Raw genomic sequence first — 57,349 nt, 5'->3', positions numbered from 1 at the left:
GCCAAATCGGGGGGAACGAATGTTTCACGGTTGCGTGGGTATGCTGGAACTGTGGCGATTGTTACGGCCTCTTCGCGGGCAAGCCTCGCTCCTACAGGAATGGCGCAGGCCTTGTAGGAGCGAGGCTTGCCCGCGAAGCGATCTCAAGAACGAACGAATTGCTCACTGACGGTCTAAAATTCCGCTGCCCACTTTCCCAGGATGCCCCTTACGTGAAATCCCTCCTCGCATTGCTTTCCCTCGTGGCCCTGCCGGTCCTGGCCGCCGAGCCGACCCTGTACGGGCGCTACGAATACATTGCGCTGCCGGAAATCGGCGGTGAAGTGCTCAAGGCCAAAATGGACACCGGCGCCCTGACCGCCTCGCTGTCGGCCAAGGACATCGAAACCTTCACTCGCGACGGCGAAGAATGGGTGCGCTTCCGCCTCGCCACCAAAGACGCGAGCAACAAGGTCTACGAACACAAGGTCGCGCGGATCAGCAAGATCAAGACCCGCTCCGAAGAGGACGAGGATGAAGATGTCGCGGCGCCCACCAAGCGCCCGGTGGTCGATCTGGAACTGTGCCTGGGCAACGTCAAGCGCACGGTCGAGGTCAACCTCACCGACCGCAGCAGCTTCAACTACCCGCTGCTGATCGGCGCCAAAGCCCTGCGTGAATTCGGCGCGGCCGTGAACCCGGCGCGACGTTTTACGGCGGACAAGCCCGACTGCTGATTTCAAGTGGTCTCATTGACGTGACGTGAGGCATGGGGCACCGTTCGCCCACTCAACTGCCGGGCTCGGACGCCATGCCTCATATCCTGATTGTCGAAGACGAAGCGGCGATTGCCGACACCCTGATTTTCGCCTTGCAGGGCGAAGGGTTCACCACGACGTGGCTGAGCCTTGGCGCCTCCGCGCTGGACCATCAGCGGCAGACGCCGGCCGATCTGATCATTCTCGACATCGGCCTGCCGGATATCAGCGGCTTCGAAACCTGCAAGCAACTGCGCCGTTTCAGTGAAGTGCCGGTGATTTTCCTCAGCGCGCGTGATGCGGAAATCGACCGTGTCGTGGGCCTGGAAATCGGTGCCGACGATTATGTGGTCAAGCCGTTCAGCCCACGGGAAGTGGCCGCACGCGTGCGGGCCATCCTCAAGCGCATGGCGCCGCGTGCTGTGGCCGACGCTGGCTCTGCGCTGTTTCGCATCGACAGCGAGCGGGTACAGATCTGCTATCGCGGCCAGTTGCTGAGCCTCACCCGCCACGAATTCCGTCTGCTGCAATGCCTGTTGGAACAACCCGAACGCGTGTTCAGCCGCGAGCAGTTGCTCGATGCGCTGGGCGTCGCCGCCGACGCCGGGTATGAGCGCAGCATCGACAGCCACATCAAGAGCGTGCGCGCCAAATTGCGTCTGGTGAAGGCTGACGCCGAACCGATCCAGACCCATCGCGGCCTCGGTTACAGCTACAGTCCGGGGCACAGCTGATGCCCTTGGGGATCCGGATATTCCTGGTCTATGTGCTGTTCATCGGCCTGACCGGCTATTTCGTGCTCAACACCGTGATGGAGGAAATCCGCCCCGGTGTGCGTCAGTCCACCGAAGAAACCCTGGTCGATACCGCCAACCTGATGGCCGAGATCCTGCGCGATGATTTCAAGGCCGGCACGCTCAATCAGAACCGCTGGCCCGAATTGCTCAAGGCCTATGGCGAGCGGCAACCGAAGGCGAGCATCTGGGGGTTGCCGAAAAATCAGGTCAACCACCGCATCTACGTCACCGACGCCAAGGGCATCGTGGTGCTGGATTCCAGCGGTGTGGCGGTGGGTCAGGATTACTCGCGCTGGAACGATGTTCTGCTGACTTTGCGCGGTGAATACGGCGCCCGCTCCAGTCGCAGTGATCCGAACGATGCCAGCTCTTCGGTGATGCACGTTGGCGCACCGATCCGCGACAACGGTCGGATCATCGGCGTGGTCACCGTGGCCAAACCTAACAGCTCGTTGCAGCCTTACGTCGATCGCACCGAGCGCCGATTGCTTGCGTATGGCGCCGGGCTGATCGGCCTCGGCTTGCTGTTTGGCGCGTTGCTGTCGTGGTGGCTGAGCGCGGCATTGCGGCGCTTGACCGCTTATGCGAAAGCCGTGAGTGAAGGCCGGCGAGTCGAGGTCCCACACTATCGCGGCGGCGAGCTGGAGCAACTGGCGACCGCCGTGGAACAGATGCGCACGCAGCTCGAAGGCAAGGCCTACGTTGAGCGTTACGTGCACACGCTGACCCATGAACTGAAAAGCCCGCTGGCGGCGATTCGTGGTGCGGCGGAATTGCTGCAAGGGGAGATGCCGTTGGCGCAACGGCAGCGTTTCGTCAGTAACATCGACAGCGAAAGCGTGCGGATGCAGCAGTTGATCGAACGGTTGCTGAATCTGGCGCAGGTTGAGCAGCGCCAAGGCTTGGAAGAGCGGGTGGCCGTGCCGTTGGCGGGTTTGGTCGATGAGCTGCTGAGTGCTCAGGCCGGGCGCATCGAAGGGAAACGGTTACGCGTGGATCAGGCGATTCCGACGGATCTGGCAATCATTGGCGAACCGTTTTTGTTGCGTCAGGCGCTGGGTAATCTGCTGGAAAATGCGCTGGATTTCACGCCGGTGAATGGCGTGCTGCGATTCAGCGCCGAGCGTATTGGCGAACAGATTGAATTCAAACTGTTCAATCAGGCCGAAGCGATTCCCGAATATGCGTTGCCGCGATTGAGTGAGCGCTTTTATTCGTTGCCGCGTCCGGACAGTGGGCGCAAGAGCACAGGGCTTGGGCTCAATTTTGTAGAGGAAGTGGTGAAGCTGCATGGCGGGACATTGAGCATTGGCAATGTCGAGGGCGGGGTTGAAGTGACTTTGCGCCTGGCTTAGAACCGAGTCGCTCCCTTCGCGAGCAAGCCCGCTCCCACAGTCGATCTGTTGGGGGCGCACATTTTGTGTTTACTGGAGATCCAATGTGGGAGCGGGCTTGCTCGCGAAGGGGCCGGCCCAGTCTCCACATAATCTCCATACTTCCCCCACAAAACCCCCACACACCCATCCCAGACTCTCCCCATCCAAACAGGGAGAGTCCCATGAACCGAAATCTGACCATAAAACTCGGGGCCATTGCCCTGCTGATTCTGTTGTTGCTGATCCCGTTGCTGATGATCAACGGCGTGATCCAGGAGCGCCAGGAACTGCGCGACGGTGTGCTCGAAGACATTGCGCGCAGTTCCAGCTACAGCCAGCGCCTGAGCGGGCCGTTGATGGTGGTGCCTTATCGCAAAGTGGTGCGCACCTGGAAGCTCAACGAAAAAACCAACGAGCGTTACCAGGACATTGGCGAAGAGCGCGGCCGTTTGTACTTCCTGCCGGAGCGTTTCGAACTCGACGGGCAGGTCCAGACCGAGCTGCGTTCCCGGGGCATCTACGAGGCGCGGCTGTTCCACGCCGACAACCGCATCAGCGGACACTTCTCGGTACCGGCGCAACTGGGCATCAAGGAAGATTTCGCCGACTACCAGTTCGATCAGCCATTTCTCGCCGTCGGGATCAGCGACATTCGCGGCATCGAGAATGCATTGAAACTGGAACTCAATGACCAGCGCCTGGACTTCATCCCCGGCAGTCAGGTGGGCTGGTTGGGCGAAGGTGTGCACGTGACGCTGCCAGCGCTTGACCCACGTCAGGCCACGGAGCTAGCCTTCGGTTTCGACCTGCGTTTGCAAGGCACCGGCCAGTTGCAGGTTCTCCCGGTGGGCAAGACCAGCAAAGTCTCGCTGGCCGCCAACTGGCCGCATCCGAGCTTCATCGGTAACTACCTGCCGACCCAACGCGAAGTCTCCGATCAGGGCTTTACCGCGAATTGGCAGACCTCGTTTTTCTCCACCAACCTGCAAGAAGCATTGAGCAGTTGCGTGTCCGGTGGCGACTGTGACGCGTTCAGCGGCCGCAGCTTCGGCGTGAGCTTCATCGACCCGGTGGACCAGTACCTGAAAAGCGACCGGGCGATCAAATACGCACTGCTGTTCATCGTCCTGACCTTCGCTGGTTTCTTCCTCTTCGAAGTCCTGAAGAGCCTGGCGGTGCACCCGGTGCAATACGCGTTGGTGGGCGTGGCGCTGGCGTTCTTTTATCTGCTGTTGCTGTCGTTGTCCGAGCACATCGGTTTTGCCCTGGCGTATCTGTTGTCGGCCAGCGGCTGCGTGTTGTTGATCGGTTTCTATGTCTGCCACGTGCTGCGCAGCGTGCGCCACGGCTTGAGTTTTTCGGCAGGATTGGCGGCGTTGTATGGCCTGCTCTATGGCTTGTTGAGCGCCGAGGATTACGCGCTGTTGATGGGGTCGTTGTTGCTGTTCGGGTTGCTGGGCGTGTTCATGGTGCTGACCCGCAAACTGGACTGGTACGGGATCGGACAGAAGGCGGCCAAGCCGCTGGAGTTCGATATCGGGGTGGTGGAATGAGCCGGTCGTTGGGGTTGCGTGAGGATCAGCGGGAAGGGGAAGTTTTGGCGACGCTGATTTTTGGGTTGTTTCCGGTAGATCCGGTGTGGTGCCATCGCGAGCAGGCTCGCTCCCACAGTGGATCTCCAGTGAACACAAAATATATGCACACCACAGATCAAAATGTAGGAGCGAGCTTGCTCGCGAAGAGGCCGGAACAGTCAGCGAAAATCTAGCCCTTCGGCATCGTCGCCACCATCGAAGGCCGCTGGCTCACCTCAAAATACCAGTCCGCCAGCTTCGGATTCACCTCGCGCCATCCCAGGTCCGGATGGCGCAAATCCACGTAACCCAACGCACACGCCACACTGATCGCCGCCACATCGAAATGGCTGGTCAGCTCGGCAATCGCGTCTTTTTCCAGCAGCGCCAAGGCGCGGCGGATCTTGTCGCGTTGGCCGTCGAGCCATTCGTCCCAGTGTTTTTCCGGGGCGCGCAGGGCGACTTCGTAACGCACCAGCACCGCAGCGTCCATGATCCCGTCGGCCAGGGAGGCCAGGGTCAGGCGACGCCAGCGCGCGGAGCCTTCGCGGGGAATCAGCGGGTTGCCGACGTGTTGGTGGTCGAGGTAGTCGAGAATCACCCGGCTGTCATGGATGACGTTGCCGTCGGCCAGGCGCAGGGCCGGGATTTTGCTCAGCGGGTTGTCATCGATCAGGGGCAGGTCCGGGGCGACCGGGGTCAGCACACAGTTTTGCAGGGCGACGCGGTCTTGCTGACCGGTCTCGTGCAGCAGCACCATGACTTTGCGAACGAAGGGCGACAACGGGTTGTGGTAGAGGGTCATGCTCGGGGCGGACATGGCGGCATCTCGGTCGGTTTGCAGTGTCGGGAGCATAGCGCGTGGATCACACAACTTGTAGGAGCGAAGCTTGCTCGCGAAGGGATCGCCTCGGTCCTTCAGTCAGACCGAGGCGATCCCTTCGCGAGCAAGCTTCGCTCCTACAGGTTTGGTGTGGTTATCGGCGTTGTAGGAGGCCGCGCAAGGCGAGGACGGCCGGGATGCCCAGGCCCAGCCAGCTCAGCGCATCCCAAACGCCATCGCCCAGCAAGGCCGCGAACAACCCGGCAGCGCTGAGCAGCGCGATGACCGTCGGCGTGGAGAAGACCTTCCAGAAATTCGACTGCCGCGGCTTCATGCGTTGGCCTCCGCTTGTTCCAGTACAGTCCTTGCCGCTTTGCGCCGCACCACCCACAGGTAAACCCCGCTGCCGAGCACGATGATGGTCAGCACATCGAGGGTCGCCCAGAGGATTTTCATCGGCATGCCGCCGTAATCGCCGAAGTGCAACGGCTGCGACATGCCCATGGCGTCCATGTACCACGGCCGTTCGGCCACGGCGGTGACTTGCAGGGTGCTGGCGTCGATCAGCACCGGCGTCAGCAGATGCGAGGTCAGGTGCGTGCTGCCCTTCATGAACACCGCGTAATGGTGCTCACTGGAAAACCGCGTGCCGGGGAAGGCGATGAAGTCTGGCTGCATACCGGGCGCGACTTCTTTGGCGATGTCGAGCAAGCGGGTCGCAGGCGCGAGTTGCGTCAGCGCCGGCGCATCGCGATACGGTGCAACCATCGCGCTCAGGCTGTCATTGCGCCACGCGGCGATCAGCAGGTCGGCACAGGCACTGATGACGCCGGTAACGCCGACCACCAGCGCCCAGGTCAGGGTGACGACGCCGATCAGGTTATGCAGGTCGAGCCAGCGCAGGCGCGTGGATTTGTCCTGGCGCACGGTGGCGAATTTCAACCGGCGCATGAACGGCAGGTACAGCACCGTCCCGGACACGATAGCCACTACAAACAGAATCCCCATGAACGCCAGCAGCAGCTTGCCCGGCAGGCCGGCGAACATGTCCACGTGCAGGCGCAGCATGACCATCATGAAGCCGCCGTTGGCCGATGGCATCTCCAGCGCTTCACCGGTGCGGGCGTCGAGCATGAAGGTGTGCGACGAATTCGGTTCGGTGCCGGCAGTGGCCGCCATGATCGCGATGGCGGCGTTCGGTTCGTCTTCGTCGAAGCCGAAATACTGCATGACCTCGCCGGGGCGATGTTTTTGGGCGGCCTGCACCAACTGCTGCAGATTCAGCTGCGGGGTGTCGGCCGGCAGCTGCTGCAACTCGGCGGCATCGCCCAGCAAGTGGTCGATTTCGTGGTGGAAGATCAACGGCAGGCCAGTCAGTGCCAGCATCAGCAGGAAGACCGTGCAGATCAGGCTGGTCCAGGTGTGGACAAAGGACCAGCGGCGAATGGTTTTGCTTTTCATGACCCATCCAAATGCAAAAGGGCCACGGCTGTACCGTGACCCTTGTGTGGCTGTAATCCGCTCAGCGGTTTACCACTTGTAGTTGACTGCCGCCACGACGTTGCGCTCGTCGCCGTAGTAGCACCAGGTGCCATCACAGGTCGACAGGTAGTCCTTGTTGAACAGGTTCTTCGCGGTGACGTCAACCGAAACGCCTGCCAGTACCGGGTTGATGCGGCTCAGGTCGTAATGCACAGCGGCGTCGTACACGGTGTACGAACCCACGTGACCATTGTTGGTGTTGGCCGTGTTGCCGTAGGTATCGCCGACATAACGCACGCCCGCGCCCACGCCAAAACCGTCGAGCACACCGGTGTGCCACGTGTAATCGGACCACAGGGAGGCCTGATTGCGCGGGACCAGTTTCATCCGGTTGCCCTTGTCGTCGCCCTTGAGGATCTCGGTATCGGTGTAGGTGTAGGAGCCCACCAGTTTCAGGTTGTCGGTGACATCGGAGACGGCTTCCAGCTCGATACCGCGCACTTTCAATTCACCGATCTGGCTGGTGACGTTGTTCTGCGACACCGACACGTTTTGCTGGCGCAGGTCGAACGCGGCGGCGGTCAGCAAGGTGCGGCTGCCCGGTGGCTGGTACTTCACGCCGACTTCGGTCTGCTTGCCTTCGGTGGGTTTGAACGACTTGGTCGAACTGGCATCGGCGCCCATCGAAGGCTGGAACGACTCGGTGTAGGAGATGTACGGCGTGATCCCGGAGTCGAACACGTAACTCAGGCCTGCGTTGCCGCTGAAAGCCTTGTCGCGCTGGGTGTTGGTGGCATCGCCCTGGTTATTGAACTGCGTCGAGCTGTGAATCCAGTCTTCGCGGCCGCCGAGGGTCAGGCGCCATTTGTCCAGGGAGATCTGATCCTGGGCGTAGAGGCCGGTCTGGTTGGTTTTCTGGTTGTAGTCGTAAAAGGTGTTGTACGCGACGTTGGAGAAGTCCGCACCACGGATTGGCTTGATCACATTGCTGTCGGGCGCGTTGCCTTCCAGCCATTTGTAATTGGTGTTGGTCCGCTGGTGGTCCAGGCCCAACAGCACGACATGGCTCAGCGCGCCGGTCTGGAAGTCGGCCTGGAAGTTGTTGTCCACGGCGAACTGGCTGATGTCCTCATCGACCTGATCGACCAGACGGCGCAGGGTGCCGTCCGCCGCCACGACGTCACCGAACGACGCATAGGCTTGCTGGAACGACAGATCGCTTTTGGTGTAACGCAGGTTTTGCTTGAACTGCCAGACATCGTTCAGGCGATGGTCGAAGGCGTAACCCAGTGCGTAATAGGTGCGGTCGTAGTGATCGGAGTCCGGATCGCCAAGGTTTTTATGGTGCGAAATTTTCGCCCCGGCCGGAGAGGCCAGCTTGGTGCCTTGCAGAGGCAGGAACTGACCACTGACCCCGGTATCGTCGCGGGTGAACTGCGAGAGGAAGGTCAGGTGTGTGTCGTCATCGATGTTCCAGGTCAGGCTCGGTGCGAGGTTGTAGCGCTTGTCATCAATGTGGTCGACCGGCATGCCGCTGTCGCGCACCACGCCGTCGACGCGGTACAGGAACTGACCCTCGTCATCGATTTTTCCGGTGCTGTCGAAGCTGATTTGCTTGCGATTGTTGCTGCCGACTTCGGCCCGCACTTCGTGGCTGGCAATGACGTCGGGACGACGGCTGACCATGTCGAGCATGCCGCCCGGTGGCGTCTGGCCGTATACCGAAGAGGCCGGGCCGCGCAGGAGCGTGATGCGTTCCAGGTTCCAGGTTTCAGCCTTTGGGTTGGCGTAGGAGCCTTTTGGCAACGGCAGGCCGTCGAGGAACTGGGTTGGCTCGAAGCCGCGTACGCGCAGCCAGTCGGCGCGGGAGTCGCTGCCATAGCTGCTGGCGATCACGCCTGGCATGTAACGCACGGCGTCATCGAGATTCTGTACGCCGCGATCTTCCATCTGGGCGCGGGTGATCACCGACATCGAGCGTGGTGCTTCGACAATCGGCGTATCGGTCTTGGTGCCGGCAGCGGTGCGAGTGGCGACGTAACCGTCTATTGGGCCCCAGGCGTTTTCAGTGTTTTCTACGCCGATCACGCTGGTTTCCGGCAGGGCCACCACGCCCTCAGGCATCGCCACCAGGCTGTAGGTGCCAGTGCTGCTCTGTTCCAGTTGCAGACCGGTGCCACGCAAAGCTGCCTGCAAGGCGCCAACCGCGTCGAACTGGCCATTGACCGGTGCCGACGTCTTGCCCGCCGCCAGCGACGGATTCAGCGACAGCGCCAGGCCCGACTGGCTGGCGATCTGGTTCAACGTTGTGGCCAATGGCGCGGCCGGCAGGTTGTAGGAACGAACGCTGGACGCTTGTTCGGCGGCGATCAGTTGGCTACTGGCCAGAGGGGCGCAAAGGGCAATGGCGACCGCCAGCAAACTGGGGCGCAACAAGGTGTTTAGCGAACGGGACATGCAACGGCTCCTGAAAGGGAATACTTCTCAATTGCCTAGGTGCCGGACGAGAATCAAAAAGTGATAGGGCTGGATGAAAATAATTTCGATTCAGCAATTTTGGTGAGGCTGATGGCCTCTTCGCGGGCAAGCCTCGCTCCTACAGGGATTGTGCGTTACTCACGAAAGACTCAATCCCTGTAGGAGCGAGGCTTGCCCGCGAAGGCGTCCGCTCAGACGACAACTTTCTCAGGGCTTGGCATCAGCCTTCGCCACCGTCACCCACCACGGTGTGTGCTGTTCGATCTGCACCGGCAGCGTCGGCAACAGTGCGCTCAGCGCCAGGTCGGTGTCGTGCAACGGGAAACTGCCGGTGATGCGCAGGTCGGCGATCTCGGGCGCTACGCCCAGATGCCCACGCCGATAACGACTGAGTTCGTGAACCAGGTCTTCCAGCCGTGCGTTGTCCACCACCAGCATGCCGCGGGTCCAGGCATCGGCGCCGAGGTTGAGCGCGATGATCGGCCCCAGGCCATTGTTGCGCATCAGCACTTGCTGGCCTTCGTGCAGGATCTGTTCTTCAGTGCTCGACTCGGGGTGGGCGGCCACGGCGGACTGCAACACGCTCAGGCGCGTGCCTTCTTCCTCGCGCTTGACCAGGAACCGCGTGCCCAGTGCGCGCATGCTGCCTTCGCGGGTTTCGACGATAAACGGCCGGGCGTCGCCATGGCCGGTTTCGACGAGGATTTCCCCTTCCTGAAGAATCACCCGGCGCTGCTTCTCATCAAAACGCACATCCACGGCGCTGTGAGTGTTGAGGTTGATCAGCGTGCCGTCGCTCAGGCGCAGGGTGCGTTGCTCGCCGGTGGCGGTGCGCTGATCCGCCAGCCAATAGTCGACCGGCAGATAACGATCACCGGCAAACAGCGCCAGGCCAAGCACCGCAACGATGCTGGCCACGCCGCTGCCGAGTTTGCGCACCCGTCGGCGAATGCTTTCGCGCGATTGCAGCAACGCGGTGCGGGCCGGGCCGCTGGCCACGCTGAAACGCTGGTCGAGCATGCCCAACTGGCGCCAGGCGCGGGCGTGCTCTTCGTGGGCGGCGTGCCATTTGGCAAACTCCTCGCGCTCCACCGGGGTGCCGGAATCCAGCGACAATTGCCAGGCAATCGCCGCGTCCAGCACCTGTGCCGAGACCGGCTTGGAACTGACCGGGTTCACACCGGCTCACCGTACAGCGCGATGTAGCACTGACGAATGCCCTGAGCCAGGTACTGACGCACCCGCGGCACCGACACGCCCAGGCGCTGGGCGATTTCTGCGTGGCCGAGGCCGTCCAGACGATTGTAGAGAAACGCCGCCCGCGCCTTGCTCGACAGCTTGCCGAGCAGGCGGTCGATGTTTTTCAGGTCTTCGAGGATCATCTGCTGTTCTTCCACCGACGGTTGCTCGCCTTCAGGGATCAGCATCAGTTCGGTGAGGTAAGCCTGTTCCAGCGCAGCGCGGCGGAAATAGTCGAACAGCAGGCCCTTGGCAATCGCCACCAGAAACGCCCGCGGTTCGCGAGGTTCGTTCAGTTGATCACGGCCCAGCAAGCGCACGAAGGTGTCCTGACTCAGGTCTTCGGCCCGTTGCGGGCAGGCGACATTGCGTCGAAGCCAGGCCAATAGCCAACTGCGGTGGTCGCGATATAACGCACCGACGAGCTCACTGTGGGGGCTTTGGACTGACGACACGCAGCATCACCGATTGGGAAGTGTTAACTAACGAGAATTGTTCGCGATTGTGGCAGAGGCGGGGGAGGTAAGCAATTGGCCACTGGTCAGGTGGTTTTGGTGGGCGTGTGTTCAGTCAGACCGCGTTATCGTTCATCGCCGGCAAGCCAGCTCCTACAGGAGTTGTGTCGCTCATGGAGTCGCGGGCAACACAAACCCTGTAGGAGCTGGCTTGCCAGCGATGGCGTCGGGACAGTCGCTACAAATTCAGAACGAAGGCGCCCGCTGCCTGCGCTTCCACTGACTCAACCGCTGTTGCAGATTCAACGGGCTATGAATCTGCTGCTGCCGCGCGCGGCTGAACAGGATCAGCGCCAGCTCGGCGGTCGCCAGCGCATCGGCACTGGCGTTGTGGCGTTCGAACACCTCGAGCTTGAACCAGTCGATCCACTCATCCAGCCCCGCCTCGCGAATGTGCGCCTGGGGGCAGAGCAGGGGAGCGATATCCGCCACATCCAGAAACGGATGCTGCAATTTGTAGCCCAGATGATCTTTCAGTGCGCGGCCGAGCATGTGCTGATCAAACGGCGCATGAAACGCCAGCACCGGGCTGTCGCCGACAAACTCCATGAACTCGACCAACGCCTGCGCCGGATCGCTGCCGGCGGCAATCGCGCTCGGGCCCAAACCGTGAATCAACACGCTCGGCGCCACTTTCATGTCCGCGCATTGCAGGGTGCGTTCGAACTGCTGACTGAAGTCGATCGCCCCGTCCTCAATCACCACGGCACCGATGGACAACACCCGATCCTTGTTCAGGTTCAACCCCGTGGTTTCCAGATCCAGCACCACCCAACGCTGCTCGCGCAGGCTGCATTCTCTGAGCTCGGCCCGCGCCGGCAAACGTTGCAGACGTTGCTGCAAGTCCCCGGACAGCATCGGCCCTGCCGGGCGCAGCCATGAAAACAGGCTCATAGCTGATACCGCAGGGTCAGGCTGCTTTGCAGGCGTTGGGCCTGGCGCAGGGATTCACGCAGGATGCGTCGGTCCAGATGATTGAGGCTGTCGGGATCGACCCGGTTGGAGTAGGGCAAATTCTCCCGGGTCTGTAGCTGATGTTGCTGCATGCGGGTTTGCTGAATGAAGTGATACGCCTCTTCGTACGCCGCACCGTCCTGTCGATCAATGACTTCTTTGTCGACCAACTGGCGAAAGCGCTCCAGCGTATTGTTCGCCTCGATGCCATGGGCCAAGGCCAACAGTCGGGCGCCGTCGACAAACGGGGTCAGGCCCTGGACTTTCAGGTCCAGCGTGGCTTTCTCGCCATTTTTGCGCGCCAGCACAAACTCGCGGAAACGCCCTACGGGTGGACGGTTGCGCAGGGCGTTCTCGGCCATCATTCGCTGGAACAATCGGTTGTCGGCAACCTGATCGAGAATCCCCCGACGCAACTGCTCGCAGCTTTGCTCGTCGCCCCAGACCACGCGCAGGTCGAAATAGATGCTCGAACCCAGCAGGTTTTCCGGCGTCGCCTCACGAATAAACGCCGCAAAACGCCGTGCCCATTCGGCCCGGGACAAACACAGCTCGGGGTTGCCGGCCATGATGTTGCCTTTGCACAGGGTAAAGCCGCAGAGCGCCAGGCTCTGGTTGATCTGCTGAGCGATGGGCAGCAACTTGCCGCGAATCTCGGCAGCGTGCGCGGCGTCCCGCGCTTCGAACAGAATGCCGTTGTCCTGGTCAGTGTGCAGCGTCTGCTCGCGGCGGCCTTCGCTGCCGAAACACAACCAACTGAACGGCACGCCCGGGTCGCCTTTCTCGGCGAGGGTCAGTTCGATCACCCGGCACACGGTGTGATCGTTGAGCAGGGTGATGATGTGAGTGATCTGGGTCGAGGACGCACCGTGGGCCAGCATGCGCTCGACCAATTGACCGATCTCGCCGCGTAGCGCCACCAGGTTTTCCACGCGTTGGGCGCTGCGGATGGTTCGCGCCAGATGCACCAGGTCGACCCGTTGCAGGGAAAACAGGTCGCGCTCCGAGACCACGCCGCACAGACGCTGGTCCTTGACCAGGCAGACGTGGGCGATGTGCCGCTCGGTCATGGCAATCGCGGCATCGAAGGCGCTGTGGTCCGGCGTCAGGAAAAACGGCGCCTGGGTCATGTGCCGTTCGATGGCTTCGTTGAAGTCGTTGATGCCTTCGGCCACCACGTGGCGCAAGTCGCGCAGGGTGAAAATACCCAACGGCGCCTTGTGTTCATCGACCACCACAATGCTGCCGACCTGCTGCTCGTGCATCAGGGTGACCGCTTCCCGCAGCGGCGTGGTCGGGCTGCACGTCACCGGGTGACGCATGGCCAATTCGCCCAGACGGGTATTCAGCGAGTATTGGGTGCCGAGGGTTTCCACGGCTTTTTGCTGGACTTGCTGGTTGACCTGGTCCAGCAAACTGCTCACGCCGCGTAGGGCAAAGTCACGAAACGCGTTGGAAAGTGCGAACAGTTTGATGAACGCCAGCTTGTTCAGCTGTAGGCAAAAGGTGTCTTCGGCAGCCAGATGTTCGGTGCGCGTCGCACGCTCACCCAGCAGCGCGGCGAGGGGGAAACATTCGCCGGTGGTGATTTCGAAGGTGGTTTCCGTGCCGCCCTTGGCCGTGTGGGGACGTTCACCCACGACCCGGCCCTGTTTGACGACGTAGAAATGCTCAACCGGGCCATCGGCGGGCTTGATGATGCTCTCGCCGGGGGCATAAAAACGTAGCTGACATTGTTCAACCAGGTACGCCAGGTGAGCGTGTTCCATTTGATTGAAGGGCGGGAAGCGCTGAAGGAATTGCAAAGTGCCCTGGATGTTCTGCAATACCGCGGTTTTCCCTGCCTGTGTGAAGGCGTCCGCTTTACTCATAACCATTACCGCAGTCTTTTATGAATTGTTGTTGTCGGGTGACTCAGTCATGGTCGGCCCCTGCGCGCAGGGTGCCCATTGGACGTAAGTCTAGGTCGGGCCTTGCGGCGATGAAATTTCGGAAATGCCTTACACAATCTTGGGAAGAACCTATCCTTCCCCCTATAGGAAATAAATCCGACGAAGTGCACATTGACGGCCCGCTTAGCGATGTCTCACCACTGTGCTAGGGAATGATATTGGAAACTTAGAGAAAACCATGTCCGACCACGATATTTTGAGTGACGCCGAGCGCGAGGCGCTGAGTGCCGTCATGCTGGAACCCGACTTGCCGCCGCAACGGGTGCTGATCGTCGATGACGATAAAGATGCGCGCGAGCTGTTGTCGGAGATTCTTGGTCTGGATGGTATTCGTTGCATGACCGCAGCCAGCGGTGAAACCGCGCTCAAGATGCTGGCGGAGAAACCATCGATAGGCCTGGTGATTACTGATCTGCGGATGGGCCACATTGATGGCCTGGAGTTGATCCGCAAGGTCCGTGAGTCCGTTCGGGGCGCCATGCCGTTCATCATCGTTTCCGGCGATGCCGACGTGAAGGACGCAATTGCCGCCATGCATTTGAGTGTGGTGGATTTTTTGCTCAAGCCTATTGATAGCGCGAAACTGCTAAAGCTGGTCAAGCATGAGTTGGGGTTGGAGCCTTAACCAAAACCTGTCGGTCCTGAACATTTCCCTGTAGGAGCCGGCTTGCCGGCGATCGCGGTGTAACAGTCAACATAGATGTTGAATGTCACGGCCCCATCGCCGGCAAGCCGGCTCCTACAGGGGATAGCATTTGCAAACAAAAAAGGCCCTGATCCGAAGATCAGGGCCTTTTTTTGTCACGGCATCAACGCTCGGTTACAGGCCATTGGCAGCCTTGAACTCGCGACGACGACGGTGCAGAACCGGCTCGGTGTAGCCGTTTGGCTGTTTGGTGCCTTCAACCACCAGTTCGACCGCCGCCTGGAAGGCGATGTTGCTGTCGAAGTTCGGTGCCAGCGGACGGTACAGCGCGTCGTTGGCGTTCTGACGGTCAACCACCGGCGCCATGCGCTTGAGGCTTTCCATCACTTGCGCTTCGGTGACGATGCCATGACGCAACCAGTTGGCGATGTGCTGGCTGGAGATACGCAGCGTGGCACGGTCTTCCATCAGGCCGATGTCATTGATGTCCGGCACTTTCGAGCAACCAACACCCTGGTCGATCCAGCGCACCACGTAACCGAGAATGCCCTGGGCGTTGTTGTCCAGTTCGTTCTTGATCTGTTCCGCGGTCCACTGCGGGTTGACCGCCAGCGGGATGGTCAGGATGTCATCCACCGAAGCGCGTGCACGTTTGGCCAGTTCGGCCTGACGGGCAAACACGTCGACCTTGTGGTAGTGCAGCGCGTGCAGCGCGGCAGCCGTTGGCGATGGCACCCAAGCAGTGTTGGCGCCGGCCAATGGGTGAGCGATTTTCTGTTCAAGCATCGCCGCCATCAGGTCGGGCATCGCCCACATGCCTTTACCGATCTGTGCGCGACCTTGCAGGCCGGTGCTCAAACCGATATCGACGTTCCAGTTCTCATAGGCGCCGATCCACTTCTCGGCCTTCATGTCGGCCTTGCGCACCATCGGGCCGGCTTCCATGGAGGTGTGGATTTCATCGCCCGTACGGTCGAGGAAACCGGTGTTGATGAACACCACGCGCTCGCTGGCGGCCTTGATGCAGGCCTTGAGGTTGACCGTGGTGCGGCGCTCCTCGTCCATGATCCCGACTTTCAGGGTGTTGCGCGGCAGGCCGAGCACGTCTTCGATGCGACCGAACAGCTCGTTGGTGAACGCAGCTTCTTCCGGACCGTGCATCTTCGGCTTCACGATGTAAACCGAACCGGTGCGGCTGTTCTTGCGCGAGCTGTTGCCGTTGAGGCTGTGGATCGCCGCCAGGCAGGTCACCAGACCGTCGAGAATGCCTTCCGGCACTTCGTTGCCGTCTTTATCGAGGATCGCGTCGATGGTCATCAGGTGACCGACGTTGCGCACGAACAACAGCGAACGACCGTGCAGGCTCAGTTCCTTGCCATCGACGCCGGTGTAGGTGCGGTCGGCGTTCATGGTACGGGTAAAGGTCTTGCCGCCCTTGGAGACTTCTTCCGACAGGTCGCCCTTCATCAGGCCGAGCCAGTTGCGGTAGATCACCACTTTGTCATCGGCATCGACAGCGGCGACGGAGTCTTCGCAGTCCATGATGGTGGTGAGTGCAGCTTCCATCAGGATGTCTTTGACGCCGGCAGCGTCGGTCTGGCCGACGGGGGTGCTGGCATCGACCTGGATTTCGAAATGCAGGCCGTTGTTTTTCAGCAGGATCGCGGTCGGTGCAGCGGCATCGCCGTGGAAACCGATCAACTGAGCGTCGTTGCGCAGACCGCTGTTGCTGCCGCCCTTGAGGGCGACCACCAGTTTGCCGCCGACGATCTTGTAGCCGATGGAGTCGACGTGCGAGCCGGCAGCCAATGGCGCCGCTTCGTCGAGGAAGGCACGGGCGAAGGCAATCACCTTGTCGCCGCGAACCTTGTTGTAGCCTTTGCCTTTTTCCGCGCCGTCAGCTTCGCTGATGGCGTCGGTGCCGTAGAGCGCGTCATACAGCGAACCCCAGCGGGCGTTCGAAGCATTGAGCGCGAAACGCGCATTCATCACCGGCACCACGAGCTGTGGGCCGGCCATGCGGGCGATTTCGTCATCGACGTTTTGCGTCGTTGCCTGGAAATCGGCCGCTTCTGGCAGCAGATAACCGATGTCTTGCAAGAAGGCCTTATAAGCCACAGCGTCGTGCGCCTGACCGGCACGGGATTGGTGCCAGCCGTCGATACGAGCCTGGAAATCATCGCGTTTGGCGAGTAGGGCTTTGTTCTTCGGCGCCAGGTCGTGAATGACCTTGTCGGCACCGGCCCAGAATTTATCGGCGGTGAGGCCGGTTCCGGGAATGGCTTCGTTGTTCACGAAGTCGAACAGGACTTTGGCGACCTGCAGGCCACCGACTTGAACGTGTTCAGTCATTGCTTGCCTCACTCTGCTCAGCTATTTCGCTTTTCAGCTCTTCAAATTAACAATGAAGCCTCTGGCTATTTAAACCACAAACCCCTTCCACCAGTACATGCCATTTCGGGCGGCTGGGATGGAACCGATCAACGGCGTTGAGGCCTTGCTGATAGGGCTTTCAGGGCTGCGACCGCGCCTGTGGCAGACATCGATCCAACGTTATGTAGTGCGCGCTGCGGCATACTACATGATGAATTGCGGTTGTGAAAATTAGACTAATTACGTCGTTCTGCGACCCCGTGACGCATTGCAGTCACGTCGGGGATAGGGATGTTCTCAAAAAAGTATGAGATTGTTCCAGTTAAATATAAGAAGTTGTACACGATTTGTTGTCCGCTTCAGATTGGCGGTGCTCCGGATCGCTGGCAAGCCAGCTCCTACAAGGTTTGCGCAAGACCCTGTAGGAGCTGGCTTGCCAGCGATGGCGCCAGAGGAATCAACACAGGATCGCCCCTTGCCTATACTTCTCTTTCTACAACAAAAGAGGGCTGCGCCATGGACCACCTCGTACTCACTGTTTTCGCACCGGACAAACCTGGGCAGGTCGAGCGCATCGCCCAGTGCATTGCCGAGCACGGCGGCAACTGGCTGGAAAGCCGCATGTCACGCATGGCCGGGCAGTTTGCCGGGATTCTTCGGGTGGGCGTGCCGGCCGAGGCCTACGACGAATTGGTCGATGCCTTACAGGCGTTGTCCGTCCATGGCATTCGCGTGCTGATCGCCGAAAGCGGCATCGAACAATCCTGCACCTGGAAACCGATTGCCATGGAACTGGTCGGCAATGATCGTCCGGGGATCGTGCGCGACATCACGCGTTTGTTGAGTGAGCAAGGGGTCAACCTGGAGCGGCTGGTGACGGAAGTGCGTCCGGCGCCTATGAGCAGCGAGCCGTTGTTCCACGCCGAAGCGATTCTTGCGGTGCCGCTGACCTTGTCGCTGGACGTGTTGCAGTCGCGCCTGGAAACCCTGGCGGACGATTTGATGGTGGAGTTGGTATTGCGCAGCGACCCCTGACAGGGTTATCCAAGTTATACGTGCACCTGCCTGTGGATAACCTGTAGAGACAGCCCGCCAGCCCACGCCGGCCGGGCTTCTTCAAGATCTGATCAAAAAACCATCAGTTTCAACAAGTTGCGCACAAACGCCGGGGATCACGCTGTGGATAACCTTGGGAAGGATCGATGCAGGCCACGAGAGGCGTGGCCTGCAGAGGTTTGTACGATTTTTGATCAGCTGCGGCGGCGCAGACTTATCCACGCATCGATGCTGTAAACCGCCAGGCCTGCCCAGATAAAGATGAAGGCGACCAGTGTGCTGGACGACAGATGCTCGCCAAACAGCAGCACGGCTTGCAACAGCACCAATGTCGGCGCCAGGTACTGGAGAAATCCGAGTGTCGTGTAGGGCAAATGCCGTGCGGCGGCGTTGAAACACACCAGCGGCACCAGCGTTACCGGACCGGCGGCGACCAACCACCAGGCTTCGGACGTGGTCCAGAATTCGGGTTGGGCGCTGACAGCCGTCTGATTGAACAGCAGCCAAGCAATGGCAATCGGCACCAGCATCCAGGTTTCCACCACCAGGCCCGGCAGCGCCTTGACCGGCGTCTGCTTGCGGATCAATCCGTAGAAGCCGAACGTCAACGCCAGCACCAGCGACACCCACGGCAGACTGCCGACTTGCCACACCTGTTGCGCGACGCCGACCGCCGCCAGTCCCACGGCAATCCACTGCATGCGCCGCAACCGTTCGCCGAGGATCAACATCCCCAGCAACACGTTCACCAGCGGGTTGATGTAGTAACCGAGACTGGCTTCAAGCATGCGCCCGTTATTCACCGACCAGACGTACGTCAGCCAGTTGGCCGCGATCAGCGTGCCGCTCAAGGCCAGGATCGCCAGCCGTTTCGGGTTGTCACGCAACTCGCGCCACCAGCCCGGATGCTTCCACACCATCAGCAGCAACGCGCCGAACAGCGCCGACCAGAGCACGCGATGGATGATGATCTCCACGGCGGGCACGTTGGCAATGGCCTTGAAGTAGAGCGGGAAAAGTCCCCAGATGATGTAGGCACTCAGGCCCAGGATGTACCCGCGACGGGGGTTGGCGGCTTGCATGCAGAATCCTTGCTTAGGCAGCTAACAAAGAAGGGATTGTATAGACATGTGTTTTTTTTTGTAGGAGCGAGGCTTGCCCGCGAAGAACGATTACGCGGTGTATCTGGCTAACCGCGTTATCGTTCTTCGCGGGCAAGCCTCGCTCCTACAAAGGGTTAGAACAGTTTCAGGGGTTCTTCGTTGAGGGCGGCGAGTTGTTCGCGCAACGCCAACACCTGATCACCCCAATACCGCTCCGTCCCGAACCACGGAAAACTGTGCGGAAACGCCGGGTCATCCCAGCGGCGTGCCAGCCACGCGCTGTAATGCATCAGGCGCAGCGCGCGCAGCGGTTCGATCAGCGCCAACTCCCGCGGGTCGAAATCGTGAAACTCGTTGTAGCCGTCCATCAATTCCGACAACTGCCCCAGACATTCCTGACGGTCACCGGCGAGCATCATCCAGATGTCCTGCACCGCCGGGCCCATGCGGCAGTCGTCCAGGTCGACGATATGGAACATCTCGTCGCGGCACATCATGTTGCCGGGGTGGCAATCGCCGTGCATGCGGATGTTCTGGTGCGGCGTGGCGTTGTAGACCTCTTCCACACGCTTGAGCAGATCACGGGCGACAGATTCGTAGGCCGGCAGCAGGCTTTTGGGGATGAAGTTGCCTTCGAGCAAGGTTGTCAGCGAGGCATGACCGAAGTTCTTCACGCCCAGGGCTTCACGGTGTTCGAACGGTTTGGTCGAGCCGACGGCGTGCAGGCGACCGAGCAGTTGGCCCAGCCGATACAGCTGATCGAGATTGCCCGGCTCCGGTGCGCGGCCGCCACGGCGGGGGAACAGGGTGAAACGGAAACCGTTGTGTTCGTGCAGGCTGGCACCGTTGTGAATCATTGGCGCCACCACCGGCACGTCGCACTCGGCGAGTTCGAAGGTGAACTGGTGTTCTTCGAGAATCGCTTCGTTGGTCCAGCGCTGCGGGCGGTAGAACTTGGCGATCAGCGGTTCGGAGTCTTCGATGCCGACCTGATAGACACGGTTCTCGTAGCTGTTGAGCGCCAGAACGCGCGCGTCGCTGAGAAAGCCGATGCTTTCGACGGCATCGAGCACGAGGTCTGGGGTGAGGGTTGCAAACGGGTGGGCCATGCTGACTCCTGCGCGCAGCAGGCTGCCGCGTCCGGCCAAGCATGGTAGCGCAGACGGGGCTTCTTTAGTGTTAAGGCTTGAGATGAGTGGTGTTGCCATCGCTAGCAGGCTAGCTCCCACAGGGGATTTGTGGTGTGTCGCAGATCCAGTGTGGGAGCGAGCCTGCTCGCGATGGGGCCTTATCAGGCGCCGACGATCCCGCCGTCTTCGCGGGAAATCGCCATCACCGACGACCGCGGCTTGCCGTTCGGCAGGTGCTCAGGGAACGTCGAGCCACCGTTTTCCCCCGGATGCTGAATCCCGACAAACAGCGTCTTCTGGTCCGGAGAGAAGCTGATCCCCGTCACCTCGCAACCCACCGGCCCGACCATGAAGCGACGGATCTCACCGGTCACCGGGTCGGCACAGAGCATCTGGTTGTTGCCCATGCCGGCAAAATCACCGGCGTTGCTCGAATCGCCATCGGTCAGGATCCACAAGCGTCCGGCCTTGTCGAAACCCAGGCCGTCCGGGCTGTTGAACATGTTCTGCGGCGTGATGTTCGACGAACCACCCTTCGGCGTGCCGGCGTGGACACCCGGGTTGCCGGCGACCACAAACAGATCCCAGGCAAAGCTTTTCGAGCCGTGATCATCACGGTCGGTGCGCCAGCGCAGAATCTGCCCGTAGACGTTCTTCTCGCGCGGGTTCGGCCCGCCCACCGGCTGACCGTCTTCACCGCGCTTGGCGTTGTTGGTCAGCGTGCAATAGACCTGGCCGTCCTTGGGACTGACGACGATCCATTCCGGACGGTCCATGCGCGTGGCTTTCACCACCGTGGCGGCGAGGCGTGCATGAATCAGCACTTCGGCCTGATCGGCAAAACCGCTGCTGGCGTCGATGCCGTTTTTGCCGTGGGTCAGCTCGATCCACTCGCCCTGGCCTTTCGGGTGATCGGCATTGCCGTCGCCCGCGTCGAAACGCGCCACGTACAAGGTGCCGTGGTCCAGCAGGTCGCGGTTGGCTTTCGGGTTCTTGTGGTTGATCTTGTCGCGGCTGACGAACTTGTAGATGAACTCGCCGCGTTCGTCGTCGCCCATGTACACCACGGCGTGGCCGTCATGGGTTTCGGCCAGGGCCGCGTTTTCATGTTTGAAGCGGCCCAGCGCGGTGCGCTTGACCGGTGTCGATGTCGGATCGAACGGGTCGATTTCCACCACCCAGCCATGACGGTTAAGTTCGTTGGGGTTCTTCGCCAGGTCGAAGCGCTCGTCGTGTTGATGCCAGTTGATCTCTTTACTGGTCGCCACTGCACCGTAGCGTTTCTGCGCCGCGTCGAATTTCTGCTCGGCGTTGCTGCTGCCGAAACAGTCGGTGAAGTTCTCTTCACAGGTCAGGTAGGTGCCCCACGGCGTCTTGCCGTTGGCGCAGTTCTGGAAGGTGCCGAGCACGTTCTTGCCGTGCGGGTCGGCGCTGGTTTTCACCAGCGCGTGGCCGGCGGCCGGGCCGCTGAGGCTGATCGGTGCGTTGCCGTGAATGCGCCGGTTGTAGCGCGAGCCCTGAACGAATTGCCAGTGGCCGTTCTTGCGCTGCACCTCGATCACCGACACGCCTTCGCAGGCCAGCGCCTTGCGCACTTCTTCGGCCGATTGCGGCATGCCGCCGTGCGGGTAGAGGTAGCGGTAGTTGGTGTATTCGTTGTTGATCGCCATCAGCGCCCGGTCTTTCTCACCCGGAAACTCGAACAGGCTCATGCCGTCGTTGTTGTCGCCGAACTGGACTTCCTGTTGCTCGGCGCTGCCGTTGCCGCTTGGATCAAATGCCGGACCGTTCTTTTGCAGCGGCTGGCCCCAGCTGATCAGCACCGAAGACTTGTAGCCCGGTGGCAGGGTGATTGCGTCGCTGGTGGCGGCGGGAATGCTGTCGAAACCCAACAGTTTGCTGGTGCCGGCGCTGACACTGGCCGCGAGCACGCTGCGGCTCAGCAGGTTGCCGCCGAGGAACATCGCGGCACCGCACAGGGCGCCCGCGCTGATGAAACCACGACGGCTGAGGCCGACCATTTGCTCGAGGTCGGTGGATTGGTTGTCTTCTAATAGGCTCACATCAGGCTCCCTGCTGGTTTTTGCAGTCACCTTAAAGCGCGTTAATGACGCTTGTGTTTCAGAGCGGTGTACCGAGCAGCACATTGGAGGGGGAAAATTGCACCCGCAGCGCTTTGCCGGTGGCCAGACCGTGGGTTCGCAAGTGCAGCGGTTCGGCCAGCGCGCACAGCGTCTGGCCATTGGGCAGGCCGATGCGCACTTCACTCGGGCCGTCTTCGGCGTCGAGGATTTCTTCAAGGGTGCCGGTCAGGCAATTGTGTCCGGGCGTTGCCTCGTCATCGATACCCAACAGGTCGAGCCAGCCGGCCTTGATCAGGGCGACGACTTCGGTGCCGGTTTGCAGTTCCAGGCGCAGGGTGCTGTCGTGAGTGATCTGCGCCACGAGGATCAAGCCTTCAGCCAGTTCCAGGCGGATCAGGTCGTTGCGTCCCTGAACTTCGATTTCCACGACTTTGCCGTGCAATTGATTGCGCGCGCTGGTTCTGAGCATCAGGCGGCCGAGCAGGTTGAGGTCGCTGGCGTCTTCGGCCGCTTCCAGCACCTGCGCCTGCAACGTTTGCAGCTTTTGATACAGACGCAAAACGCGCTCGCCTTCGCTGGACAGCTTGGCGCCACCGCCGCCCTTGCCGCCGACGCTGCGCTCCACCAGCGGTTTCTGCGCGAGGTTGTTCAGCTCGTCGATGGCATCCCATGCCGCTTTGTAACTCAGGCCCGCGCTTTTCGCAGCGCGAGTGATCGAGCCCTGTTCGGCGATGTGTTGCAGCAAGGCGATGCGCTGCGGGCGACGGACGATGTGCTGGGACAACAACGTAGGCAAGGACATGGCGAGACGCTTTGGCGGGTGATGATGGTGAGGACGTTGGCGGCTTGGGGCGCGGGAGTCAAGTCAGCCACGATTCCTGTGGGAGCGAGCCTGCTCGCGATGGCGGTGTATCAGTCACATCAATGTTGACTGTAATGCCCTCATCGCGAGCAGGCTCGCTCCCACAGATTTTGTGTCCTTGAATCAAATCTCGTTGCCGGGTTTTGGCGTGCGGGCCAGGCAGTAGACGTCGACTCGCGCGGCACCGGCATCCATTAATAGACGAGCCAATGCCTGGGCCGTGGCGCCGGTGGTCAGTACGTCGTCAACCAGCGCCAGGTGACGGCCCTTGATCAGCGCTCCGGGCATCAGCGCGAAAGCATTACGCAGGTTCTTCCTGCGCGCATCGGCCTTCAGCTCCTGTTGCGCGCTGGTGTCCTGAATCCGTTTGAGCAGCTGTTCGTCACAGGGGATATCCAGGCTGGCGCTCAACCAGCGGGCCAGCATCGCGGCCTGGTTGAAACCCCGTAGACGCAGACGTTTAGCGGAGAGCGGAACGGGGACCAACGCATCTGGCCGTTCCAGCCCTTCATCGAAGCGATGTTGCAGGTATTGAGCAAGAAGTTCGGCGAGCAGGCGACCAAACGGCCACTTCGCGCTGTGCTTGAATCGGGTGATCAGGCTGTCGACCGGAAAACCATAGGTCCACGGGGCGATGACTTGCTCGAAGGGCGGCGGTTGCTGCAAGCACGGGCCGCACGTCAGGCCCGCCGCGGGTAACGGCAGGGCGCAGGTCTGGCAGTGATCGCCGAGCCAGGGCAGCTCGGTTTCGCAGGCCATGCAGATCGGCGTGGCTTCTTCGGCCGTCTCGTCGCAGAGCAAACAAGATTGGTTGTTTTTTAACCAGATGTAAACCGGTCCTTCGTATCGTGGTTGACAGCGCATCGCTCTTCCTTAAATATGCCGAACATCCGTGTCGCGTCTGTGGGTATTCCGTCCCCCGACCGCTTGCCCAGCATAAAACAAAGGAAACGCCCATGAGCGCCAGCACCTCTGCAACCCTGCGTCATGACTGGTCTTTGGCCGAAGTCAAAGCACTCTTCGTTCAGCCATTCAATGACCTGCTGTTTCAGGCGCAGACCGTGCACCGCGCGCATTTCGACGCCAACCGCGTCCAGGTTTCCACGCTGCTCTCGATCAAGACCGGCGCCTGCCCGGAAGATTGCAAATATTGTCCGCAGTCCGGTCACTACAACACCGGCCTGGAAAAAGAAAAACTGATGGAAGTGCAGAAGGTCCTCGAAGAGGCCGCTCGCGCCAAAGCCATCGGTTCGACCCGTTTCTGCATGGGCGCGGCGTGGAAACACCCGTCGGCCAAAGACATGCCCTACGTGCTGAAGATGGTCGAAGGCGTGAAGGCCATGGGCCTGGAAACCTGCATGACCCTCGGTCGTCTGGACCAGGAGCAGACCGAAGCGCTGGCCAAGGCCGGCCTCGATTACTACAACCACAACCTCGACACTTCGCCGGATTTCTACACCAGCATCATCACGACCCGTACGTACAGCGAGCGCCTGCAAACCCTGGCCTACGTGCGTGATTCGGGGATGAAGATCTGCTCCGGCGGCATCCTCGGCATGGGCGAGTCCCTCGATGACCGCGCCAACCTGCTGATCCAGCTGGCCAACCTGCCGGAGCATCCGGAGTCGGTGCCGATCAACATGCTGGTGAAAGTCGCCGGTACGCCGCTGGAAAACGCCGAAGACATCGATCCGTTCGACTTCATCCGCATGCTCGCCGTGGCGCGCATCCTGATGCCGAAGTCCCACGTGCGCCTGTCCGCCGGCCGTGAAGCGATGAACGAGCAGATGCAGGCCCTGGCGTTCTTTGCCGGCGCGAACTCGATTTTCTACGGCGACAAACTGCTGACCACCGCCAACCCGCAGGCCGACAAGGACATGCAACTGTTCTCGCGCCTCGGCATCCTGCCGGAAGCGCGCGAAGAGCACGCCGACGAAGTGCATCAGGCCGCCATCGAGCAGGCGCTGGTGGAGCAGAAGAGCAGCGAGCAGTTCTACAACGCTGCCGTCTAACCAACGCAAAACCCTGTAGGAGCGAGGCTTGCCCGCGAAAGAGTCACTGCGGTCGCTCAGTCAGGCCGCGGCGTTCCCTTCGCGGGCAAGCCTCGCTCCTACAGGTTATGTATGTTTTCCTTACTTGCGAGGCCTGCATGTCTTTCGATCTCGCCGCACGCCTTGCTGCCCGTCGTGCCGAAAATCTCTATCGCCAACGCCCCTTGCTCGAAAGCCCTCAGGGCCCGGAAGTGGTGGTCGATGGCCAGCCGTTGCTGGCGTTCTGTAACAACGATTACCTGGGCCTGGCCAATCATCCGCAAGTGATCGAGGCTTGGCGCGCCGGGGCGTCTCGATGGGGCGTCGGCGGCGGCGCTTCGCATTTGGTCATCGGCCACAGCACGCCACATCACGAGCTGGAAGAAGCGCTGGCTGACTTGACCGGCCGCCCGCGCGCGTTGCTGTTCACCACCGGCTACATGGCCAACCTCGGTGCGGTCACCGCGTTGGTCGGGCAGGGCGATACGGTGCTGGAAGATCGCCTCAATCACGCCTCGTTGCTCGATGCCGGCCTGTTGTCCGGCGCGCGTTTCAATCGTTATCTGCACAACGATGCAGCGAGTCTGGCCAATCGTCTCGAGAAAGCCACCGGCAATACGCTGGTGGTCACCGACGGTGTGTTCAGCATGGACGGCGATATCGCCGACCTGCCAGCGCTGGCCCGAGAAGCCAAGGCCAAAGGTGCGTGGCTGATGGTCGATGACGCGCACGGTTTTGGTCCGCTGGGTGCCAACGGTGGCGGGATCGTCGAGCATTTCGGCCTGAGCCAGGAAGACGTGCCCGTGCTGGTCGGCACCCTCGGCAAGGCGTTCGGGACGGCGGGCGCGTTCGTCGCCGGCAGCGAAGAGCTGATCGAGAGCCTGATCCAGTTCGCCCGTCCCTACATTTACACCACCAGCCAACCGCCGGCCCTGGCCTGTGCGACGCTGAAAAGCCTGGAGTTGCTGCGCAGCGAACACTGGCGGCGTGAGCATCTGAAAACGCTGATCCGTCAGTTCCGCGACGGCGCCGAGCAGATCGGCCTGGAGTTGATGGACAGCTTCACGCCCATTCAACCGATCATGATCGGCGACGCCGGGCGTGCGGTGCGACTGTCGCAGATGCTGCGCGAACGCGGCTTGATGGTCACGGCGATTCGTCCGCCGACCGTGCCCGCCGGCAGCGCCCGTCTGCGGGTAACCCTGACCGCCGCGCACAGCGAGGCGCAGGTGCAGCTATTGTTAAATGGACTGGCCGATTGTTTTCAACAACTGGGACCGGAGCCAAGCCATGCGTAATCGCCTGATTCTGCTGCCCGGCTGGGGTCTCGGGATTTCTCCGCTGGAACCCTTGGCGGCTGCGTTGCAGGGGCTGGACGAACACCTGCGCGTCGAGATTGAGCCGTTGCCGGATTTGGAATCCAGCGACCTTGAAGAATGGCTCGACGAACTCGACTCGGCCGTACCTCAGGATGCCTGGCTTGGCGGCTGGTCCCTCGGCGGCATGCTTGCCTCCGAGTTGGCGGCGCGACGCGGTGATCGTTGCTGCGGCTTGCTGACCCTGGCGAGCAATCCTTCTTTTGTTGCCCATGAACAGTGGCCGAGCGCGATGCCCGGCGAGACGTTTGATGCGTTTCTGGCAGGCTGCAATGCCGATCCGCGCATGACCTTGAAACGCTTTTCGCTGCTGTGCGCGCAAGGCGCCGAAGACCCGCGCGGGCTGTCGCGGCTGCTGCTCGGTGGTGCGCCAAACGCCTCTGCTGCGGTGTTGATGAGCGGCCTGGAGTTGCTGGCACAACTGGATACCCGTCAGGCGTTGCAGGCGTTCCGCGGCCCGCAGTTGCACCTGTTCGCCGGCCTCGACGGACTGGTTCCGGCCGAAGCGGCGGGGGATTTGCTGGCGTTGCTGCCGGATGTCGAAATCGGTCTGATTGAACAGGCCAGCCACGCGTTTCTTCTGGAAGACCCTCACGGTGTGGCGGGGGCGATCCAGGCCTTTTTGCATGAGTCCGGTGATGACTGATTTATCCCTTCCCAGCCTGCCCGGCGGCCTGCCGGACAAACGCCAGGTGGCGGCGTCCTTTTCCCGTGCGGCGGCCAGCTACGACAGCGTGGCCGAATTGCAGCGTGACGTCGGCAGCCAGTTGTTGAGCCGTTTGCCGGAAGATTTCGTGCCTGGTCGCTGGCTGGACCTGGGCTGTGGCACCGGGCATTTCAGTCGTGTGCTGGGTGAGCGTTTTCCTGGCGGTCACGGCGTGGCGCTGGACATCGCCGAAGGCATGCTCAATCACGCGCTCCCATTGGGCGGGGCCACGCACTTCATCGCCGGGGATGCGGAGCGGTTGCCATTGCAGGATTCGACCTGTGATTTGATTTTCTCCAGCCTGGCGGTGCAATGGTGCGCGGACTTCGCGTCGGTGCTCAGTGAAGCCCATCGCGTGCTGAAACCCGGTGGAATGTTTGCGTTTGCTAGTCTGTGCGTGGGCACACTGTTTGAGCTGCGAGACAGTTGGCGTCAGGTGGATGGCATGGTGCACGTCAACCGCTTCCGCGAGTTCGGGGTTTATCAACACCTGTGTGCGGCCAGCGGTTTGAAGGTCGCGAGTCTGCAAACCCGTCCTCACGTGCTGCATTACCCGGATGTGCGCAGCCTGACTCATGAACTCAAGGCGCTGGGCGCGCACAATCTGAACCCCGGTCGGCCGGGTGGTTTGACCGGCAGGGCGCGGATCCTCGGCCTGGTCGAGGCGTATGAGCAGTTTCGTCAGGCCCAAGGCCTGCCGGCGACTTATCAAGTGGTGTACGCCGTTTTGGAGAAACCCTTATGAGCGCAGCGTATTTCATCACCGGGACTGACACCGATGTCGGCAAGACCACCGTGGCTGCGGGTTTGCTGCATGCTGCGCGGTTGGCCGGCCTGAGTACGGCGGCGGGAAAACCGGTGGCCTCCGGTTGCGACGTGACGCCCAAGGGCTTACGCAACGCCGATGCGTTGGCGCTGCTAGCGGAATGTTCAGTGCCGCTGACGTATGCACAGGTCAATCCGGTGGCCTTCGAACCGGCCATCGCTCCGCATCTGGCGGCGCGCGAGGCCGGCGTCGCGTTGACGGTGCAATCGTTGCTGATGCCAATGCAGCAGATTCTGGAGATGCAGGCAGATTTCACCCTGATCGAAGGCGCTGGCGGCTGGCGCGTGCCGCTGGCGGATCAGGACAACCTGTCGGACCTGGCCATGGCGCTGGGTTTGCCGGTGATTCTGGTGGTTGGCGTACGGCTGGGCTGCATCAACCATGCGTTGCTGACGGCCGAGGCGATTGCCCGTGACGGTTTGCAATTGGCGGGTTGGGTGGCCAACATCATCGATGCCAAGACCGCGCGCCTTGAAGAAAACCTGGCCACGCTGGCCGAGCGGATCCCCGCGCCGTGCCTGGGGCGCGTGCCGAAACTCAAGGTGGTGACGGCAGAGGCGGTGGCGGAACACCTTCAGCTGGATTTGCTGGACTGAGGTTTCAAGCACTGGTTTTACCTATGACAAGGCTCTGTGCCATTAGTGTTTTTGTCGGGCCTTTTGCAGGCGGGTCTGGTTCAATGGCCGCTGTTGATCCTTTGTAGGACGAGTTCTCCCATGGAAATCTCAGGAAGTACCGCTTTTTATGCTGGTCTGAGCACTATTCAGACGGGGCAGAACCGTGTCGATCAAGCCTCCGGCCAGATTGCCAACAATTCGGTCGAGCGTTCGGTGACCAGCCAGTCCTCCGATGCTCAGGTCAATCGCCTGCGCTCGGTTGATCGCAGCCAGCAGTCGGACCTCGCCAGCAACATGGTCGAGATGGCTCAGGGCAAGTTTCAGGTCGAGGCCGGTGTCAAAGTTGCCAAAGCTTCCGATGAAATGCTCGGTACGCTGATCGACACATTCGCTTGATCATCTGCTGAAACCGCTCTGCCAACGCCGCGACCCTTCGCGGCGTTTTTGTGTGTAAGTCCTTCTCTCCCAACTAAACTTTTCTGCAGGACGTGTTGCTCAGTCAACGGCGTTGCGTTGTCGCGTGTGCAGCTTTGCGCGGGGAGTGAAGACGAACGGCAAAAGATCGGCGCTTGACAAGATTTGGGCGTAAACGTATGTTTCAAACAACTGTTTGACCGTCACAACAAATCAACGCGGTCGTTCATTCCCGGTTACATCAGCAGAGGTTTATCGCTATGCCTGACTACAAGGCCCCCTTGCGTGATATTCGCTTCGTTCGTGACGAACTGCTCGGCTACGAAGCGCACTATCAGAGCCTTCCGGCTTGCTCGGACGCAACTCCGGACATGGTTGACGCCATTCTCGAAGAAGGCGCCAAGTTTTGTGAGCAGGTACTGGCTCCGCTGAACCGCGTGGGTGACACCGAAGGCTGCACCTGGAGCGAGTCCGGCGTTAAAACCCCGACCGGCTTCAAAGAAGCCTACAAGCAATTCGTTGAAGGCGGCTGGCCAAGCCTGGCCCACGACGTAGAGCACGGCGGCCAGGGCCTGCCGGAGTCTCTGGGTCTGGCAGTCAGCGAAATGGTTGGCGAAGCCAACTGGTCGTGGGGCATGTACCCGGGCCTGTCGCACGGCGCGATGAACACCATTTCCGAGCACGGCACGCCGGAGCAGCAACACGCCTACCTGACCAAACTGGTCTCCGGCGAATGGACCGGCACCATGTGCCTGACCGAACCGCACTGCGGCACCGACCTGGGCATGCTGCGCACCAAGGCCGAACCTCAGGCCGACGGTTCCTACAAAGTCTCCGGCACCAAGATCTTCATCTCGGCCGGTGAACACGACATGGCCGACAACATCGTCCACATCGTGCTGGCTCGCCTGCCGGATGCACCGGCTGGCACCAAAGGCATCTCGCTGTTCATCGTTCCGAAATTCATGCCGAACGAAGACGGTTCGATCGGTGCGCGCAACGCCGTGTCCTGTGGTTCCCTGGAACACAAAATGGGCATCCACGGCAACGCCACCTGCGTGATGAACTTCGACGCGGCCACCGGTTTCCTGATCGGCCCGGCGAACAAAGGTCTGAACTGCATGTTCACCTTCATGAACACCGCACGTCTGGGCACCGCGCTGCAAGGCCTGGCCCACGCCGAAATCGGTTTCCAGGGCGGCCTGAAATACGCTCGCGATCGTCTGCAAATGCGCTCCCTGACTGGCCCGAAAGCGCCGGAAAAAGCCGCCGACCCGATCATCGTGCACCCTGACGTTCGTCGCATGCTGTTGACCATGAAAGCGTTCGCCGAAGGCAACCGCGCAATGGTTTACTTCACCGCCAAGCAAGTCGACATCGTCAAGTACGGCGTGGACGAAGAAGAGAAGAAGAAAGCCGACGCACTGCTGGCGTTCATGACGCCAATCGCCAAAGCCTTCATGACCGAAGTCGGTTTCGAATCCGCCAACCACGGCGTGCAAATCTACGGCGGCCACGGCTTCATCGCCGAGTGGGGCATGGAGCAGAACGTTCGCGACAGCCGCATTTCGATGCTGTACGAAGGCACCACCGGCATCCAGGCACTCGACCTGCTGGGCCGCAAAGTGTTGATGACTCAAGGCGAGGCCCTGAAAGGCTTCACCAAGATCGTCCACAAGTTCTGCCAGACCAACGAAGGCAACGAAGCCGTTCAGGAATTCGTCGCACCGCTGGCTGCAATCAACAAAGAATGGGGCGAGCTGACCATGAAGGTCGGTATGGCAGCCATGAAAGACCGCGAAGAAGTCGGCGCGGCTTCCGTGGACTACCTGATGTACTCCGGTTACGCCTGCCTGGCCTACTTCTGGGCTGACATGGCACGTCTGGCGGCCGAGAAACTGGCAGCCGGCACCACCGAAACGGCGTTCTACACCGCCAAGCTGCAGACTGCGCGCTTCTACTTCCAGCGCATCCTGCCGCGTACCCGCACTCACGTTGCAACCATGCTGTCGGGCGCCAACAACCTGATGGACATGAAAGAAGAAGACTTCGCACTGGGCTACTAAGCCTTAACGCAGCCTTCTGAAAAAACCGCTGCTCCTTTGGGAGTGGCGGTTTTTTTTCAACTCGACTTTGGTGAAAAAAACCACGGTCGGGGGCAGTTCTCCCGTCTTTTGTAACGACCTTTGATGGGGGAGCGGTGAATTGCTGGTTGGCCGGATAGTAGTCAGTAATGCGGCGTCAAAAAAACCTTAGCAAATCACTCAGAAAATCAGGGTCACTGCCGTTAAAGTAGTGGGCACAATGCCATCTATAGACATGACGGGTCGGAGCTTTACCCTTGCCGCGTTCTTCCGCTGTACGTTTCAGTCATTTCCTACCCTCACTTCTGCTTTTGCTTGCGGGGCTGGCGGCTGCGTACGTCAAGGACCTGAACGTCTTCTTCACTTCGCTGTTCAACGTGCTGCCTACGTTGGTGCTGTTGCTCGGCGGCGCTTATTGCGCGGTTTACCGACGTCAGCGTGAACTGTTTCTGATGGTCACGGTGTACATCGCCTACTACCTGCTCGACACCCAGACCGACTATTACCGCGACAACGGCAGAGTGCGTGAAGACGCCGCCGTGGTCTTTCACCTGTGCTGTCTGTTGCTGCCGCTGATGTTTGGCATATTCGCCGCGTGGCAGGAACGCACCCATCTGTTCCAGGACATGATTGCGCGTTTCGCAGTGTTGCTGGCCGTCGGCAGCGTGGCGTTGGGCCTGGAGCAAAGTTACCCACAGGCGCTGTTGATGTGGCTGTCGGAAATCCGCTGGCCAGCCCTGCATGGCGCGTGGATGAGCCTGATTCAGCTGTCCTACCCCGTGTTTATCGCCTCGTTCCTGCTGCTGAGCTGGCAATACTGGCGCAACCCCAGACCTTTGCACGCCGCCCAGTTGGTGGGTTTGCTCGGGTTGTTCTGGGCGTTGCCGAAGACGTTCATCCTGCCGTTCACCCTGAACATCATGTGCAGCCAGGTGATGTTGATGATTGCTGCGGCGGTTGCCCATGAAGCCTATCAAATGGCCTTCCGCGATGAGCTCACCGGTTTGCCTGGCCGCCGCGCGTTGAACGAACGCATGCAGCGCCTGGGGCGCAATTACGTGCTGGCCATGAGCGACGTCGACCACTTCAAGAAATTCAACGACACCCACGGCCACGACGTCGGCGATCAGGTGCTGCGGCTGGTAGCCAGCAAACTGTCGAAAATCGGCGGCGGCGGTAGGGCGTATCGCTACGGTGGTGAGGAATTTGCGCTGGTGTTCGCGGGCAAGACGCTTGAAGAGTGCATGCCGCACCTGGAAGTCATCCGCGAATCCATCGCCACCTACAACATTCAACTGCGTAACCAGGACAACCGTCCTCAGGATGACCAGCAAGGTCGTCAGCGTCGTGCCGGATCAGGGGCTTCGAGTGTGTCGGTCACCGTCAGCATCGGCGTCGCCGAACGCGTGGAACAGCGCAACCCGGAAAAAGTGCTCAAGTCCGCCGATGAGGCGCTCTACGCCGCGAAAGGCGCCGGGCGAAACTGCGTGGTGGCTTACGGTCAGAACCGTCGTGGTGCGGTGCGCGAGGCGGCTGCGGGTTGAGTGATGATGGCGCATTCAGCGTCTGGACTGTGATTGTGAGGCGTGGTTGGCGGCAGTAGGTTTGATCAATCTGCTGCCGGAGAAATGACCATGCCCGAGTACAAAGCTCCCCTGCGCGACATGCGCTTTCTGATCGACCACGTCTTCGACTTTCACAGCAACTACGCCGCACTGGGCGCCACGGATGCCAGCCCGGATATGGTCAATGCGATCCTCGAAGAAGGCGCGAAGTTCTGCGAGAACGTGCTCGCACCGCTCAATCGCAGCGGCGACGAAGAGGGCTGCCATTTCGACAATGGCGTGGTGACAACGCCTACAGGCTTCAAGCAAGCCTTCGCACAATACGTGGAAGGTGGCTGGCATGGTCTGGCGGCCGATCCCGCTTATGGCGGCCAGGGCTTGCCGAGTTCCCTGGGGCTGGTCATCAGCGAGATGGTCGGGTCCAGCAACACTTCCTGGGGCATGTACCCGGGCCTGACGCACGGCGCGATGTCGGCGATTCACGCCCATGGCACCGAAGAACAGAAAAACACCTACCTGAGCAAACTCACCGCGGGACAATGGACCGGCACCATGTGCCTGACCGAAGCCCATTGCGGCACAGACCTGGGCATCATCAAGACCCGCGCCGTGCCGGCAGCGGATGGCAGTTACGCGATCTCCGGCAGCAAGATTTTCATCTCTGCCGGCGAACACGACATGAGCGACAACATCATTCACCTGGTGCTGGCGAAACTGCCGGATGCACCTGCGGGCACCAAGGGCATTTCGCTGTTCATCGTGCCTAAATTCCTACCCGATGCCGAAGGTGAGGCGGGTGCGCGCAACGGCGTTTCCTGCGGCTCGATCGAACACAAAATGGGTATCAAGGCCTCGGCCACCTGCGTGCTGAACTTCGACGAGGCCAAAGGCTTTTTGATCGGTGAGCCGAACAAGGGCCTGAACTGCATGTTCACCATGATGAACCATGCGCGTCTCGGCACCGGGATGCAGGGTTTGTGTCTGGGGGAAGCGAGTTTTCAGGGCGCGATCAAGTACGCCAATGATCGTTTGCAGATGCGCTCGCTGACCGGCCCGAAAGCACCGGATAAAGTCGCCGACCCGATCATCGTTCATCCAGATGTGCGTCGAATGTTGCTGACCATGAAGGCCTTCAACGAAGGCAATCGCGCGCTGACCTACTTCACCGCGCAACTTCTGGATGCCGCGCACCTGAGCCCGGATGAAACCGCGCGGCAGGACGCCGAAGACCTGTTGGCGTTCCTGACGCCGATCTGCAAGGCCTTCATGACCGACACCGGGCTGGAAGTGACCAACCACGGCATGCAGGTGTTCGGCGGCCACGGCTTCATTCGTGAGTGGGGCATGGAGCAGTTGGTTCGCGATTGCCGGATCGCACCGATCTACGAAGGCACCAACGGCATTCAGGCGCTGGATTTGCTCGGGCGCAAAGTGCTCGGCAGCCAGGGCAAACTGCTACGCGGTTTTACCAAAATCGTTCACAAGTTCTGCGCGGCGAACGCCGATCATCCGCAACTCGCCAGCTACGTGGCGCAACTCAACGGGTTGAACCAGCAGTGGGGCGAACTGACTACCCAGGTCGGCATGGCCGCGATGAAGAATCCGGACGAAGTGGGCGCCGCGTCGGTGGATTACCTGATGTACAGCGGTTACATCATCCTCGGTTACTTGTGGCTGCGCATGGCGCTGGTGGCTCAGGCGCAACTGGTTGCGGGCAGCGGCGATGCCGATTTCTGCCGGGGCAAACTGGCGACCAACGAGTTTTACTTCAAGCGATTGCTGCCACGCACCGCCGCTCATCGCGCGGCTATCGAAGCGGGTAGCGATTGCTTGATGCAACTGCCAGCGGAGTTGTTCTCGGTGTAACGGTTGCGTTTGAAAAGCTTCGCGGGCAAGTCGGATCGCCGCATCGCTCGCTCCTACAGGTCATGCACCAAATCGAAATGGCGCAAACCCTGTAGGAGCGAGGCTTGCCCGCGAAGGCGTTCTCGCAGACACAAAAATGCAATGACCAAAAATTACAAAACGGTCACAGCCTGACCCTATGTGTCGCAAAAGTTGTTGGGTTACACTCGGACCCAACGAAAACACTCTTCCTACGAATCACCTGTAAAGATCCTGCGAGGTTTGCCATGGCTGACTACAAAGCGCCCCTGCGCGATATGCGCTTCGTCCTCAATGAAGTATTCGAGGTCGCCAAGCTCTGGGCCGAGTTGCCTGCACTGGCCGATACCGTCGACGCAGAAACCGTTGAAGCCATTCTTGAAGAGGCCGGCAAGGTCACCAGCAAAAGTATCGCGCCCCTGAGCCGTGCGGCTGACGAAGAAGGTTGCCATTGGGCGGACGGCGCTGTCACCACGCCGGCAGGTTTCCCACAGGCTTATCAGACTTACGCTGAAGGCGGTTGGGTCGGCGTCGGTGGCGATCCGACCTACGGCGGCATGGGCATGCCCAAGGCGGTTTCGGCCCAGGTCGAAGAAATGGTCAACTCCGCGAGCCTGTCGTTCGGCTTGTACCCGATGCTGACCGCCGGTGCTTGCCTGTCGATCAACGCCCACGCCAGCGACGAGCTGAAAGCCGCCTACCTGCCGAACATGTACGCCGGCGTCTGGGCCGGTTCCATGTGCCTGACCGAGCCTCACGCCGGTACAGACCTGGGCATCATCCGCACCAAGGCTGAGCCTCAGGCGGACGGTTCCTACAACGTCAGCGGCACCAAGATTTTCATCACCGGCGGCGAACACGACCTGACCGAGAACATCATTCACCTGGTACTCGCCAAACTGCCGGATGCACCGGCGGGGCCGAAAGGCATTTCGCTGTTCCTGGTACCGAAGTTCATGGTCAATGCCGATGGCAGCCTCGGTGCACGTAACCCGGCGACCTGCGGTTCGATCGAACACAAGATGGGCATTCAGGCCTCCGCGACTTGCGTGATGAACTTCGACGAAGCCGTGGGTTACCTGGTCGGCGAGCCGAACAAAGGCCTGGCGGCGATGTTCACCATGATGAACTACGAGCGTCTGGGCGTCGGTATCCAGGGCCTGGCCTCTGGCGAACGTTCTTACCAGAACGCCGTTGAATACGCCCGCGACCGCCTGCAAAGCCGTTCGCCGACCGGCGCGCAGAACAAGGACAAAGTGGCCGACCCGATCATCGTCCACCCGGACGTGCGTCGCATGCTGCTGACCATGAAAGCCTCGAACGAAGGCGGCCGTGCTTTCTCGACTTACGTGGCCATGCAACTGGACACCGCCAAGTTCAGTGAAGACGCGACCACCCGCAAACGCGCGGAAGACCTGGTGGCGCTGCTGACCCCGGTAGCCAAGGCATTCCTGACTGACCTCGGTCTGGAAACCACCGTTCACGGCCAGCAGGTTTTCGGCGGCCACGGTTACATCCGTGAGTGGGGCCAGGAACAACTGGTTCGCGATGTGCGCATCACTCAGATCTACGAAGGCACCAACGGCATCCAGGCGCTGGACCTTGTAGGACGCAAGATCGTTGGCAGCGGCGGGGCGTTCTACAACCTGTTCGCCGACGAGATTCGTCACTTCACCGCGACAGCCAGCACTGAGCTGGACGAGTTCACCAAGCCGCTGAACGATGCTGTGACCACCCTCGACGAACTGACGGCGTGGTTGCTGGATCGGGCGAAAAACAACCCGAATGAAATCGGTGCGGCTTCGGTCGAATACCTGCAAACTTTCGGTTACGTGGCTTACGCCTACATGTGGGCACTGATGGCCAAGGCCGCCTTCGGCAAAGAAGCGCAGGACGATTTCTACGCGAGCAAATTGGGCACGGCGCGGTTCTATTTCGCACGCCTGCTGCCGCGTATTCACTCGTTGAGTGCGTCGGTGAAGGCCGGTAGCGAGTCGCTGTTCCTGCTGGACGCGGCGCAGTTCTGACAATGTAACGTCATGTAAGCATTCTCTTACATGACGTGCTGCTTTTCTCCCATAGGTGCAAATTGGATCCACGGCTAATCTACTTCACATGGACGTCGCGCAGGAAGCGCAAAGCAACAACACGGACACGTAGGATTCTGCCAGGACGGCGGAGTGAAATGGATGTCAGGGAAACAGTCTGCAAAGCCCCGCTTCGGCGGGGTTTTCTTTTGCCCGCAGAAAAGTAGTCAGCTCATCCCGTCCAGGGTTGTCGGGACTTCATTCGGGCCATTCATCACTTCTTCAAGCAAGGTCCGCAACAACGCCAATGACGCTTGTTGCCGTTGCACATCGCGACACACCAACCCGACTTTCAATGGCACCCGTGGCTCGGTCAGCGGCTTCCAGAGCAGTTCGTCATTGCCCAGCATCTTCTGCGAGCGGCCGGGCAGGACGGTCGCCAACCGTGTGTGCGGCAGGCTGTCGAGAATCCCCGCCATGTTGTTCAGTTCTGCCTGCACTTGCGGGCGTCGTCCCAGGCTGGCCAGTTGCGTCTGCCAGATCTGTCGCACTTGAAACTCTTCACCCAGCAGCAACATCGGCAACTCGGCGGCCTGACTCATGGAAACTTTCTTGAATTCGCGCAGCGGATGATCCGCCGGGATGACCAGTGTCAGTTCATCTTCGTACAGCATCACGCCGTGTAGCCCCGGCTGACGGGGCGGCAGGTAACTGATGCCGATGTCCAGCGAACCGTTGAGCAGCCGTCGTTCGATTTCCAGTCCCGTCAGTTCATAGATCTGCACCACCAGGTGCGGCTGCGCCTTGCGCACGCGTTCGAGCATCTGCGGCACCAGGCTGGTGTGGACGGTTTGCAGCACGCCAATGGCCAGGGTGCGCAGCGCTTGTCCCTTGAAGTTGCCCAATGCTTCACGCGCCCGTTGCAGGCCATCGAGCAAGGGCAGGGCGTGGTTGTACAACGTGTGCGCGGCCAGGGTCGGCAGCAAGCGTTTACTGCTGCGCTCGAACAGGCTCACATCGAGGTGTTGTTCAAGCTGGCGAATCTGTTGGGAGAGTGCCGGTTGGGAGATTGAAAGCCGCTCGGCGGCCCGGCCCACATGGCCCTCTTCGTAGACCGCGACGAAATAACGCAGTTGTTTAAAATCCATAAGTTTTACTTATCGAAAATGCTGGGAAATCGAAATGGCTCAAGGTCCTGCCTGAGCCTAGTCTAACCGCATTCACAGGGCTTACAGGGCCATAGAACGCGATGACTACCGTTTACGCCGAAGGTGTTTACATAGGTAAGGCAAAACACTTCAAACGAGGTGTTTTCGGATGAATTTGTTCAATTTACGACGCAACGCTCCCAGCCTTGATGACCTGAGCGCGGACACTTTCCTGTCGTACAGAAGTGACAATCTTTCCAGTGAGTGCTTGATGCCCAGTGTCGAGCGGCCGAAACAGATTTTTGTGCGCGGTCAGGGCTCCTGGTTGTGGGACAGCGAAGACCGCGCCTATCTGGATTTTTCCCAGGGCGGCGGGGCCAATAGCCTCGGACATAGCCCTTCGGTACTGGTCAACGCAATCACGGCGCAAGCTCAATCGCTGATCAACCCCGGTTTCGGCCTGCACAACCGCGGCATGCTCAACCTCGCCGAGCGGCTCTGCATCAGCACTGGCAGTGACCAGGCGTACCTGCTCAACAGTGGCAGTGAAGCCTGTGAAGCGGCGATCAAACTGGCGCGCAAGTGGGGCCAGCAACATCGTGGCGGTGCGTCGCGGATCATCGTGGCCAACAACGGTTGCCATGGCCGTAGTCTCGGGACGATCCCGGCGTCGGACAGTTCCAGGCTGACCAACCGCTTCGAGCCGCAACTTCCAGGCTTCAGCCACGTACCGTTCAATGATCTGGCCGCCCTGCACGCCGCCGTTGATGCCCGGACCGTGGCAATCATGCTTGAGCCGATCCAGAACGAAGCCGGGGTCATTCCCGCTACCGAGGATTACCTCAAGGGTGTCGAACGCCTGTGCCGTGAGCTTGGCATCCTGTTGATCTTCGACGAAGTGCAAACCGGTCTTGGTCGACTCGGCACCTTACTCGCGGAACAGTCCTACGGTGTGCGAGCCGATATCGTCGTCCTCGGCAAAGGCCTGGGCGGAGGTGTGCCCTTGGCGGCGCTGCTGGCGCGAGGCAAAGCCTGCTGCTTTGACGTCGGCGAGCTGACGGGCACTCACCATGGCAACGCGCTGATGACCGCTGCTGGCCTGGCTGTGCTCGATAGTGTGCAGGACAAGGGCTTTCTCGAGCATGTCAGGGAAACCGGCCAGCACTTGGGCGAAGGCCTGGCACGTCTGGCTCATCGCTATGGACACGGCGAACTGCGTGGTCAGGGATTGCTCTGGGGTCTGACCCTGTCCGACGATTCGGCTGACGCCGTAGTCAAAGCAGCGCAGTACGAAGGCTTGCTGCTCGACGCCCCGCAAGCCGATTGCCTGCGATTCACCCCAGCGCTCACGGTCAGCAAATCCAACATCGACGAAATGCTCCTGCGCCTGGCCCGCGCCTTTTCCCGCGTGCGCACCGCACAACTGCAATGCCGCAAAGGGATTGCCGTCTGATCAGAACCGCCCTACACGAATTCCCGAACCGTCTCGCGGTATAACGCATCGCCCCACGTTTGATTCTTTTGACGTGGGGCGTTTTTTTGTCTCTGCGTTTTGCCAAGCGCACTTCGTCGCTTGAACGGGAGCTAAATCGGTGGCTTTTTAGAAAAGCCGGCAGGGAGTGCCGGTGCCAGTGAAGGATTCCTGGTTTTGATTTCTATACCACTCAGTGGTATGTTTTTTGGAAGGGATGCCAATGTCACCAAGGTTGTTCAAGACAAAGCGTTTTGCGATGCAGGCGGGTAAGGCCTGGATTGGTGATGATGAGCTTCGGGAGGCATTCACCGAAATGCTCAAGGGCCAGGTGGAAAGTCTCGGCGGCGGGGTTTGGAAGAAGCGTTTGAATGCCAATCGCCACCGCTCGATTGTTGTGGCGAAGGGCGGTCGTTACTGGATCTATCAGTTGCTGTTTGCCAAGAAGGATCGGAGCAATATCAGTTTTGCGGAACTGACCGAACTGCGTGGTTTAGCCAAGGTTTATGGCGTTATGACCGACATGCAAGTCCAGCACTTGCTGGATACCGAGGAGTTTGTGGAGATACACCATGAGTAAGAAATACAAAAGCGACGTGTTTGAGTCGATTCACGAATCCGCCAGTGCCTTGTACGCCATCGGCGCAATCAGCAAGGCAACCATGCGCGAGTTCGATGAATCCTGTCTCGCGACGGTGCCGGACGCGATTCCTGCGGAGCAGATCAAAGCACTGCGCGAACGCAACAACGTCAGCCAGCCGGTATTTGCGCGTTATCTGAACACCAGCGCGTCGACGGTCAAACAGTGGGAAGCAGGGGATAAACACCCCAGTGGCATGGCGCTGAAGTTGTTGAGCATTGTGCAGAAACACGGTCTGGAGATACTGGCCTGAGGAACAGCACTGAACCCTGACGAACGGTGTTGGTCGATTAGCAGTAAGGCTCACATGAGCCCACTTCAATTCAGGAGCTGCCCCATGGACTTCATTCGCATCCTCATCGCCATTCTATTGCCGCCACTGGGCGTGTTTCTGCAAGTCGGTTTCGCTGGCGCGTTCTGGCTGAATATTCTGCTGACGTTGTGCGGTTATATTCCAGGGATCGTACATGCGGTGTACATCATCGCCAAGCGCTAAGGTTCGCATCGCAAGATAGATCGCATTCGCTGGCAAGCCAGCTCCCACAGAGTTTGTGCACGCTGAAGATCCTGTAGGAGCGTGGCTTGCCCGCGAAGGGCGCGACACGGTTTCAGCTTTCGAGCGCCATCACCCGTCGATAAAACAACCACTCCTGCTCTAGCGCATGGGCCTGATTGCCGGCCTTGCGGAAGCCGTGACGTTCGTCCGCGTAATAATGCGCCTGTACCAGAATGCCGTTTTGCTGCAGCGCCTCGGCCATGTCGCGGGTCTGTTGCGGCACGACCACAGCGTCCAGTTCGCCCTGAAAGAAAATCACCGGCACGCTGATGTTGCTCGCATGCAGCAGGGGTGTGCGTGCGGCGTAGCGCTCGGCGTCCAGCTCGGGATCGCCAATCAGCCAATCCAGGTAATCGCCTTCGAACTTGTGGGTTGCGCGGCCCAGGGCAACGGGATCGCTGACGCCGTAAAGGCTGGCACCAGCGCGAAAGACCTTCTTGAACGCCAACGCACACAGCGTGGTGTAGCCGCCGGCACTGCCACCGCGAATAAACGCCTGGTCGCCATCGATCAATCCGCGCTCTGCGAGATGGGCGACTACTGCGCAGGCATCTTCCACATCCACTTCACCCCAACTCAAATGCAGCGCCTGGCGATAGGCCCGGCCGTAGCCGCTGCTGCCACGGTAGTTGAGGTCGGCCACGGCGAAGCCGCGTTGTGCCCAGTACTGGATGCGCGGATCAAGCATCGGGTAGCACGCCGATGTCGGGCCGCCGTGGATGAATACCACCAGCGGCGGTTTCGCTTCGCCGGTCATCGCAGGGTAGAAGAAACCATGAGCCTCGCCCGAACCGCTCGGGTAGCGCAGAGTTTGTGCGATGCTGATCTGATCGGCGGGCAGCGGCGCGATTCCACCGGCCAATACCCTGACGGCTCGGGTCTTGCGGTCGATGGCGATCACGGCTGATGAACTGACCGGCGAAGCGGCGATGCAGTAGATGAATTGTTCATCCAGTGCGAGATGTCGGAATCGGCTGTAGTCCCCGGTGAAATCTTCTGTAGCGTCACCGCCAATGCCCAGTCGGCCGAATCCGCCTTCGGTCCAACTGGCCAGATAGCTGTTTTCACCCAAGGGCAGCCAAGTGCAGCCACCCAACTGCCAGGGCGCTGGTCCATGATCCGCCGCAGTGCTGGGCAACGGGCGCAACGCATCGGAAGACTCCGCCCACGGCTGCCAGTAACCGCCGCGATCCGTCAGACACAACAGCCGGCCACGGTCATCGAATCGCGGTTGTTGCAACGACTCCTGAATATCTTCACCCGCCAGGCAACGCGCTTGAGCATAACGGCCATCGCTCTGGCGCTCGGCAACCATCAGGCGGGTCGCGGTCCATGGCTGGTCCGGACGGCTCCATTCGATCCAGGCCAACCGTCGAGCATCGGGGCTCAGTGTCGGCGCGGCATAAAAGTCAGCACCCTCGGCCAACAGATGCCGCGTGCTGTCCGCCAGATCGATGGCCACCAGTCGATGCCGGTCCCGATGTTCTTCAACGGCCAACACTTGCCCGTTGGCAAATTGCAGATCGCCGTAGCGGCATTGACCGGACGTCAGCGCTTCGGGCGTTTCGCCTTTGAGCGATTGGCGATACAGCTGCTGATCCGCCTCGTTGACGAAAACCAACCCGTCATCTGTCAGACAGAACGCTCCGCCGCCATATTCGTACACCCGACTGCGCACGCTGAAACCCATTGGCGTCAGGCAATGGGCCTGGCCATCACGCCAATGCCAGATTCGACAAGCGGCGTCCTCGGGACGGTACTCGTTCCAGAACAAGCCATGCTGGCCAACCTGCAGTTCGGCAAAGTCGACACCGGCAGCGACCGCTTTGGCGGCGCTGAAGGGTTCAGCTTTTTGCGATGAGTCGTGAGTTTCGTTCATTGCGAAAGGCCAGTTGTTCGATGGTCTGGGTCGCGTGCTCGGCTTCTTCGCGGGCCTTGAGAATCACGCCGTGATGTTCCGACTTGCTGCACACCGGGTCGGCGTTGCTGGCGTCACCGGTGAGCATGAAGGCCTGGCAGCGGCAGCCACCGAAGTCCTTTTCTTTCTCGTCGCACGAGCGGCATGGCTCGGGCATCCAGTCGTAACCGCGAAAGCGGTTGAAGCCAAACGAGTCGTACCAGATGTGCTGCATGCTGTGGTCGCGCACGTTAGGAAACTGCACCGGCATCTGTCGGGCGCCGTGACACGGCAGCGCGGTTCCGTCCGGGGTTACTGTCAGAAAAATACTGCCCCAACCGTTCATGCAGGCTTTCGGGCGTTCTTCGTAATAGTCCGGCGTGACGAAAATCAGCTTGCACGGATGCCCTTCGGCTTCCAGTTTGGCGCGGTATTCATTGGTGATGCGTTCGGCCCGGACCAGTTGTTCCTTGGTCGGCAGCAGACCGACCCGATTGAGCTGCGCCCAGCCGTAGAACTGGCACGTGGCGAGTTCGACGAAGTCCGCCTCAAGGGCGATGCACAGCTCGATGATCCGGTCGATCTTGTCGATGTTGTGCCGATGGGTGACGAAGTTCAGCACCATCGGATAACCGTGTGCTTTCACTGCGCGAGCCATTTCCAGCTTCTGCGCGAAGGCCTTTTTCGAGCCGGCCAGCAGGTTATTCACCTGCTCGTCGCTGGCCTGGAAGCTGATCTGGATATGGTCCAGGCCGGCCTTCTTGAAGTCGCTGATTTTCTGCTCGGTGAGGCCGATGCCAGAGGTGATCAGGTTGGTGTAGAAACCCAACTTGCGCGCCTCGGCAATCAGTTCGGCGAGGTCCTGGCGCACCAGCGGTTCGCCGCCGGAAAAGCCCAGCTGCGCCGCGCCCATTTCCCGTGCTTCCCGGAACACCTTGATCCACTGTTCGGTGCTCAGCTCTTTGCCTTGCTCGGCGAAATCCAGTGGATTGGAGCAGTATGGGCATTGCAGCGGGCAGCGGTAGGTCAGCTCGGCCAGCAGCCACAGCGGCAGGCCGATTTCCGGTTTGGGCGGTAACTTGTCCGACACGGAATCAGGCAAGTTCGATCCAGTGCTGAGCACGGGCGACCTCCATGAATTGCTCGATGTCATCACCGAGCTCCGGCACGCCAGGGAACTGCGCGTCGAGTTCGGCGATGATCGCCGCGACGTCACGTTCGCCGTCGATCAAACCGCCGATCAGCGCGGCGCTTTCATTCAGTTTGATCATGCCTTCCGGGTATAGCAGCACATGGCCTTTCTGCGCCGGTTCGTACTGGAACCGGTAGCCTGGACGCCAGGTCGGGGTCTTGCTGCGATCAAAACTCATAAGCTGATTCCTTTGTGCCAGACCCGTTGCTCGGTCACGCTGTGATACGGCGGGCGTTTCAGTTCGTAGGCCATGCTCATGGCATCGAGCATGCTCCAAAGAATGTCCAGTTTGAACTGGAGAATTTCCAGCATGCGCTCCTGGCCTTCCCGCGTCGTGTAGTGCTGCAGGGTGATCGCCAGACCGTGTTCGACGTCGCGGCGCGCCTGGCCCAGGCGGGTGCGGAAATATTCGTAACCGGCCGGGTCGATCCATGGGTAATGCTGCGGCCAGCTGTCGAGGCGCGACTGGTGGATCTGCGGCGCGAACAGCTCGGTCAATGAGCTGCTGGCGGCTTCCTGCCAACTGGCCCGGCGGGCGAAGTTGACGTAGGCGTCCACGGCGAAACGCACGCCGGGCAACACCAGTTCCTGCGAGCGCAGTTGGTCCGGGTCGAGGCCGACGGCCTGTCCCAGACGCAGCCACGCTTCGATGCCGCCGTCTTCACCGGGGGCGCCGTCATGGTCGAGCAGGCGTTGAATCCACTTGCGACGGATTTCCCGGTCCGGGCAGTTGGCCAGAATCGCGGCGTCCTTCAGGGGGATGTTCACCTGATAGTAGAAGCGGTTGGCGACCCAGCCCTGGATCTGCTCGCGGGTCGCCCGGCCTTCGTACATCGCCACGTGATAGGGGTGATGGATATGGTAATAGGCGCCCTTGGCGCGCAGGGCGGCTTCGAATTCGGCGGGGGACAGTGGGGTGTCAGTCATTTTGGTTCTCCGGGTACGACCGGTGGATTCTTTGGTGCCTGATCGGACGCCTTCGCGGGCAAGCCTCGCTCCTACAGGTTATGCGCAGGCCTTGTAGGAGCGAGGCTTGCCCGCGAAGAGGCCATCCGCTACAACACAATACTCATGCCGTCATACGCCACTTCAACGTCCCGCCGAACCAGCTCGGCGCGCTCCGGCGAATCCTCATCAAGGATCGGATTGGTGTTGTTGATGTGGATAAGCACCTTGCGCTGCTTGGGCAACTGTTCCAGCACTTCCAGCATACCGCCGGGGCCGTTCTGCGCCAGATGGCCCATTTCCCGACCGGTGCGGGTGCCGACACCACGGCGCTGCATTTCGTCGTCGTCCCACATCGTGCCGTCCACCAGCAGGCAGTCGCTGCCGGCCATGATCTCCAGCAGCGGCGCGTCAACCTTGCCCAGGCCCGGCGCGTAGAACAGCTTGCCGCCGGTGTTCAGGTCTTCAATGATCAACCCGATGTTGTCGCCCGGATGCGGGTCGAAACGGTGCGGCGAATACGGTGGCGCGGCACTGCGTAGTGGCAGTGGAGTGAAACGCAGACTCGGGCAGGTCGGGATGGTGAAGCTGCAGTCGAGTTCGATGCGGTTCCAGTTCAGCCCGCCGTTCCAGTGGGTCAGCATGGTAAACAGCGGGAAACCGGTGCTCAGGTCTTCATGGACCATGTCGGTGCACCAGACGTTGTGCGGGCAACCCTCGCGCAGGCTGAGCAGGCCGGTGGTGTGGTCGATCTGGCTGTCCATCAGGATGATCGCGCTGATACCGGTATCGCGCAGGGCGCGGCCCGGTTGCATCGGGGCAAAATTCTGGAGCTGGGCGCGGATGTCCGGCGAGGCGTTGCACAGCACCCAGTTCACGCCGTCATCGGAAATCGCGATGGACGACTGGGTCCGCGCCTTGGCGTTCAGGCTCCCGTCGCGAAAACCTGCGCAGTTCACGCAGTTGCAGTTCCACTGGGGGAAACCGCCGCCGGCGGCGGAACCTAGAATCTGGACAAACATGGGTGCTCCATCATTTCAACGCTGAAAATAAAAACGCCTCGGCAAACCGAGGCGCTGAACGGCAGGACAAGCTTAGCGGCTTGCGAAGTACATGGTGACTTCAAAGCCGATACGCAGGTCGGTGTAAGCAGGTTTGGACCAGGACATGGGAGCGCTCCTTCAGGTGATGGGACGGTTGAGATCTATACATATAGTCCACCTCCAGCCGGAGATGTTCAGATAGTTAGGTGGCTATGTTACTCAAAATTACAGAGCGATTGGCCTGCAATCTCGGAAAAAGCTAATTGCACCAGCGGTAATGATCATTTTGTCACTTGCCAAGGCGCCTCCGGTTGCGAACTGCTGGCCAGACCGCGCCAGCCGCCCTCGGCGTTGATCAGGCGTTGTGCGGCGGCGCGCAGGGCAGAACGATCGATGTCCAGAATGGCTTGGGGAAGCTGCGCCAGATAATCCGACGAGTGGCCGGCCAGCTTGCCCTGCCAGAGCAGTTCGGCGGCCTGGGCGACGGGCAACGCAGCGATCTGGAATTGATCGGCCAAGGCCTGACGCTGGGCAACGAAGGTCGCCTCGTCGATGCCGTCGATCATTGCGGGCACGTCGTTCAGAAAGTCTTCAATGTGTTGCAGCAAGTTCAGAGGGGCGACGCTCGGTGATTGCACGCCGAACAAAACGCCCGTCTGCCCATGGACCTGACGCAGCGCACTGAACACCGCATAACCCAGTTGCAACTCAACGCGCAGACGCTGGTAGAACGGTGTCTGACAAATGTGCGCGAGCAAGCGCCACGCAGCTTCGTCAGAGATTTCCTGCGTGGCTGTCGGACAGAACAGCAACAGCGCGTGTTCGCTGGAACCGGTGTCGAGGGCGGTCCACAGACGCTGCCCGTTGATCGAGGACGGCGACGACGAATGAGTGTCCGCAATGCCGGGCACGCGACTCAGGGCGAACCCCATTGCTGCTTGAGTCTGTGCCGACAACCCGATTGCCAGGCCTTCCCAGCGCGCCGTCGACCACAGCTGCTGCCAGTCATCAGCGACTGAGCTTTGCTCAAGGCAATGATCAGGCAGCGCTTTCAGCAGTTGTTTAATCGGTATCAACGCGGCGCTTTTTGGTTCTTCCTGTGAGAAACCGCCGTCAGGGTTTGTCAGCTCTTTCAGCGCATGTTCGAGGACGGTCGGCATCGACTCTTGCAGCCCCGTCATTTTCAGCAACCATACATTTCCAGAGGCGCTGAAAGAGAAGTCGACGCCTGCCTGTCGGGCATCCTCGCGCAGCGGCTGCAGGCGATTTTCCAGACCCTGCTGATGGCGGGGTTGAGGTCTGGACTCTAATCGCCAGCGCAGATAAATCGCGCCTTCAGCGGTGTTGTCCGGCAGGGCTTGGCTGAATTGCATCGGCGAGTTTTCGCGACGGCTGCGCGAGCGGTCCTGGGCAAATGTCCGCAGGCCACGGTGTTTGCTGGTCTGGCCGCGAATCAGGCCGGCATTTGAGGGTGGCGCCTCGGCGCGCAAGAACGGATTCGGTGTCGGCAGTTGCCATTCACCGCTGAAGTTATCCACAGCGCCGATTTTCTTCAGGATGTCCTTGAGCGCTACAACGCCTTGCTCGGATAACCCGGTTTCAAGCTGTTCGCTGTCGAGTCGGGCCAGCTGCATAGCACTGCTGACTTGTTGCTGGCGCTGAAGCACGGCAGCGTACTCCTCACGCAGAAGGGTCCAATCTTGTTGAGCAGCAAAAAAGCCCAGCCAATCCAGGAGCTTCTCGCTCAGGATGCTCGCCGATGCGGTCGTTGTGAATTCAACGTGCAGCACGGCTTGTCCGGCAAATTGATACAGCGGCTTGGCATTCAGATGCTCAGCCAAACCACATTCGCGCAATACAGTCAGCAGCCCGCCGGGTTTCGCGGCGTTCAACCAATGGCACAGAAACGCCAATGCTTCGGTCGACGCATTGTGTAGTGATTCGAAGGTAAACAGCAGATCCTGCCGACGCTCGCCAGCCTGTTGATAACTTGCGACTGAAGACTCCATCAGCGGCACAGGAGCCTGTTGCGGGAGGTTTTTTCCCTCGGAAATCACCGCGCCGAACTTCAGCGCCATTTGCTTCAGCTCTTCGATACTTTGCGGGCCGGCCAGGCCCAGCGTCATCTGTCCGGTCTGATAAAACCGCTGATGGAAATCCTGCAGCGCTTGCTGAAACTCCGGTTGCTGCACGGGCAGGCTGTCGCGGTTGCCGGCATGAAAGCCGCGCAACGGATGAGTCGGCGAAAGCCCATCGAACAACGCCAGTTGTTGCTGTGTCGTAGGATCCTGCGACCAGGCGACAAACTCCGCGTGCAGCACTTCCCGTTCCCGCAACTGATCGTCCAGATTCATACGCGGATGAGCGAGCATGTCTGACAGACGCTGCAGTCCTCCGTTGAAAACTTGAGGCGGCAATTCGAAAAAGAAGTCGGTGGTGCGCTCGCTGGTCCGTGCATTCACCTGCCCGCCATGGCCTTGTACGTAGGCCATCAGCCCTTGTTCCGCAGGAAAACGCTCGGTACCGAGAAACAGCAGGTGCTCAAGAAAATGCGCCAGGCCTGGCCATGCCAATGGCACGTCATGACTGCCCGCAGCGACCCGCAACGCGGCCGCACAACGCTTCAGATTCGGGGCATGACGCAGCGTCACCCGCAGGCCGTTGGCCAGGGTTTCAGTGTGAGGGCGAGGGGGATTCAGCGCAGGCATGAGCACTTCCAGAACAGGGAAGCGCTAATGCTAGCGGATTACTGGGTGTCAGCGCTTGCTCAGCTCGCCGTAAAGCTCGGGGCGGCGATCGAGGAAGTAACGATTGGCGGCGCGGGAATCGATCATCAACTGGCGATCCAGCTCACCGACAATCAGCGCTTCATCGAGGCCCGCCTGAGCGATGCGGTTGCCATCCGGTGCGGCGATGCTGCTCTGGCCGCAGTAGTGGATGTCGCCTTCGTTGCCGCAGTAATTGGCATACGCCACGTAACACTGGTTTTCGAAGGCGCGGGCGCGGACGGTGACGTCGGCGATGAAGTCGTAAGGAATCATGTTCGCTGTCGGCACCAGAATCAGCTCGGCGCCGGCCAGGGCCAGACGCCGCGCGTTCTCCGGGAACTCCATGTCGTAGCAAATCAGGAAACCGAGCTTCCAGCCGTTGAGCTCCACCAGCGGAAAATCATCCTGGCCGGCGCTGAACATCGAGTGATCGAGGTCGCCGAACAGGTGAGTCTTGCGGTAGTTGCACAGGCGTTCGCCATTGGCGTCGATCAGTTGCACGGCGTTGTAGATCTGCCCGTCCTCGGTGCGCTCGGGATAGCCATACAAAATGGCGATCCCCGCGGTCTTGGCAATGCGCGCGATCTGCTGCGCCGACTCTCCGTTGTGCACCTCCGCCAGGACGCTGACAGCATCGACGCCGATGTTGTAACCGGTCAGGAACATCTCCGGCAGCACCAGCAAATCGGCGCCTTTGGCCTCCAGCGCCAGTTGATGCAGGCGTTGCAAATTGCCGGCGACGTCCAGAGGCAGCGGTGGACATTGGTAAAGGGCTACGCGCATTTCGAACTCCTTTTACTCGGGCAGGGCGATCGGACCGATCTCGTTGAACACATCTCCTGGACCCGGGTTCTCGGCGTGAGTTTCACCGCCGAAGTGTTTCATGATGCCCCACACCGCATTGAGCGAGGTCTGCACCGCGCCTTCGACCCACGCCGGTGTCCACGAAACGTCGTCGCCAGCGATGAAAATCCCGCGTTGTTCGGCCGGCATATCAGCTTGCATGAAGTGCGCATACATGCGCTGGTTGTAACGGTAGTGACCGGGCAATGCGCCTTTGAACGCGCCAAGGAAATGCGGGTCGGCTTCCCACGATACGGTGATCGGATCGCCGATGATTCGCGCGGCGATGTCGACTTTCGGGTAGATCTTTTTCAGCGCGTTCAACGCCAGTTCGACGCGTTTTTCCACCGGGTGTGGAAGCATTTTCAACGCATCGCTCATCCACGAGTACGACAGGCAAATCACGCCCGGCTTGTCGTCGCCGTTGTCGAACAGATAGGTGCCGCGGGTCAGGCGATCGGTGAGGGTCATGCTCATCAAGTCGCGGCCGGTTTCCGGATCCTTGTCCTTCCAGAACGGGCGGTCGACCATCACGAAGGTTTTGGAAGATTGCATGTAGCGGGTGCGGTCGAGGGCCATCCACATCTTTTGCGAGAACAGGGTTTCGTCGCACTCGATCTGGGTGGTCAGCAGCCAGCTCTGGCAGGTGGTCAGCACTGCCGCGTACTCGCGGGTATCGCCGTTGTTATCGGTGACCGCAAAACGACCGTCCGCGGCGTGAGCGATTTTTTTGACCCCGGAGCGTGGCGCGCCTCTGTGCAGCGACTTGAGGCTGGTGCCTTCGGGCCAGTGCACGCAACGTTCCGGCGCATGGCGCCAGATGCCTTGCGGCACTTGTTCGACACCGCCGACGACCAGGTGTTGGTGATCGTCGCAGTTAGTCATCACTACGCGGAAGATTTCCAGCATCGAATTCGGGAAGTCCGAGTCCCAGCCGCCGGTGCCGAAACCGACCTGGCCGAACACTTCGCGGTGATGGAACGACAGCTTGGCGAATGCTTCTGAGGTGGCGACAAAGTCGTAGAAGGTGCGGTCGTCCCACAGCGGAACCAGGGTGTTCCACAACTCTTTGAGGCGTGGCACGTCGCGGTCGCGGATCGCTTGCTGGATATCGGAGAACTGTGAGCCGGCTTCCAGTGCGTCCGCCCACGCGTCAGCCACTTCCTGGAACAGTGCCGGAAGATCCGCCAGTTTCTGTGCGTAATGGGTTTTGCCTTCCAGGTCGATGACGGTGCTGCCAGAGGCAGGGGTCAGCGGATTGGGAAAGGGTTTGGTCTGGAGGCCGAGCTTGTCGACGTAGTGGTAAAACGCGGTGGACGACACCGGGAAGCGCATGCCGCCCAGTTCGGCGACGATGCCATCGGTCCCGTTGAACGCCTGCGAGCGCAGACGGCCGCCCAATTTCGAGGCTTCATAGACGACGGGCTTGAGGCCCAGTTTCATCAGTTCGTAGGCCGCGACCAAACCGGCGATACCGGCGCCGACAATCGCTACTTCGGCGCCGTGGTTGTGCGCAGGAATGCTGCCGAGGCCGGCCGGGTGTTCGATCCAGTCGTCGAAGGCGAAAGGAAAGTCCGGGCCAAAAATGGTGACTGGTTTTTTACCGTCTGCAGGATGGCGATTGTTCTTGTTCATGGCTGACCTTGCTGGCGACCGGACGCGGGGTGCGCGTCTGAGTATAGGAAAAGATGGCAGCCATTCTAGAGAGCGTAGAACACGTTAATAAGACGCAATGTGTCGTCGTTTTGCTAATTAATTGAACAAAGTGACGAGCTATTACTACACACCGTCCAGTGTGGGAGCGAGCCTGCTCGCGATGACGGAGTGTCAGTCGACATTGATAGTGATGGGTAAATCGATTCGCCGGCAAGCCGGTCTCGCTCCCACCTTGGTCGGCGTTAAACCGGCTGGCCGCGATCTATCTTGCTGCTGAGAATGATCGACGTGGTCGTCTTCTCCACCCCGTCCACACTTCCGATCTGATCCAGCAACTGATCCAGTTGCTCCGGCGAATCAGTGCGCAACCAGGCCACATAATCAAATTCGCCACTCACCGCACACAACTGCTGAACCTGAGCCATCGCACTCAAGCGCCGCAACACTTCCTTGCCAGAGCGCGGTTGCACCGTGATCCCGACGTACGCCTGCAATCCGCCGTCCACCACACGCTGGCCCAAGCGCACGCCGTAACCGGTGATGACCCTGGCCTTTTCCAGGCGCGACAGCCGCGACGTTACAGTGGTGCGGGCGATGCCCAATTGCCGGGCGAGCATGGCCACGCTTTCACGGGCATTGATTTGCAGGGCCGCGATCAATTGGCGGTCGATTTCGTCAAGAACGGGCGGGCGAGTGTCAGGCAATGGTCGTCTCCAGCAACACAAATCAATGGCTCAACATGTTACAGCACCGCTCGCATACCGGATGTTTGATCTAGCCTCAGTACCGTTCATGCCATTTTTACCTGCGACAATTTGCCATAAGTAACTAGGTAGTACATTATTCCGCGCTTGTCACAAATGGGGAAAATTACCGACATGAATAATTCTGGGGCTGCCGGCGGCGGCAAATGGTTGCTGTCGGGGCTGGGTGTCCTGATTGCGTTGATCGGACTCGGCCTGGCCGGTGGCGGCGGTTATCTGGTCTCGCTGGGCGGCAGCTGGTATTTCCTGCTGATGGGCCTGGCGATGCTGGTGTCCGGGCTGATGATCGCCCGTCGCAAGCCGCAAGGTGCGTGGCTGTATGGCGTGGCGCTGATGCTTACCGCGATCTGGGCCGTATGGGACACCGGTTTCGAATACTGGCCACTGGTCTCGCGCGTGCTGACCTTCGCCGTGATCGGCGTGGTCGTTGCGCTGATCTATCCGACGCTGGTCCGTGCTTCAGGCGCGACTGCCGGCCGTGGCGCTTATGGCCTCGCCGGTATCCTGGGCGTCGGCGTTGTCGCAACGATGGCCTACATGTTCGTGCCGACCCATGTGGTCAAGGCCAGCATTGAACCGGCTGTTACGCCGGTTGCTCCGGGTACCGAACAGAAAGACTGGGCCCATTGGGGCAACACCACCGCTGGCAACCGCTTTGCCGCGCTGGACCAGATCAACAAAGGCAACATCGACAAGTTGCAGGTGGCGTGGACCTTCCGCACCGGCGACATCCCGCAAAGCACCGGCGCTGGCGCTGAAGACCAGAACACCCCGCTGCAAATCGGCGACACGGTCTACACCTGCACCGCTTACGGCAAAGTCTTCGCGCTGGACGTCGACACCGGCGCCCAACGCTGGAAGTTCGACCCGCAAGGTACTGCGCCAAACTGGCAGCGTTGCCGTGGCTTGGGTTACTCCGAAACCCCTGCGTCTTCGGACATCCAGCCGACTGCCTGTACGAAACGTCTGTTTCTGCCGACCGGCGATGCCCGTCTGATCGCGATCAATGCCGAGACCGGCAAGCCGTGTGAAGAGTTTGGCAACAAAGGCACGGTCGATCTGACCACCGACATGGGTGAAGTGAAGCCCGGTTACTACCAGCAAACCTCGACCCCGCTGGTCGCAGGTGACGTGGTAATCGTCGGTGGCCGTGTGGCCGATAACTACTCCACCGGCGAGCCGCCAGGTGTGGTCCGCGCTTACGATGTACGCAGCGGTGAACTGGTGTGGGCGTGGGATCCGGGCAATCCGAACACCACCAAACGTCCACCGGCTGGTGAGACCTACACCCGTGGCACACCAAACGTCTGGTCGGCCATGTCCTACGACGCCAAACTCGGTCTGGTCTACTTGCCCACCGGCAACGCCACGCCAGACTTCTTCGGCGGCCAACGCACGGCATTCGATGACAAGTGGAGCTCGTCCATCGTCGCCATCGACGTGAAGACCGGTCAGGTGCGCTGGCACTTCCAGACCACCCATCACGACCTGTGGGACTTCGACCTGCCGGCCCAACCGTTGCTGTACGATGTGCCGGACGACAAGGGCGGCCTGCAGCCAGCCTTGGCGCAAGTCACCAAACAAGGCGAGATCTTCCTGCTCAACCGCGAAACCGGCGTGCCAATCGCGCGCGTCGAAGAGCGCCCGGTTCCGCAAGGTAGTGTGCCCGGCGAACGCTATTCGCCCACCCAGCCGTTCTCGGTGGACATGCCGTCCATCGGCAACAAGACCCTGACCGAAGCCGACATGTGGGGCGCCACGCCGTTTGACCAGTTGATGTGCCGCATCCAGTTCAAAGGCATGCGCCACGAAGGCGTCTACACCCCACCGGGCATGGACCGCGCGCTGCAATTCCCGGGCTCGTTGGGCGGCATGAACTGGGGCAGCGTCTCGGTAGATCCAAACACGAACTACATGTTCGTCAACGACATGCGCCTGGGCCTGGCCAACTACATGATCCCGCGCAACAAGATCGCCGCCGGGGCCAGCGGTATCGAAATGGGCGTCGTGCCACAGGAAGGCACACCGTTCGGGGCGATGCGCGAACGCTTCCTCTCGGCGGTGGGCATTCCGTGCCAGAAGCCGCCGTTCGGCACGATGTCCGCCATCGACCTCAAGACCCACAAACTGATGTGGCAAGTCCCGGTCGGCACCGTGCAAGACACCGGCCCGCTGGGTATCCGCATGCATTTGCAGATACCGATTGGCATGCCGACCCTCGGTGCTTCCCTGGCCACCCAGTCCGGCCTGTTGTTCTTCGCCGGCACCCAGGATTTCTACCTGCGGGCGTTCGATACGGGTAACGGGAATGAGATCTGGAAGTCGCGTTTGCCGGTGGGTAGCCAGTCGGGTCCGATGACGTATGTTTCGCCGAAAACCGGTAAGCAGTACATCCTGCTGACGGTGGGCGGTGCGCGTCAGTCAACGGATCGTGGGGATTACGTGATTGCGTATGCCTTGCCTGAGTAAAGGCTGAATCGCACGTACGAAAAAGCCGCGCGATTGCGCGGCTTTTTTTTGTTGAGCGAACCGACCCGAAGCCAGCAACGCACAGGATGGACAGCAATCGCCACTCGTAGTCGAATACTAAGTCGAGGGATGCAAGGAGACGGAGATGACGAAGCAGATGCCTTCAGCCATACGCGATCGTGCGTTGCAGATTGCCCATCACGAAATGGGCCACTACGTCGTGGCCCGCGCATTGGGGTTTGCAACCGGCGGCGTGACCCTGTCCGTGACCATGGACTTGCGGCATCAAGGAGGCGCTGCCATTACCCTGGCGCGCCCGATTTCATCGATGGAAGCAATGAAAGCGCACGTGGAAGCCCGAATAATGGTCCTGATGGCTGGCGCCATGGGGCAGACATTGTCTTCGACACATCGGTCCGGGAATCGCGTCGACAAGACGAAAGCCGTCAGCATCCTGAAAGGTGCGCTGGGGGCGGAACAGGATTATGCAAAAGTAAAAGAGCTTCAGCATTTGCTGCGCAACATCACCTGTCCCGATACGGACCCCACGTCATCTGACCGTATTGCGGCTGAGCTTCAAGCGATGACTGATCGCATGTGGGGCCGGACTCAAGCAATCGTCGAGGACCTGGCGGACACGATTACCGAATTGGGGCGCGTGTTGGTCGACGGCATGGTCATCGTGGAGCAGTGGGGCAGGGCGGCGGATACGTATGAGGTGGTGTTTACGCGTGAAATGCTTGAGCGGTTGCGGCCAGTGCAGGCCATTCCATCGTTGGGTGTTTGGGCGTAAGACAACGCGCCACCGATCATCCTGTGAAAGCCCCGAATTCTCGGGGCTCATTCCACGGTCAATTGGCCGCTATTTTTCGGACTTCGTATTGGCGCGATCAGGTCCGCGCTCCAGCACCTTCATCACATCATCGACCACGGCTTTGCTCATCGACGTCAGGTAATGCGCGGCCCAAGCGTGGCGGTCGGTGTCTTTGGCGTAGGCGTCATCCGATATTGCGCCACCTGAAGTAAACAAAACCAAACGCCAGAAGCCGAACACCCACATCCCGCTCGAAACCGCCCTTAACAATTGCATTGGCAACCAAGGTGGCCGCACGGTCGCTAATGCCTAAAGTTATTCCCTTGAGATCATATTCCTTGGGTGGCATATTGGTATGGGTTGGGAAATTGAATACACCGATGAATTTGAACACTGGTGGGAGAGGTTGGACGCGAAAGAGCAGTCCTCGGTGTCAGCCAGCGTCGATCTGCTTGGGTTACTCGGCCCGGGCCTGCGTTTCCCACATACCAGCGACATTAAAGGTTCACGACTGGGCAACCTCCGAGAGTTGCGGGTCCAGCATGCCGGTCGTCCCATTCGCGTGCTTTATGCGTTTGATCCACGCCGATGCGCGTTACTTTTAATCGGAGGGGATAAAACCGGGCAAAACCGTTGGTATGACGAGCATGTCCCGCTGGCTGAAAAACTGTATGACGACCATTTGGAAACATTGCGTAAAGAGGGCCGCAACGATGGCTAAAAAATTTGCTGAACTTCAAGCTCGTATGACGCCAGAGTCTCGCGCAAACGCAGAGCGGTTGTTCCAGCAGCACCTGAAGGAAATGCCCCTGCACGAGCTGCGTAAGGCCCAGGAGTTGAGCCAGGAAACACTGGCCAAGATGCTGCATGTCAATCAAGCGGCGATTTCCAGGATGGAACGACGTACAGACATGTACATCAGCACGCTGCGCAACTACATACGCGCAATGGGGGGCGAGCTGGAAATCATCGCGACCTTTCCTGAGGGACAGGTAAAGATCGAAAATTTCGCGAACTGAGCGAATTAAAAAATCAGCACTGCAAAAAGCACCCGCACAGACACGAAAAAGCCGCGCATTAAGCGCGGCTTTTTTGTTTGGTGGGCCCACACGGACTTGAACCGTGGACCAAAGGATTATGAGTCCTCTGCTCTAACCAACTGAGCTATAGGCCCTCAGTAGGCCGCGGATTATAGCGACGGTTTCTCGGCTGTGCTATCCGAAAAATCCGATACGGCTATACGAAGAAACGTCGCGGCGAATTCGTCCGCCCGCAACGGCAAGCTGACGATGTAGCCCTGAATCTGTTCGCAGCCTTCTTCGGCGAGAAATAGTTGCTGCGCCAGAGTCTCGACACCTTCGGCTATCACGGTGAATTGCATGCTGCGGCCCAGCGCGATGATGGCGCGAACGATTGCCGCATCGTGGGGATCATCCGGCAGGCCGCGGACGAAAGACTGGTCGATCTTGAGAATATCCAGCGGCAGGCGTTTGAGGTAGCTCAGGGAGGAATAGCCGGTGCCGAAGTCGTCGATGGCCAGTTGCACACCCAGGTGTTTGAGTTGATGCAGCACCGCCAGCGCTTCCTCGGCCTGGCTCATGATGAAGTTCTCGGTAATTTCCAGTTGCAATAACCCAGGCTGAAGGCCGTTGTCCTTGAGCAGTTGTTCTATCCGGCCGAGCAGGTTGGGTTGACGCAGTTGTGCGCCTGCGAGGTTGACCGACAGCGGGCCGAGGCATTCATAGGTCTGATTCCATTCGTACATCTGCCGACACGCGGTCTCGAGCACCCAGTCGCCGATTTGCAGGATCATCCCGTTCTCTTCGGCCAGCGGAATGAAGTGCTCTGGCGGCACGGCGCCGAAGGTCGGGTGATGCCAGCGGATCAGCGCTTCGGCGCCGACAAGGCGATGGTCCTCCAGGCTGATTTTGGGCTGGTAACACAGGGACAGCTCATTGCGCTCGATGGCACGGCGCAGCTCGTGCTCCAGTGCGACGCGCTCGCTGGCCTGGGCGGTCAGGTCGCGGGTATAGCTTTCGACCCGGTTGCGGCCCTTGGCCTTGGAGCGATACATCGCTGCGTCGGCGTTTTTGACCAGCGTGGCGACGTCACAGCCGTCTTTGGGATACAGGCTGGTGCCGATGCTGGCGCTGATGAAGAACTCATGCTCGCCCGCCTGGAATGGCGCGCTGAAGCAGTTGAGCAACTTGGTTGCGATATTGTCAGCGTCGGTGGATTGCTGCAGGCCTGGCAGCAGGATGATGAACTCGTCGCCGCCCAGCCGCGCCACGGTGTCGATATCGCGCAACTGCTCCTTCAGACGCACGGCGATGCCCTTGAGCAGCAGGTCGCCGACCGGGTGGCCGAGGCTGTCGTTGATGTGTTTGAAGCGGTCCAGGTCGAGGAACAACACCGCGCCCTGGCCGCCGTTTT

General features: G+C 60.3%; 50 protein-coding genes, 1 tRNA gene and 1 pseudogene (1 of these 52 cut by a window edge). 24 read left to right on the top strand and 28 right to left on the bottom strand.

Features of this window, described 5'->3' with window-relative positions; genetic code table 11:
• Window positions 1–212: 212 nt before the first annotated feature.
• From J4E42_RS06140 to creD, 4 genes are all read left to right on the top strand, one after another.
• Window positions 213–716, top strand: a complete 504-nt coding sequence (locus J4E42_RS06140) for an ATP-dependent zinc protease (RefSeq protein WP_008045158.1) — start codon at window positions 213–215, stop codon at window positions 714–716.
• A gap of 74 nt (window positions 717–790) precedes the next feature.
• Window positions 791–1,471, top strand: coding sequence for a two-component system response regulator CreB (gene creB / locus J4E42_RS06135; RefSeq protein ID WP_207284835.1), 681 nt, complete (start codon window positions 791–793; stop codon window positions 1,469–1,471).
• Window positions 1,471–2,889: a two-component system sensor histidine kinase CreC gene (creC, locus tag J4E42_RS06130; RefSeq protein ID WP_207284834.1), complete on the top strand. Its 1,419-nt coding sequence runs from the start codon at window positions 1,471–1,473 to the stop codon at window positions 2,887–2,889. The genes creB and creC overlap by 1 nt, the downstream gene beginning before the upstream one ends.
• Window positions 2,890–3,092: 203 nt before the next feature.
• Window positions 3,093–4,463 carry a cell envelope integrity protein CreD gene (gene creD, locus J4E42_RS06125; protein ID WP_207284833.1) on the top strand — a complete coding sequence of 457 codons (1,371 nt, stop codon included), beginning with the start codon at window positions 3,093–3,095 and terminating at the stop codon, window positions 4,461–4,463.
• A 211-nt stretch (window positions 4,464–4,674) separates the two neighbouring features.
• Here the strand turns inward: creD and J4E42_RS06120 are convergent, their stop codons facing one another.
• The 8 genes from J4E42_RS06120 to J4E42_RS06085 form a co-directional block, all read right to left on the bottom strand.
• Window positions 4,675–5,304 carry a glutathione S-transferase gene (locus tag J4E42_RS06120; protein WP_008045154.1) on the bottom strand — a complete coding sequence of 210 codons (630 nt, stop codon included), beginning with the start codon at window positions 5,302–5,304 and terminating at the stop codon, window positions 4,675–4,677.
• A 157-nt stretch (window positions 5,305–5,461) separates the two neighbouring features.
• Window positions 5,462–5,641, bottom strand: coding sequence for a hypothetical protein (locus J4E42_RS06115; protein ID WP_207284832.1), 180 nt, complete (start codon window positions 5,639–5,641; stop codon window positions 5,462–5,464).
• A complete protein-coding gene (locus J4E42_RS06110) occupies window positions 5,638–6,768 on the bottom strand; it encodes a PepSY domain-containing protein (RefSeq protein WP_207284831.1) in 1,131 nt (376 codons plus the stop codon). The genes J4E42_RS06115 and J4E42_RS06110 overlap by 4 nt, the downstream gene beginning before the upstream one ends.
• 69 nt (window positions 6,769–6,837) lie before the next feature.
• Window positions 6,838–9,246, bottom strand: coding sequence for a TonB-dependent siderophore receptor (locus tag J4E42_RS06105; RefSeq protein WP_207284830.1), 2,409 nt, complete (start codon window positions 9,244–9,246; stop codon window positions 6,838–6,840).
• 228 nt (window positions 9,247–9,474) lie between these two features.
• Window positions 9,475–10,446 carry a FecR domain-containing protein gene (locus tag J4E42_RS06100; protein WP_207284829.1) on the bottom strand — a complete coding sequence of 324 codons (972 nt, stop codon included), beginning with the start codon at window positions 10,444–10,446 and terminating at the stop codon, window positions 9,475–9,477.
• A complete protein-coding gene (locus tag J4E42_RS06095; RefSeq protein WP_032829214.1) occupies window positions 10,443–10,961 on the bottom strand; it encodes an RNA polymerase sigma factor in 519 nt (172 codons plus the stop codon). The genes J4E42_RS06100 and J4E42_RS06095 overlap by 4 nt, the downstream gene beginning before the upstream one ends.
• 246 nt (window positions 10,962–11,207) lie before the next feature.
• Window positions 11,208–11,915, bottom strand: coding sequence for a PolC-type DNA polymerase III (locus J4E42_RS06090; protein WP_008045145.1), 708 nt, complete (start codon window positions 11,913–11,915; stop codon window positions 11,208–11,210).
• Window positions 11,912–13,852, bottom strand: coding sequence for a putative nucleotidyltransferase substrate binding domain-containing protein (locus tag J4E42_RS06085; protein ID WP_008045144.1), 1,941 nt, complete (start codon window positions 13,850–13,852; stop codon window positions 11,912–11,914). Before J4E42_RS06085 ends, J4E42_RS06090 begins: the two co-directional genes overlap by 4 nt.
• A gap of 253 nt (window positions 13,853–14,105) precedes the next feature.
• On the opposite strand from J4E42_RS06085, the gene J4E42_RS06080 reads away from it, so the two are divergent.
• The gene (locus J4E42_RS06080) at window positions 14,106–14,552 is read left to right on the top strand and encodes a response regulator (protein ID WP_008045143.1); all 447 of its coding nucleotides are present in this window, start codon (window positions 14,106–14,108) and stop codon (window positions 14,550–14,552) included.
• A gap of 195 nt (window positions 14,553–14,747) precedes the next feature.
• Here J4E42_RS06080 and J4E42_RS06075 read toward each other — a convergent pair whose 3' ends face one another.
• Window positions 14,748–16,925, bottom strand: a complete 2,178-nt coding sequence (locus tag J4E42_RS06075) for a malate synthase G (protein WP_008045142.1) — start codon at window positions 16,923–16,925, stop codon at window positions 14,748–14,750.
• Window positions 16,926–17,462: 537 nt separating this feature from the next.
• Between J4E42_RS06075 and J4E42_RS06070 the strand changes: the two genes are divergently transcribed.
• A complete protein-coding gene (locus tag J4E42_RS06070) occupies window positions 17,463–17,981 on the top strand; it encodes a glycine cleavage system protein R (protein WP_008045141.1) in 519 nt (172 codons plus the stop codon).
• A 215-nt stretch (window positions 17,982–18,196) separates the two neighbouring features.
• On the opposite strand, the gene rarD is transcribed toward J4E42_RS06070, so the two are convergent.
• The 5 genes from rarD to J4E42_RS06045 all read right to left on the bottom strand — a co-directional run bounded on the left by rarD (window position 18,197) and on the right by J4E42_RS06045 (window position 24,045).
• Complete coding sequence (gene rarD / locus J4E42_RS06065; protein ID WP_207284828.1) at window positions 18,197–19,084, bottom strand: EamA family transporter RarD; 888 nt, start codon at window positions 19,082–19,084, stop codon at window positions 18,197–18,199.
• A 155-nt stretch (window positions 19,085–19,239) separates the two neighbouring features.
• Window positions 19,240–20,214: a serine/threonine protein kinase gene (locus J4E42_RS06060; protein ID WP_008034976.1), complete on the bottom strand. Its 975-nt coding sequence runs from the start codon at window positions 20,212–20,214 to the stop codon at window positions 19,240–19,242.
• A 182-nt stretch (window positions 20,215–20,396) separates the two neighbouring features.
• Entirely contained in the window at window positions 20,397–22,298 is a 1,902-nt protein-coding gene (locus J4E42_RS06055; RefSeq protein ID WP_207284827.1) for a PhoX family phosphatase, read from the bottom strand.
• Between the two features lie 58 nt (window positions 22,299–22,356).
• Window positions 22,357–23,121, bottom strand: coding sequence for a TOBE domain-containing protein (locus J4E42_RS06050; protein ID WP_207284826.1), 765 nt, complete (start codon window positions 23,119–23,121; stop codon window positions 22,357–22,359).
• 183 nt (window positions 23,122–23,304) lie between these two features.
• A complete protein-coding gene (locus tag J4E42_RS06045; protein WP_207284825.1) occupies window positions 23,305–24,045 on the bottom strand; it encodes a ComF family protein in 741 nt (246 codons plus the stop codon).
• Window positions 24,046–24,137: 92 nt separating this feature from the next.
• Here J4E42_RS06045 and bioB point away from each other — a divergent pair, with 92 nt between their 5' ends.
• From bioB to J4E42_RS05995, 10 genes are all read left to right on the top strand, one after another.
• Window positions 24,138–25,193 (top strand): biotin synthase BioB, encoded by a 1,056-nt coding sequence (gene bioB / locus J4E42_RS06040; protein WP_008024223.1) that lies wholly within the window; start codon window positions 24,138–24,140, stop codon window positions 25,191–25,193.
• Between the two features lie 137 nt (window positions 25,194–25,330).
• A complete protein-coding gene (gene bioF / locus J4E42_RS06035; RefSeq protein WP_192227616.1) occupies window positions 25,331–26,509 on the top strand; it encodes an 8-amino-7-oxononanoate synthase in 1,179 nt (392 codons plus the stop codon).
• Complete coding sequence (locus J4E42_RS06030) at window positions 26,502–27,233, top strand: alpha/beta fold hydrolase (RefSeq protein ID WP_008035901.1); 732 nt, start codon at window positions 26,502–26,504, stop codon at window positions 27,231–27,233. Before bioF ends, J4E42_RS06030 begins: the two co-directional genes overlap by 8 nt.
• Window positions 27,226–28,038: a malonyl-ACP O-methyltransferase BioC gene (gene bioC, locus J4E42_RS06025; protein WP_008035904.1), complete on the top strand. Its 813-nt coding sequence runs from the start codon at window positions 27,226–27,228 to the stop codon at window positions 28,036–28,038. The genes J4E42_RS06030 and bioC overlap by 8 nt, the downstream gene beginning before the upstream one ends.
• A complete protein-coding gene (gene bioD, locus J4E42_RS06020; protein WP_207284824.1) occupies window positions 28,035–28,715 on the top strand; it encodes a dethiobiotin synthase in 681 nt (226 codons plus the stop codon). The genes bioC and bioD overlap by 4 nt, the downstream gene beginning before the upstream one ends.
• 120 nt (window positions 28,716–28,835) lie before the next feature.
• Window positions 28,836–29,132: a hypothetical protein gene (locus tag J4E42_RS06015; protein ID WP_008024213.1), complete on the top strand. Its 297-nt coding sequence runs from the start codon at window positions 28,836–28,838 to the stop codon at window positions 29,130–29,132.
• 278 nt (window positions 29,133–29,410) lie between these two features.
• Window positions 29,411–31,216 carry a phenylacyl-CoA dehydrogenase gene (locus tag J4E42_RS06010; protein WP_008024212.1) on the top strand — a complete coding sequence of 602 codons (1,806 nt, stop codon included), beginning with the start codon at window positions 29,411–29,413 and terminating at the stop codon, window positions 31,214–31,216.
• Window positions 31,217–31,491: 275 nt separating this feature from the next.
• A complete protein-coding gene (locus tag J4E42_RS06005) occupies window positions 31,492–32,778 on the top strand; it encodes a GGDEF domain-containing protein (RefSeq protein ID WP_008035909.1) in 1,287 nt (428 codons plus the stop codon).
• Window positions 32,779–32,868: 90 nt separating this feature from the next.
• Window positions 32,869–34,665: an acyl-CoA dehydrogenase C-terminal domain-containing protein gene (locus J4E42_RS06000; RefSeq protein WP_207284823.1), complete on the top strand. Its 1,797-nt coding sequence runs from the start codon at window positions 32,869–32,871 to the stop codon at window positions 34,663–34,665.
• A gap of 266 nt (window positions 34,666–34,931) precedes the next feature.
• On the top strand, window positions 34,932–36,710 hold the full coding sequence (locus tag J4E42_RS05995; RefSeq protein ID WP_207284822.1) for an acyl-CoA dehydrogenase C-terminal domain-containing protein: 1,779 nt from the start codon (window positions 34,932–34,934) through the stop codon (window positions 36,708–36,710).
• Window positions 36,711–36,937: 227 nt separating this feature from the next.
• On the opposite strand, the gene J4E42_RS05990 is transcribed toward J4E42_RS05995, so the two are convergent.
• Window positions 36,938–37,858 (bottom strand): LysR family transcriptional regulator, encoded by a 921-nt coding sequence (locus tag J4E42_RS05990; protein WP_008024202.1) that lies wholly within the window; start codon window positions 37,856–37,858, stop codon window positions 36,938–36,940.
• A gap of 169 nt (window positions 37,859–38,027) precedes the next feature.
• Here J4E42_RS05990 and J4E42_RS05985 point away from each other — a divergent pair, with 169 nt between their 5' ends.
• The 4 genes from J4E42_RS05985 (at window position 38,028) to J4E42_RS05970 (ending at window position 40,465) form a co-directional block, all read left to right on the top strand.
• Window positions 38,028–39,311, top strand: coding sequence for an aspartate aminotransferase family protein (locus J4E42_RS05985; protein ID WP_207284821.1), 1,284 nt, complete (start codon window positions 38,028–38,030; stop codon window positions 39,309–39,311).
• 241 nt (window positions 39,312–39,552) lie between these two features.
• Window positions 39,553–39,909, top strand: coding sequence for a type II toxin-antitoxin system RelE/ParE family toxin (locus J4E42_RS05980; protein WP_192227621.1), 357 nt, complete (start codon window positions 39,553–39,555; stop codon window positions 39,907–39,909).
• Window positions 39,902–40,222 carry a DNA-binding transcriptional regulator gene (locus J4E42_RS05975; RefSeq protein ID WP_207284820.1) on the top strand — a complete coding sequence of 107 codons (321 nt, stop codon included), beginning with the start codon at window positions 39,902–39,904 and terminating at the stop codon, window positions 40,220–40,222. Before J4E42_RS05980 ends, J4E42_RS05975 begins: the two co-directional genes overlap by 8 nt.
• Window positions 40,223–40,306: 84 nt before the next feature.
• Complete coding sequence (locus J4E42_RS05970) at window positions 40,307–40,465, top strand: YqaE/Pmp3 family membrane protein (protein WP_207284819.1); 159 nt, start codon at window positions 40,307–40,309, stop codon at window positions 40,463–40,465.
• A gap of 112 nt (window positions 40,466–40,577) precedes the next feature.
• On the opposite strand, the gene J4E42_RS05965 is transcribed toward J4E42_RS05970, so the two are convergent.
• From J4E42_RS05965 to J4E42_RS05920, 10 genes are all read right to left on the bottom strand, one after another.
• Window positions 40,578–42,404 carry a S9 family peptidase gene (locus J4E42_RS05965; RefSeq protein WP_207284818.1) on the bottom strand — a complete coding sequence of 609 codons (1,827 nt, stop codon included), beginning with the start codon at window positions 42,402–42,404 and terminating at the stop codon, window positions 40,578–40,580.
• Window positions 42,370–43,545, bottom strand: coding sequence for a pyrroloquinoline quinone biosynthesis protein PqqE (gene pqqE, locus J4E42_RS05960; RefSeq protein ID WP_008024195.1), 1,176 nt, complete (start codon window positions 43,543–43,545; stop codon window positions 42,370–42,372). Before pqqE ends, J4E42_RS05965 begins: the two co-directional genes overlap by 35 nt.
• Window positions 43,517–43,792 (bottom strand): pyrroloquinoline quinone biosynthesis peptide chaperone PqqD, encoded by a 276-nt coding sequence (pqqD, locus tag J4E42_RS05955; RefSeq protein WP_008024193.1) that lies wholly within the window; start codon window positions 43,790–43,792, stop codon window positions 43,517–43,519. The genes pqqE and pqqD overlap by 29 nt, the downstream gene beginning before the upstream one ends.
• On the bottom strand, window positions 43,789–44,541 hold the full coding sequence (pqqC, locus tag J4E42_RS05950; protein WP_207284817.1) for a pyrroloquinoline-quinone synthase PqqC: 753 nt from the start codon (window positions 44,539–44,541) through the stop codon (window positions 43,789–43,791). The genes pqqD and pqqC overlap by 4 nt, the downstream gene beginning before the upstream one ends.
• A 128-nt stretch (window positions 44,542–44,669) precedes the next feature.
• On the bottom strand, window positions 44,670–45,581 hold the full coding sequence (pqqB, locus tag J4E42_RS05945; RefSeq protein ID WP_207284816.1) for a pyrroloquinoline quinone biosynthesis protein PqqB: 912 nt from the start codon (window positions 45,579–45,581) through the stop codon (window positions 44,670–44,672).
• 72 nt (window positions 45,582–45,653) lie between these two features.
• Window positions 45,654–45,728 (bottom strand): pyrroloquinoline quinone precursor peptide PqqA, encoded by a 75-nt coding sequence (pqqA, locus tag J4E42_RS05940; RefSeq protein ID WP_009045898.1) that lies wholly within the window; start codon window positions 45,726–45,728, stop codon window positions 45,654–45,656.
• A gap of 155 nt (window positions 45,729–45,883) precedes the next feature.
• Complete coding sequence (pqqF, locus tag J4E42_RS05935) at window positions 45,884–48,310, bottom strand: pyrroloquinoline quinone biosynthesis protein PqqF (protein ID WP_207284815.1); 2,427 nt, start codon at window positions 48,308–48,310, stop codon at window positions 45,884–45,886.
• 48 nt (window positions 48,311–48,358) lie between these two features.
• On the bottom strand, window positions 48,359–49,153 hold the full coding sequence (locus J4E42_RS05930) for a carbon-nitrogen hydrolase family protein (protein ID WP_207284814.1): 795 nt from the start codon (window positions 49,151–49,153) through the stop codon (window positions 48,359–48,361).
• 12 nt (window positions 49,154–49,165) lie between these two features.
• Window positions 49,166–50,848, bottom strand: coding sequence for an NAD(P)/FAD-dependent oxidoreductase (locus J4E42_RS05925; RefSeq protein ID WP_207284813.1), 1,683 nt, complete (start codon window positions 50,846–50,848; stop codon window positions 49,166–49,168).
• 263 nt (window positions 50,849–51,111) lie between these two features.
• Complete coding sequence (locus tag J4E42_RS05920; RefSeq protein WP_008027020.1) at window positions 51,112–51,573, bottom strand: Lrp/AsnC family transcriptional regulator; 462 nt, start codon at window positions 51,571–51,573, stop codon at window positions 51,112–51,114.
• A gap of 174 nt (window positions 51,574–51,747) precedes the next feature.
• On the opposite strand from J4E42_RS05920, the gene J4E42_RS05915 reads away from it, so the two are divergent.
• On the top strand, window positions 51,748–54,102 hold the full coding sequence (locus tag J4E42_RS05915) for a glucose/quinate/shikimate family membrane-bound PQQ-dependent dehydrogenase (protein WP_207284812.1): 2,355 nt from the start codon (window positions 51,748–51,750) through the stop codon (window positions 54,100–54,102).
• Window positions 54,103–54,247: 145 nt separating this feature from the next.
• The gene (locus tag J4E42_RS05910; protein WP_207284811.1) at window positions 54,248–54,895 is read left to right on the top strand and encodes a peptidase M41; all 648 of its coding nucleotides are present in this window, start codon (window positions 54,248–54,250) and stop codon (window positions 54,893–54,895) included.
• Window positions 54,896–54,964: 69 nt separating this feature from the next.
• On the opposite strand, the pseudogene J4E42_RS05905 reads toward J4E42_RS05910, so the two are convergent.
• Window positions 54,965–55,105 (bottom strand): annotated as a pseudogene (locus tag J4E42_RS05905) (DUF3077 domain-containing protein); the annotation flags it as partial.
• 166 nt (window positions 55,106–55,271) lie between these two features.
• On the opposite strand from J4E42_RS05905, the gene J4E42_RS05900 reads away from it, so the two are divergent.
• Together J4E42_RS05900 and J4E42_RS05895 are read left to right on the top strand one after the other, a co-directional pair.
• Window positions 55,272–55,637 carry a type II toxin-antitoxin system RelE/ParE family toxin gene (locus J4E42_RS05900; protein ID WP_207284810.1) on the top strand — a complete coding sequence of 122 codons (366 nt, stop codon included), beginning with the start codon at window positions 55,272–55,274 and terminating at the stop codon, window positions 55,635–55,637.
• A complete protein-coding gene (locus tag J4E42_RS05895) occupies window positions 55,630–55,935 on the top strand; it encodes an XRE family transcriptional regulator (protein ID WP_008027032.1) in 306 nt (101 codons plus the stop codon). Before J4E42_RS05900 ends, J4E42_RS05895 begins: the two co-directional genes overlap by 8 nt.
• 78 nt (window positions 55,936–56,013) lie before the next feature.
• Here the strand turns inward: J4E42_RS05895 and J4E42_RS05890 are convergent.
• Both J4E42_RS05890 and J4E42_RS05885 read right to left on the bottom strand, forming a co-directional pair.
• Window positions 56,014–56,090, bottom strand: a tRNA-Ile gene (locus tag J4E42_RS05890).
• Window positions 56,091–56,105: 15 nt separating this feature from the next.
• Window positions 56,106–57,349: the 3' end of a bifunctional diguanylate cyclase/phosphodiesterase gene (locus tag J4E42_RS05885; protein ID WP_008027034.1), read on the bottom strand. The gene runs 2,503 nt beyond the window's last position; 1,244 of the gene's 3,747 nt are visible here — the last part of the coding sequence; its start codon lies beyond the right edge, outside the window; its stop codon occupies window positions 56,106–56,108.

It is taken from the genome of Pseudomonas sp. FW300-N2A2 (genome assembly GCF_017351735.1).
Classification (GTDB): domain Bacteria; phylum Pseudomonadota; class Gammaproteobacteria; order Pseudomonadales; family Pseudomonadaceae; genus Aquipseudomonas; species Aquipseudomonas migulae.
Note: the sequence above shows the minus strand (reverse complement) of the source record. Positions and strands in the feature narration are given on the sequence as shown.

Excerpts from the sequence above, each read along its gene's own strand:
- creB (WP_207284835.1), top strand. The coding sequence starts at position 791 with ATGCCTCATATCCTGATTGTCGAAGACGAAGCGGCGATTGCCGACACC.
- creC (WP_207284834.1), top strand. The coding sequence starts at position 1,471 with ATGCCCTTGGGGATCCGGATATTCCTGGTCTATGTGCTGTTCATCGGC.
- creD (WP_207284833.1), top strand. The coding sequence starts at position 3,093 with ATGAACCGAAATCTGACCATAAAACTCGGGGCCATTGCCCTGCTGATT.
- J4E42_RS06120 (WP_008045154.1), bottom strand. The coding sequence starts at position 5,304 with ATGTCCGCCCCGAGCATGACCCTCTACCACAACCCGTTGTCGCCCTTC.
- J4E42_RS06115 (WP_207284832.1), bottom strand. The coding sequence starts at position 5,641 with ATGAAGCCGCGGCAGTCGAATTTCTGGAAGGTCTTCTCCACGCCGACG.
- J4E42_RS06110 (WP_207284831.1), bottom strand. The coding sequence starts at position 6,768 with ATGAAAAGCAAAACCATTCGCCGCTGGTCCTTTGTCCACACCTGGACC.
- J4E42_RS06105 (WP_207284830.1), bottom strand. The coding sequence starts at position 9,246 with ATGTCCCGTTCGCTAAACACCTTGTTGCGCCCCAGTTTGCTGGCGGTC.
- J4E42_RS06090 (WP_008045145.1), bottom strand. The coding sequence starts at position 11,915 with ATGAGCCTGTTTTCATGGCTGCGCCCGGCAGGGCCGATGCTGTCCGGG.
- J4E42_RS06085 (WP_008045144.1), bottom strand. The coding sequence starts at position 13,852 with ATGGTTATGAGTAAAGCGGACGCCTTCACACAGGCAGGGAAAACCGCG.
- J4E42_RS06080 (WP_008045143.1), top strand. The coding sequence starts at position 14,106 with ATGTCCGACCACGATATTTTGAGTGACGCCGAGCGCGAGGCGCTGAGT.
- J4E42_RS06075 (WP_008045142.1), bottom strand. The coding sequence starts at position 16,925 with ATGACTGAACACGTTCAAGTCGGTGGCCTGCAGGTCGCCAAAGTCCTG.
- J4E42_RS06070 (WP_008045141.1), top strand. The coding sequence starts at position 17,463 with ATGGACCACCTCGTACTCACTGTTTTCGCACCGGACAAACCTGGGCAG.
- rarD (WP_207284828.1), bottom strand. The coding sequence starts at position 19,084 with ATGCAAGCCGCCAACCCCCGTCGCGGGTACATCCTGGGCCTGAGTGCC.
- J4E42_RS06060 (WP_008034976.1), bottom strand. The coding sequence starts at position 20,214 with ATGGCCCACCCGTTTGCAACCCTCACCCCAGACCTCGTGCTCGATGCC.
- J4E42_RS06050 (WP_207284826.1), bottom strand. The coding sequence starts at position 23,121 with ATGTCCTTGCCTACGTTGTTGTCCCAGCACATCGTCCGTCGCCCGCAG.
- J4E42_RS06045 (WP_207284825.1), bottom strand. The coding sequence starts at position 24,045 with ATGCGCTGTCAACCACGATACGAAGGACCGGTTTACATCTGGTTAAAA.
- bioB (WP_008024223.1), top strand. The coding sequence starts at position 24,138 with ATGAGCGCCAGCACCTCTGCAACCCTGCGTCATGACTGGTCTTTGGCC.
- bioF (WP_192227616.1), top strand. The coding sequence starts at position 25,331 with ATGTCTTTCGATCTCGCCGCACGCCTTGCTGCCCGTCGTGCCGAAAAT.
- J4E42_RS06030 (WP_008035901.1), top strand. The coding sequence starts at position 26,502 with ATGCGTAATCGCCTGATTCTGCTGCCCGGCTGGGGTCTCGGGATTTCT.
- bioC (WP_008035904.1), top strand. The coding sequence starts at position 27,226 with ATGACTGATTTATCCCTTCCCAGCCTGCCCGGCGGCCTGCCGGACAAA.
- bioD (WP_207284824.1), top strand. The coding sequence starts at position 28,035 with ATGAGCGCAGCGTATTTCATCACCGGGACTGACACCGATGTCGGCAAG.
- J4E42_RS06015 (WP_008024213.1), top strand. The coding sequence starts at position 28,836 with ATGGAAATCTCAGGAAGTACCGCTTTTTATGCTGGTCTGAGCACTATT.
- J4E42_RS06010 (WP_008024212.1), top strand. The coding sequence starts at position 29,411 with ATGCCTGACTACAAGGCCCCCTTGCGTGATATTCGCTTCGTTCGTGAC.
- J4E42_RS06000 (WP_207284823.1), top strand. The coding sequence starts at position 32,869 with ATGCCCGAGTACAAAGCTCCCCTGCGCGACATGCGCTTTCTGATCGAC.
- J4E42_RS05995 (WP_207284822.1), top strand. The coding sequence starts at position 34,932 with ATGGCTGACTACAAAGCGCCCCTGCGCGATATGCGCTTCGTCCTCAAT.
- J4E42_RS05990 (WP_008024202.1), bottom strand. The coding sequence starts at position 37,858 with ATGGATTTTAAACAACTGCGTTATTTCGTCGCGGTCTACGAAGAGGGC.
- J4E42_RS05985 (WP_207284821.1), top strand. The coding sequence starts at position 38,028 with ATGAATTTGTTCAATTTACGACGCAACGCTCCCAGCCTTGATGACCTG.
- J4E42_RS05980 (WP_192227621.1), top strand. The coding sequence starts at position 39,553 with ATGTCACCAAGGTTGTTCAAGACAAAGCGTTTTGCGATGCAGGCGGGT.
- J4E42_RS05975 (WP_207284820.1), top strand. The coding sequence starts at position 39,902 with ATGAGTAAGAAATACAAAAGCGACGTGTTTGAGTCGATTCACGAATCC.
- J4E42_RS05970 (WP_207284819.1), top strand. The coding sequence starts at position 40,307 with ATGGACTTCATTCGCATCCTCATCGCCATTCTATTGCCGCCACTGGGC.
- J4E42_RS05965 (WP_207284818.1), bottom strand. The coding sequence starts at position 42,404 with ATGAACGAAACTCACGACTCATCGCAAAAAGCTGAACCCTTCAGCGCC.
- pqqD (WP_008024193.1), bottom strand. The coding sequence starts at position 43,792 with ATGAGTTTTGATCGCAGCAAGACCCCGACCTGGCGTCCAGGCTACCGG.
- pqqC (WP_207284817.1), bottom strand. The coding sequence starts at position 44,541 with ATGACTGACACCCCACTGTCCCCCGCCGAATTCGAAGCCGCCCTGCGC.
- pqqB (WP_207284816.1), bottom strand. The coding sequence starts at position 45,581 with ATGTTTGTCCAGATTCTAGGTTCCGCCGCCGGCGGCGGTTTCCCCCAG.
- pqqF (WP_207284815.1), bottom strand. The coding sequence starts at position 48,310 with ATGCCTGCGCTGAATCCCCCTCGCCCTCACACTGAAACCCTGGCCAAC.
- J4E42_RS05930 (WP_207284814.1), bottom strand. The coding sequence starts at position 49,153 with ATGCGCGTAGCCCTTTACCAATGTCCACCGCTGCCTCTGGACGTCGCC.
- J4E42_RS05925 (WP_207284813.1), bottom strand. The coding sequence starts at position 50,848 with ATGAACAAGAACAATCGCCATCCTGCAGACGGTAAAAAACCAGTCACC.
- J4E42_RS05915 (WP_207284812.1), top strand. The coding sequence starts at position 51,748 with ATGAATAATTCTGGGGCTGCCGGCGGCGGCAAATGGTTGCTGTCGGGG.
- J4E42_RS05910 (WP_207284811.1), top strand. The coding sequence starts at position 54,248 with ATGACGAAGCAGATGCCTTCAGCCATACGCGATCGTGCGTTGCAGATT.
- J4E42_RS05900 (WP_207284810.1), top strand. The coding sequence starts at position 55,272 with ATGGGTTGGGAAATTGAATACACCGATGAATTTGAACACTGGTGGGAG.
- J4E42_RS05895 (WP_008027032.1), top strand. The coding sequence starts at position 55,630 with ATGGCTAAAAAATTTGCTGAACTTCAAGCTCGTATGACGCCAGAGTCT.